32 protein-coding genes, 5 tRNA genes and 1 pseudogene (1 of these 38 only partly in view) are annotated in these 44,067 nt (G+C 35.8%); 35 read left to right on the top strand and 3 right to left on the bottom strand.

The window, feature by feature from the left end; genetic code table 11:
- The 4 genes from ES676_RS07595 to ES676_RS07610 form a co-directional block, all read left to right on the top strand.
- Positions 1 to 2,384 carry the 3' portion of a tetratricopeptide repeat protein gene (locus ES676_RS07595; RefSeq protein ID WP_148369720.1) on the top strand. It extends 637 nt beyond the left edge of the window, so only the last 2,384 of its 3,021 coding nucleotides appear in the window; its start codon lies off the left edge, out of view; the stop codon is at positions 2,382 to 2,384.
- Positions 2,385 to 2,435: 51 nt separating this feature from the next.
- A complete protein-coding gene (locus tag ES676_RS07600; RefSeq protein WP_148369721.1) occupies positions 2,436 to 4,160 on the top strand; it encodes a TonB-dependent receptor in 1,725 nt (574 codons plus the stop codon).
- Between the two features lie 108 nt (positions 4,161 to 4,268).
- A complete protein-coding gene (locus ES676_RS07605) occupies positions 4,269 to 5,891 on the top strand; it encodes an amidohydrolase (protein WP_148369722.1) in 1,623 nt (540 codons plus the stop codon).
- A gap of 39 nt (positions 5,892 to 5,930) precedes the next feature.
- Positions 5,931 to 6,458, top strand: coding sequence for a DUF2059 domain-containing protein (locus ES676_RS07610; protein ID WP_148369723.1), 528 nt, complete (start codon positions 5,931 to 5,933; stop codon positions 6,456 to 6,458).
- 9 nt (positions 6,459 to 6,467) lie between these two features.
- On the opposite strand, the gene ES676_RS07615 is transcribed toward ES676_RS07610, so the two are convergent.
- Positions 6,468 to 7,166, bottom strand: coding sequence for a class I SAM-dependent methyltransferase (locus ES676_RS07615; RefSeq protein ID WP_148369724.1), 699 nt, complete (start codon positions 7,164 to 7,166; stop codon positions 6,468 to 6,470).
- A 57-nt stretch (positions 7,167 to 7,223) separates the two neighbouring features.
- Between ES676_RS07615 and ES676_RS07620 the strand changes: the two genes are divergently transcribed.
- From ES676_RS07620 to ES676_RS07635, 4 genes are all read left to right on the top strand, one after another.
- Complete coding sequence (locus ES676_RS07620) at positions 7,224 to 7,718, top strand: YkgJ family cysteine cluster protein (protein WP_148369725.1); 495 nt, start codon at positions 7,224 to 7,226, stop codon at positions 7,716 to 7,718.
- A 66-nt stretch (positions 7,719 to 7,784) separates the two neighbouring features.
- Positions 7,785 to 8,618, top strand: coding sequence for a thioredoxin family protein (locus ES676_RS07625; protein ID WP_148369726.1), 834 nt, complete (start codon positions 7,785 to 7,787; stop codon positions 8,616 to 8,618).
- 8 nt (positions 8,619 to 8,626) lie between these two features.
- Positions 8,627 to 9,481, top strand: a complete 855-nt coding sequence (locus ES676_RS07630; protein ID WP_148369727.1) for a sterol desaturase family protein — start codon at positions 8,627 to 8,629, stop codon at positions 9,479 to 9,481.
- A 248-nt stretch (positions 9,482 to 9,729) separates the two neighbouring features.
- Positions 9,730 to 10,416 (top strand): hypothetical protein, encoded by a 687-nt coding sequence (locus ES676_RS07635; RefSeq protein WP_148369728.1) that lies wholly within the window; start codon positions 9,730 to 9,732, stop codon positions 10,414 to 10,416.
- Here ES676_RS07635 and ES676_RS07640 read toward each other — a convergent pair.
- Positions 10,413 to 11,663 carry an exo-beta-N-acetylmuramidase NamZ family protein gene (locus tag ES676_RS07640; RefSeq protein ID WP_148369729.1) on the bottom strand — a complete coding sequence of 417 codons (1,251 nt, stop codon included), beginning with the start codon at positions 11,661 to 11,663 and terminating at the stop codon, positions 10,413 to 10,415. The genes ES676_RS07635 and ES676_RS07640 overlap by 4 nt on opposite strands.
- 9 nt (positions 11,664 to 11,672) lie before the next feature.
- On the opposite strand from ES676_RS07640, the gene ES676_RS07645 reads away from it, so the two are divergent.
- From ES676_RS07645 to ES676_RS07770, 26 genes and pseudogenes are all read left to right on the top strand, one after another.
- Positions 11,673 to 12,908 carry an ABC transporter permease gene (locus ES676_RS07645; RefSeq protein WP_148369730.1) on the top strand — a complete coding sequence of 412 codons (1,236 nt, stop codon included), beginning with the start codon at positions 11,673 to 11,675 and terminating at the stop codon, positions 12,906 to 12,908.
- Positions 12,909 to 13,067: 159 nt separating this feature from the next.
- The gene (locus tag ES676_RS07650; RefSeq protein ID WP_148369731.1) at positions 13,068 to 14,048 is read left to right on the top strand and encodes a PLP-dependent cysteine synthase family protein; all 981 of its coding nucleotides are present in this window, start codon (positions 13,068 to 13,070) and stop codon (positions 14,046 to 14,048) included.
- Between the two features lie 297 nt (positions 14,049 to 14,345).
- Positions 14,346 to 15,623: a DUF2851 family protein gene (locus tag ES676_RS07655; protein ID WP_148369732.1), complete on the top strand. Its 1,278-nt coding sequence runs from the start codon at positions 14,346 to 14,348 to the stop codon at positions 15,621 to 15,623.
- Positions 15,624 to 15,677: 54 nt separating this feature from the next.
- The gene (locus ES676_RS15090) at positions 15,678 to 15,905 is read left to right on the top strand and encodes a PspC domain-containing protein (RefSeq protein WP_148369733.1); all 228 of its coding nucleotides are present in this window, start codon (positions 15,678 to 15,680) and stop codon (positions 15,903 to 15,905) included.
- A 3-nt stretch (positions 15,906 to 15,908) separates the two neighbouring features.
- On the top strand, positions 15,909 to 16,934 hold the full coding sequence (locus ES676_RS07665; protein WP_148369734.1) for a potassium channel family protein: 1,026 nt from the start codon (positions 15,909 to 15,911) through the stop codon (positions 16,932 to 16,934).
- A gap of 93 nt (positions 16,935 to 17,027) precedes the next feature.
- Positions 17,028 to 19,097 (top strand): annotated as a pseudogene (locus tag ES676_RS07670) (alanine/glycine:cation symporter family protein).
- A 111-nt stretch (positions 19,098 to 19,208) separates the two neighbouring features.
- Positions 19,209 to 19,991 carry a ComEA family DNA-binding protein gene (locus tag ES676_RS07675; protein WP_246130325.1) on the top strand — a complete coding sequence of 261 codons (783 nt, stop codon included), beginning with the start codon at positions 19,209 to 19,211 and terminating at the stop codon, positions 19,989 to 19,991.
- 23 nt (positions 19,992 to 20,014) lie between these two features.
- Complete coding sequence (locus tag ES676_RS07680) at positions 20,015 to 21,187, top strand: acyl-CoA dehydrogenase family protein (RefSeq protein WP_148369736.1); 1,173 nt, start codon at positions 20,015 to 20,017, stop codon at positions 21,185 to 21,187.
- Positions 21,188 to 21,310: 123 nt separating this feature from the next.
- Entirely contained in the window at positions 21,311 to 22,888 is a 1,578-nt protein-coding gene (locus ES676_RS07685; RefSeq protein ID WP_246130327.1) for a carboxypeptidase-like regulatory domain-containing protein, read from the top strand.
- Between the two features lie 309 nt (positions 22,889 to 23,197).
- Positions 23,198 to 24,088 (top strand): tyrosine-type recombinase/integrase, encoded by an 891-nt coding sequence (locus ES676_RS07690; protein ID WP_148369738.1) that lies wholly within the window; start codon positions 23,198 to 23,200, stop codon positions 24,086 to 24,088.
- A gap of 39 nt (positions 24,089 to 24,127) precedes the next feature.
- Positions 24,128 to 24,424 (top strand): ribosome hibernation-promoting factor, HPF/YfiA family, encoded by a 297-nt coding sequence (hpf, locus tag ES676_RS07695; RefSeq protein WP_148369739.1) that lies wholly within the window; start codon positions 24,128 to 24,130, stop codon positions 24,422 to 24,424.
- 109 nt (positions 24,425 to 24,533) lie between these two features.
- Positions 24,534 to 24,607: transfer RNA gene (locus tag ES676_RS07700), tRNA-Thr, on the top strand.
- Positions 24,608 to 24,674: 67 nt separating this feature from the next.
- Positions 24,675 to 24,756 (top strand) — tRNA-Tyr (locus ES676_RS07705).
- Between the two features lie 33 nt (positions 24,757 to 24,789).
- A tRNA-Gly gene (locus ES676_RS07710) sits at positions 24,790 to 24,862 on the top strand.
- A 10-nt stretch (positions 24,863 to 24,872) separates the two neighbouring features.
- Positions 24,873 to 24,944 (top strand) — tRNA-Thr (locus ES676_RS07715).
- Between the two features lie 68 nt (positions 24,945 to 25,012).
- Positions 25,013 to 26,200 carry an elongation factor Tu gene (gene tuf, locus ES676_RS07720; RefSeq protein WP_148369740.1) on the top strand — a complete coding sequence of 396 codons (1,188 nt, stop codon included), beginning with the start codon at positions 25,013 to 25,015 and terminating at the stop codon, positions 26,198 to 26,200.
- Between the two features lie 62 nt (positions 26,201 to 26,262).
- Positions 26,263 to 26,335, top strand: a tRNA-Trp gene (locus ES676_RS07725).
- Between the two features lie 51 nt (positions 26,336 to 26,386).
- Positions 26,387 to 26,584, top strand: a complete 198-nt coding sequence (gene secE, locus ES676_RS07730; protein WP_148369741.1) for a preprotein translocase subunit SecE — start codon at positions 26,387 to 26,389, stop codon at positions 26,582 to 26,584.
- Between the two features lie 11 nt (positions 26,585 to 26,595).
- Entirely contained in the window at positions 26,596 to 27,150 is a 555-nt protein-coding gene (gene nusG / locus ES676_RS07735; protein WP_148369742.1) for a transcription termination/antitermination protein NusG, read from the top strand.
- Between the two features lie 72 nt (positions 27,151 to 27,222).
- Positions 27,223 to 27,663, top strand: a complete 441-nt coding sequence (gene rplK / locus ES676_RS07740; protein ID WP_148369743.1) for a 50S ribosomal protein L11 — start codon at positions 27,223 to 27,225, stop codon at positions 27,661 to 27,663.
- A 20-nt stretch (positions 27,664 to 27,683) separates the two neighbouring features.
- Entirely contained in the window at positions 27,684 to 28,373 is a 690-nt protein-coding gene (rplA, locus tag ES676_RS07745; RefSeq protein ID WP_148369744.1) for a 50S ribosomal protein L1, read from the top strand.
- A gap of 18 nt (positions 28,374 to 28,391) precedes the next feature.
- A complete protein-coding gene (gene rplJ, locus ES676_RS07750; protein WP_148369745.1) occupies positions 28,392 to 28,913 on the top strand; it encodes a 50S ribosomal protein L10 in 522 nt (173 codons plus the stop codon).
- A 61-nt stretch (positions 28,914 to 28,974) separates the two neighbouring features.
- Positions 28,975 to 29,349: a 50S ribosomal protein L7/L12 gene (gene rplL, locus ES676_RS07755; RefSeq protein WP_148369746.1), complete on the top strand. Its 375-nt coding sequence runs from the start codon at positions 28,975 to 28,977 to the stop codon at positions 29,347 to 29,349.
- Positions 29,350 to 29,472: 123 nt separating this feature from the next.
- Positions 29,473 to 33,285, top strand: a complete 3,813-nt coding sequence (gene rpoB / locus ES676_RS07760; RefSeq protein ID WP_148369759.1) for a DNA-directed RNA polymerase subunit beta — start codon at positions 29,473 to 29,475, stop codon at positions 33,283 to 33,285.
- A gap of 79 nt (positions 33,286 to 33,364) precedes the next feature.
- Complete coding sequence (rpoC, locus tag ES676_RS07765; protein WP_148369747.1) at positions 33,365 to 37,666, top strand: DNA-directed RNA polymerase subunit beta'; 4,302 nt, start codon at positions 33,365 to 33,367, stop codon at positions 37,664 to 37,666.
- 184 nt (positions 37,667 to 37,850) lie between these two features.
- Positions 37,851 to 38,171, top strand: a complete 321-nt coding sequence (locus tag ES676_RS07770) for a DUF3467 domain-containing protein (RefSeq protein ID WP_148369748.1) — start codon at positions 37,851 to 37,853, stop codon at positions 38,169 to 38,171.
- Between the two features lie 201 nt (positions 38,172 to 38,372).
- On the opposite strand, the gene ES676_RS07775 is transcribed toward ES676_RS07770, so the two are convergent.
- The gene (locus tag ES676_RS07775; RefSeq protein WP_148369749.1) at positions 38,373 to 39,962 is read right to left on the bottom strand and encodes a peptide chain release factor 3; all 1,590 of its coding nucleotides are present in this window, start codon (positions 39,960 to 39,962) and stop codon (positions 38,373 to 38,375) included.
- Positions 39,963 to 40,616: 654 nt separating this feature from the next.
- On the opposite strand from ES676_RS07775, the gene ES676_RS07780 reads away from it, so the two are divergent.
- Positions 40,617 to 44,067 (top strand): Ig-like domain-containing protein (locus ES676_RS07780; RefSeq protein ID WP_148369750.1); only part of this gene is annotated, 3,451 nt, incomplete at its 3' end.

Raw genomic sequence — 44,067 nt, forward strand, 5'->3', positions numbered from 1 at the left:
ATCAAGCCGATTTGAACTTTAAATTAGGGAAGTTTGAAAAAGCGATTGCATTGGCAACAGAACAATTAAGAACGGGTGATAGAAATGAAGCGTCAGAATTGTCTAAAATTATTGGTGAGAGTTATTTTAATTTAGAACAGTACGACGCGGCCATTCCGTATTTAAATGCATACAAAGGCAAAAAGGGAAAATGGAACAATACCGATTATTACCAGTTAGGTTATGCGTATTACAAGCAGAAAGATTACGATAAAGCCATTTCAGAATTTAACAAAATTGTTGGAGGCGATAATAGTGTGGCACAAAATGCCTACTACCATTTAGGGGAAAGTTATGTAAATCTGAATAAAAAGCAAGAGGCTTTAAATGCCTTTCGTAATGCCTCTCAAATGGATTACGACTTAAAAATTCAAGAAGACGCGTGGTTAAACTATGCTAAAATTAGTTATGAAATAGGAAATCCGTACCAATCGGTTCCGCAGATATTAACGCATTATTTAAATAACTACCCGAAATCGGGTTACACGGCCGAAATAGAAACCTTATTAATCGACTCCTACATTACTTCAAAAAACTACAAAGAAGCTTTAATATTATTAAAAGGCAAAAACAGTTTCGAGTATAAAATGGCGTACCAAAAAGTGGCATTTTATAGGGGTTTAGAATTGTATAATGACAGCAATTACCAAGACGCGCTAAAAATGTTCGAAGGGTCTTTAGGTGAGCAGCAAAACGAAAAATTTACAGCCAGAGCAACCTTTTGGAAAGCGGAAACCGATTATAACCTTTCGAATTATGAGGATGCCCTAATTGGTTTTAAACAATTTCAGCAACAAGCATTAGCAGCCGCAACTGAAGAATTTAAAAACTTAGACTATAATTTAGCCTATACCTATTTTAAACTAAAGAACTATCCGCAAGCGATAAACACGTTCAATCAATTTGTAACGTCTAATAAAAAAGAAGAGGTGCGATTAAATGATGCCTACCTACGTTTGGCAGATGCGTATTTTGTGTCTAGTCGTTATAATGAAGCGATTTCAACGTATGAAAGCGCACTTCAAGTCGGTAAAATTGAAGCCGATTATGCCTTTTTTCAACAAGCGATTAGTTACGGGTATATTGGTGAAGACACCAAAAATATTAGGGAATTAGTACGTTTTATTTCTAAATATCCAGAATCGAAATTACGAGACGATGCGATGTATGCATTGGGTAATGCTTACGTTAAAAATAATCAGAATGACAAAGCTTTAGGTGTTTACGACCGTTTAAGTGTAGATTATAAAAACAGCGCGTTTGTATCGAAAGCACTTTTACGTCAAGGATTAGTGTATTATAATGACAATAGAAATGAGCTAGCATTAAAGAAATTTAAAAAAGTGGCACGTGAGTTTCCTAGTTCGCCAGAAGCGAATCAAGCAGTATCGACAGCGCGATTAATTTATATCGATCTAGGTCAGGTAAACGACTATGCAGCTTGGGTTCAGACTTTAGATTATGTTCAAGTAACCGATGCCGATTTAGATAATGCAACTTACGAAGCGGCCGAAAAACAGTTTTTAGATAACAATACTAACAATGCCCTTAAACAGTTTAATCTGTATATTAATCAGTTTCCAGAAGGCCTTCACTCTAAACAAGCCCATTTTTACACCGCGCAACTGTATTTTAAAAAGGATCTAAAAGACACCGCAAAACCTCATTTTGAATATGTTGTAAATGCCCCTAAAAGCGAATTTACTGAAGAAGCGTTGTTGCGTTTATCGCAAATTATATTAGACACCAAAAATTGGAATGAAGCCATCCCCGTTTTAAAACGACTAGATGTTGAAGCGAATTTCCCTCAAAATAGTGTGTTTGCACAATCTAATTTAATGCAAGCCAATTACCAGCTTAAAAAGTATAATGACGCTGTAAATTATGCTGAGAAAGTATTAGCGCATTCCAATTTGGATAATAAAGTGAAAAGTGATGCGTATGTTATTATTGCACGCTCGGCAATGCAAACAGGAAACGGCAATAAAGCACAATTGGCTTACGAGAAAGTAGCGTTAACAGCCACGGGAGAAACTGCTGCCGAAGCGCTTTATTACAATGCCTTTTTTAAAAATGAGGCAGGACAGCACGACGCTAGTAATACCGTCATTCAACGTTTAGCGAAGGACTATTCGGGTTATAAATTTTATGGTGCTAAAGGCTTAATTATTATGGCAAAAAACTATAATGCTTTAGGCGATGCGTTTCAAGCCACCTACATTTTAGAAAGTGTGACTAAAAATTTCACCGACTACAAAGAGGTTGTTGCCGAAGCACAAGAGGAATTAAGCAAAATTAAAACCGAACAAGCAAAAACTAATGCTTCAGTACAATCTGAAGATTAAAAAGCTAAGGCTTTAATTCAATCACCATTATTAAAAAATAAACACAACTATATGTTTAATAAAAAACAGCAAATTTTAAGCATCGCTTTATCATTGATGGTATCGCTTGCATTTGCACAAGAACGCGAACAAGACACGTTGCGACCGGGAGTTATTGACGTGGTTAAACCGTATACGCCAACTATTTCGGATGCTTTTAAAGTAAAAGAAGCTCCGGTTTTAGACGACGATGAGACCTTAACTAAAAAGAAGATTGAGTACAATATATTTTCTTTTCCCGTAGCGTCTACGTTTACACCTGCCAAAGGAAAAGCAGCTGTTGTAGACAAAGCAAAACGCGTAAAATTATTCAATAATTATGCGACTTTGGGAGTCGGGTCGTACACGACAGTTTTAGGAGAAGTATATTTAAATCACGAGTTAAGCCGCGATGAGAATATTAGCGCTTATGTAGGGCATCATTCTTCGGGTGGTGGTATTGACGATGTGTTGTTAGATGATAATTTTATGGATTCTAAAATGACTCTTAATTATGCTAATAAGGGTCGAGATTTAAGCTGGAATGTTGGTGGAGGTTTTCAATTTCAAAACTATAACTGGTATGGCATTCAACAAGGTTTATATACGCAAAGCACTGCTGATTCTTTAGATGTTTCTCACAATTTTACCACGGCACACATTACTGGAGATATTCGTTTTGAAGAGTCTTATGTCGATGATATTTCGGTATTATTTAGACGTTTTGGTGATAACCAAGGGTCGGGTGAAAACAGAGTGACAGCTAAAATAGGAGGCGTTATACCTGTCGCTGATGAGGCTATTTCTACGGTAGTAAATTTCGATTATTTAAGCGGAAGCTTCGAGAGAAACTATTATACAAATACGGCTATCGATTATAGCAATTTTCAAGTGGGTTTTACGCCAACCTATCAACTTAAACAAGACGATTTAACACTTGATATCGGCATCACAGCAACACTTTTAAATAATACAGAAGCGAGTGAGAGTAAATTTTATATTTACCCAAATATAGAAGCGACGTATCGTGTTGTGGATGAGATTGTCATTGCTTTTGGTGGAATTAAAGGCGGATTGATTCAGAATTCTTACCACGATTATGCGAACTTAAATCCGTTTGTATCGCCAACATTATTTATTGCGCCCACCGATAAACAATATGATGCCTTTTTAGGAGTAAAAGGAAAGATTTCGAATACAATGAGTTACACTGTTAGCGGAAATTATAAGGCCGAGAAAAATAAAGGACTTATTATAAATAATGATATTACAGCAACTGAAGAAGATTATACCTACGGAAACTCTTTTGGGGTGGTTTATGACAATGTAAACACTTTTAGTTTTTCGGGAGGGTTGAATGTCGATTTAAATCGCAACTTCACTTTAGGAGTAAAAGGAGAGTATTTCGCTTACAATACCGATGCTGAAGCTGAAGCGTGGAATTTACCAGGAATTAAAGTAGCTGTTTTAACCGATTATCAAATTACTGACCAATGGTTTGCAGGCGCAAATTTATTTTTTGTCGGGGAGCGTAAAGATTTATATACTGCACCAAATTTAATCACTCCATTGACGACTGTTGTCGATTTAGATAGTTACTTCGATATTAATGCGAACGTTGGGTACCATATAAACGATCGCTTATCGGTGTTTGCTAAAGGAAATAATTTAGTAGGCGAGACGTACCAAAAATGGCAAAACACGCCGGTTCAAGGTATTCAAGTTTTAGCAGGAGCAACTTACAAATTCGATTTGTAATCTATTCAAATCAATATACATAAATAGAAAAAGCCTCAATTTGAGGCTTTTTTTATGCGTACATTTACCATAATCATTAAATTACACTATTACATCTGCAACTTAATTATGAAAAACTACTTTTTCCTTATAGTACTGCTGACATTATCTGCGTGTCGAAATAACAAAACAGAAGTTGACACCATTGTCTTAAACGCTAAAGTGTATACTGTAAACGAGGCTTTCGACACGCAAGAAGCCTTTGCTATTACCGATGGTAAATTTATCGCTGTTGGCACTGAGGCATCTATAAAAAATAGATACACGGCCAAAGAAGTAATAAATGCGGAGAACCAAACCATAGTCCCGGGGTTTATCGATGCACATTGTCATTTTTATGGCTTAGGAATGAATTTACAAAAAGTCAATTTAGTGGGGACCACTAGTTTCGACGCCGTTATTGAGCGTGTTAAAACTTTTCAAAAAGAAAACAACTCACCTTATATTTCTGGTCGTGGTTGGGATCAAAACGATTGGGAAATAAAAGAATACCCAACCAAAAAAGAATTAGATAGTTTGTTTCCTAATACTCCCGTAGCATTAACACGTATCGATGGTCACGCGCTGCTGTGCAATCAAGCGGCTTTAGATATATCGAATATAACCTTAGAAACAAAAGCAACTGGCGGAGAAATATTAAAAGAGAACGGAGAACTCACGGGAGTTTTAATTGATAACCCTATGGAAATAGTATATGCTACGTTTCCAAAAGCGACCAGGAAACAGCAAATAGAAGGGGTGTTAGATGCTCAAAAATATTGCACCGCATTAGGTTTAACAAGCGTTTCCGATGCTGGTTTGGACCAATCCGTTATAGAATTAATAGATAGTTTACAACAAACGGGCGATTTACAAATGCGCGTGTATGCGATGGTGAGTAATACCAAAGAGAATTTAGATTATTACCTCACCCAAGGCAAAATCAAGACACCGCGTTTAAATGTACAATCGGTGAAAGTCTATGCCGACGGAGCATTGGGTTCGCGTGGAGCAACGCTAAAAGCACCGTATAGCGATCAACACAATCATTTTGGAAATATGGTTATTGGAACTTCTGAATTTGAAGCTTTAGCGGTTAAAATAGAAAAAGCAGGTTACCAAATGAATACGCATGCTATTGGCGATTCTGCAAATCGGTTTGTGCTACAAACGTATGAGAAAACACTTCAAAATAAAACAAATAGACGTTGGAGAGTAGAACATGCGCAAATTATTACGGATAATGATTTTGAGTATTTTAAAAATGAAAATATTATTCCATCGGTGCAACCTACACACGCTACAAGCGATATGTATTGGGCTGAAGACCGATTAGGTTCAGAGCGTGTTCGTGGTGCTTATGCGTATCAAGAACTCTTAGAGGCTAGCGGTAAAATAGCCTTAGGAACCGATTTTCCGATAGAGCAGGTGAGTCCGTTATTAACTTTTTACGCTGCGGTAGCGAGAAAAGATACCGATAACTATCCAGACAATGGTTTTCAGAAAGAAAATGCACTAACCCGAGAAGAAACTTTAAAAGGAATGACACTTTGGGCGGCCTATTCTAATTTTGAAGATGAAGAAAAGGGAAGTATTGAAGTCGGTAAGTATGCCGATTTTATTATATTAGATGCAGATATAATGACCATTGCTGAGGAAAACATACCAGAAATAACAGTACTACAAACCTTTATTAATGGTGTGAAACAGTAAATGAAATACAGCTAAATTTGATGAATTAAATATAAAACTATGAAACTATTGTATGCTTTGTTATTGAGTTTTTCGTTGCTAACGTCGGCCGTTGCCCAAGAAGACGGCTATGTCGTTGCGGTAAAAGTATGTATAGAAAATAATGGCACACTAGCGTATTACGATACTGTTTTAGACGCTATGTTTTTAGATTTTAAAACCGAATTTCAAGCGAATAACATCCCCGATTCTGTGTGGAAAATAGTAGAAAAAGAAAAAGAGTATGCTAAGAACGGACTAGCAACGATGTTATCGCGCGCCTATAAAGAACATTTTACGCTGCAGGATTTAGAGTTGATGAATGAGTTGTATACTTCAAAAGCAGGACGTAATATGTTGCAAAATAGATCGCTTTCAAAGAAAGATAAGGCGTATTTAGATCGCTTTTATAATAGTGCTACTGGTAAAAAAATTCAAAATACTCAAAGAGAAATGAGCGCTTCGTTAAGACGATTGGCAAAAATATGGATTAACAATACATCAAATCAAGTAGCAGAAGTGCTTTCTGAAAAGGGATATTCGTTTTAAGGTTAGAATTTACCCCCACAACCGCGCTAAATAATCAAAATGCTCACCTTCGTGTACCATTTCGCAATATAAACCTGCAGATGCAGCGGCGATGTGTAGCGACGAGAAATCGAGATAGAGCCATTTCATAGGGACTTCTTCTTCGTCTTTATAGCTTAAAAAATAATCGACTTCTCCGTGGTAGCCTTGGTGTAAATCTTGCCAAAAACCCCCATCTTCGTCTTCAAACATATAGGTGATGTCGCTAGAATCTATTAAAATCTGGCCTCCTGGATTTAGTAAGCTTTTTAAATGCTTCAGATATTTTGGGATATTTTGAAACGTTTGAAAAATTCCGGTACCATTCATTAACAGTAAAATAGTATCGAAAGTTTCGGTTTCTTCTAATAAGGCAATATGCGCGAAGTGGTTAACGCCTCGTAATTCACAGACACGAATTGCGCCTTTAGAGCTGTCTATAGCTTTAACTGTAAAACCATTATTTTGTAAGTATAAACTATGGTTTCCAGCGCCAGCGCCTACATCCAAAATAGCGCCTTTTACCAATGATAGCGCCTCCTGTTCTATAAATGGCATAGCGTCAAAACTTCTAAATAAATAGGGGATAGGAAGTGTGTCTTCTTCAGAGATACTGGTTGAGGTAATAATATCTTCTGTATAATTATTATTCTGATAATCTAATAATGCGGTACCGAAAAGGTCTTTCATTTAAAAAATGTGTTTCATTTCCCTCTAAAACGGAAATCTCTTTTATACTTTTGTACAATGCAAGACGAAATTAATAATCTGCCAAAGTTGGCCAAAGATAAGCATAAGGAGAACACCGCGTTTTTTACAAAGCTAAAAAAAAAGCCGCCCAAACAATTAGATTATATTATGCAGGAACTCCACGACAAAGAGTTTCAGCGTACCGACTGTTTAGAGTGTGCAAACTGTTGTAAAACAACTGGGCCACTATTTACCGACAAAGATGTAGACCGTATAGCGAAGCATTTTAAAATGAAAACACAGCAGTTTGTTGATCAGTTTCTGCGGGTTGATGAAGATAATGATTATGTGTTGCAGTCTGTACCTTGTACATTCTTGGGGGCAGATAATTATTGTTCTATTTACGAGGTGCGACCAAAAGCGTGTCGGGAGTTCCCACATACCGATCGTAAAAAATTTCAACAAATTTCAAACATTACGCTTAAAAATGTAGCGATATGCCCTGCTGCCTATAATATTGTAGAGGCTATGAAAGCGCGAATAAAGTTTTAAAATAAGGCGGCTTTTAATTATAAATATAAAATTCATTATATTTAGTAACTATTAAAAAACCGACTGATGAAAAAAGCTGTCATAATTTTACTTATTACTGTATTATCCACAACTATTGTAAAGGCTGATAATTGGTTAAGCTCTTTAGAAGACGCTAAGAAAATAGCTTTAGGAACAAATAAGTTAGTTTTAGTTGATTTCTGGGCGTCTTGGTGCGGACCATGCAAACGAATGGATGCAGAATCTTGGCGTAAGGATGACGTTAAAATATTAATGCAAAACTATGTTTCTGTTAAAATAGATTTAGATACTAATAGAGCTTTAGCTGCTAAATATAGCGTTAAGGGTATTCCTTATATTTTTATAATGGATGGAAATGGGAAAGTAATTTATCAGCAAATGAGTTACAAGAGTAAAAGTGACGTCATAAAATTATTGACTAAATATGCTTTAAGCACAGCGTTTTTAACCCAAGATTTCATTAATTATTACACAAAAGAAAATTTTGCCAATACCTTTAGATTAGCTTACAAATATCAGGATTATTCTATGTATTTAGATGCGGATTTAAGATCTGATTTTCTAGAAGTTTCAGCGGCTTATTTTAAAGAAGCAGAGAAGTCTTTAAAGGAGAGTGAAATTAGTGATAAACATTTCTTTACACAGAAAATGGAATTATACAACATTCAAAAAAATCTAATTCTTGATAAATCTAAAAAAGCCTTAAAACAACTTGAGAGGATAAATAAGAAGAATCTTAATACGAAAAATATTAATTTTTATAATTTTCTATATTACATAGCCTATAAAGATACTGACAACATCAAGGAAGCAACAAAGTTAAGGGCGCAAATATCAGAAAACAATTTAAAAAAAGCAGCACATTTTTTTAAAACGTAGCACGCAGAATGGAGTCTTTAATTAATTATTTCGAAAGTATACCTACGCTTCATAGAAGTGTTCTCTTGGTTGGAGGTATTACTTTATTTTGGCTATTAGAAGGCGCTTTGCCGCTTTTTAAATTCAAGTACAAAAAGTGGAAACACGCGTGGCCTAATTTGTTTTTTACGCTTACCACAGTAATTGTTAATTTTACATTGGCTTTTTTATTGCTAAAAACAGCCGATTGGGTGACGCTGAATAACTTCGGAATAATAAATTGGTTGCCGGAAATGCCACTGTGGCTATACGCTATGCTAGGCGTTTTATTATTAGATTTTATGGGTGCTTACGTGGCGCATTATGTCGAGCATAAAGTAGAACCGTTATGGAGGATTCATTTGGTGCATCATTCCGATCATAATGTCGATACAACAACGGCTAATAGGCATCATCCTTTAGAAAGTGTGATACGGTTTGCTTTTACGCTTTCTGGAGTATTTATAATCGGTACCCCCATTGCTATTGTGTTTTTATATCAGTCTCTATCGCTTGTAGCGACTCAGTTTACGCACGCCAATATAAAAATGCCTAAAACAGTAGATAAAATATTAAGTTACGTGTTTATCTCTCCAGATATGCATAAAGTACACCATCATTATAAACTGCCTTATACCGATTCTAACTACGGTAATATTTTTTCCATTTGGGATAGGCTTTTTGGTACCTATATGGAACGCGACCGCGAGCAGATTGTTTACGGTATCGATACGTTTCCAAATGCCGCTGGTAATGCCAGTTTAAAGTACTTATTAAAACAGCCCTTTCAAAAATACAGGCTTCCTGTGTCCGACTATAAAGTTCCCGTTAGAAGCAAGTCGTAGAGGGATGCTCTTAAAAATAAAATCGCGTAATGTACGTTGAAACTACAGTGATTAATTGAAAGTGCTTTCTTAGCAGCGCATAGTGGTCAATTAAATGGATGTTTTCTCGCTTTTACTACGGTTCTCGACAACTTTAACTTAATTTAAGATTTTGTAAACGCATAATATCCTTTAGATACTATACTTTTGCGGCCCTAAAATGTGTTGAATCTTCAGCAACAAATTTAATTGATATTATTTTTTAAATAATGAAAAAGGGCAAAACGATATCTGTACTTTTCTTATCATTCTTGATAAGTGTCTTTGGGTATTCTCAAGATGGGGTGTATACGGTTATAGATAAAAATAAAAATGACAATAATTTAGACCTTAAACAAGAGCTTAGTCCGCATTTAGATACGCTCTTATTAAAAAGTGACCAGCAAATTTTACGTGTGCGCTTTTTAAGTCATAATCTTAAAGAAACGAGAACGATTGATGTTGTTTCAAAAGTAGTGCGCATCCCCTTATATCATTTCGAAGAAGGCCGTTATACCATTGCAGTTTATAATGGACCAAAAATTATTGTGCTTGGTTTTAATCGCCTACTCCCACTAGCTAAACCCGAAGATTTCGATTTAGATTTAGAGAAAAGCATCTTAAGAGCCAGTTTATCTGCGTCCGAATTAAAATCTAAAGGAATAGAGCCTTTCAAACCCTCAAAAGCAAATCAATTAAATAACTTAGAAAAACCGACAACGCGAGCTGCTGGCACCCGGAAGCCATCTAAGGATAAATCTCCCATAGAATTGCCTAATCAGAACGCTCACAAAAATAAGCCAGAGGAGAAGATTGAATATAGTATTACCGTAAAAAGGAACCTTGATCGCGAAATGGAAACCCGCGAGGAGTTCCGCGAGCGCAGCGTGAGACCTAACGGTAAAAAATATGATTAGTTATATATAAAATAATGCTTCCTTAACGTTTCAAAATCTTCTAAGCCACTTTTCCAGGACGCTTTTATTTCTGCTTCAGTTAAACCGGCTTCAATTTGTTGTTGTAGCTTTTTTGTGCCCGCTAATTTTGTAAAAAAACCATTGCTAATAAAAAATTCAGATTTGTTTTTAGTAGTCTTATAAGCGTTTATGAGATAGCTTAAATTTAAATGATCTAGCGGTTTTTCCGTCGTTAAATTATAACCGTAGCAAACTTTGTTTTCATATTTAGGGTATTTCGCACCGGCATTGGGTTTTGGTTTAAATTCAAAAGTAGTGTTCGATAAATACGGCGACCCATAAATTTGGAATTGTAAATCCGTACCACGACCAGCACTTACATTAGTACCTTCAAAGAAACATAAACTAGGGTAAAGATTTATAGATTTATCGTTAGGTAAATTGGGCGACGGTTTAATAGGTAAGCTATACGGCACTTTGCGATTATAGTTTTTAACAGGAATAACTGATAACTCGCAGTGCGCGTTATTGTTTAACCACTGCTCTCCATTAATCATTTTAGCATATTCGCCAATCGTCAATCCGTGAACCACCGGAATGGGGTGCATTCCCACAAAGCTTTGGTGCTGAGGTTCTAAAATAGGGCCGTCGATATAATGACCATTAGGATTCGGTCTATCTAAAATAAGTACAGGAATATCTTGCTCCGCACACGCCTCCATAACATAATGTAATGAAGAAATATACGTGTAAAAACGGGCGCCTACATCCTGAATATCAAAAATTACGATGTCAATACCCTGCAATTGTCCGGGACTAGGTTTTTTATTTTTTCCGTAAAGCGAGACAATAGGTAAACCTGTTTTAGTATCGATACCATCTTTTACTACCTCTCCAGCATCAGCTGTACCACGAAAACCGTGCTCGGGAGCAAATACTTTTGTAACCTCTATGTTTAAATGGAGTAACGAATCTACTAAATGCGTGTAATTTGTTTCCGCTTCATTTTTAAAAATAACCGAGGTTTGGTTGGCCACAATAGCCACACGTTTACCGTTAAGAAGTGGTAAATAGCGTTCGGTTTGGTTGGCACCCACACTACACTTTGGTGTTTTATCAGTTTTAGTCGTTGGAGATGTAGTAATTCTCTCTTTTTTGGGACGCGTATTTGCGTTCGACTCACTTCCGCAAGAAAACCCTAAAAAAAGAAATAATAAAACAGTATTTTTGAACAAAGTTAATTTCATAATTATAATTTGAATTTCGAATATTTTATAGCTAAACGTTTCATAGACTCTAAAACGTATAAAAGTAGTATATCGGCACCAATAATAAAAATTGGTATCGTTGCAATTGCATTAGGTATTATTGTTATGCTTATCGCGATCGCCACCGGTATGGGTTTAGAGCAGAAAATTAGAGAAAAAGTAATTGCTTTTAATGGGCATACCATTATCTCTAATTACGATACTAATAATTCGCAAGAAAGCATAAGACCAATTAGTAATGATCAAGCGTTTTATCCAGAGTTTACTTCGGTAAGCGGCATTAAGCACGTGCAGGGCGTGGCAACAAAATCGGGCGTTATTCGAAAAGAAGAAGCGTACGAATACGTAATGGTAAAAGGTGTGGGCGCCGATTATGATTGGACCTATTTTAAAGACTATTTAGTAGAAGGCCAGTTGCCCGACTTTACTGGAAAACGTAACGAAGAGCTTTTAGTATCGCGTTATTTAGCCAAACGCTTACACTTAAGTGTGGGCGATAAAATTAGTACTTACTTTTTAAAAGACGACCAAAACAAGCCGCCAAGCATAATTAGTTATAACATTGTTGGTATTTATAATTCGGGCTTTAAAGATTTCGATGGGTTATATGTTATCGGCGATATTAAGCACCTACAGCGCCTAAACCAATGGGAAAACAACCAGGTGGGTAATTTTGAAGTCTTTATAGACGATTTCGATCAATTAGATAAAAAGGACGAAGCCATTTACCAAGCGATTCCGTCGACATTAAAAACCGAGAAAGTATCCGATAGATTTTATACTATTTTCGAATGGATTAGTATTTTCGAAAAGAATATTTATGGTATTATAGGTATTATGATTCTTGTAGCCGGCATCAATATGATCACTGCTTTGTTGGTTCTTATTTTAGAGCGTACCCAAATTATCGGTATTTTAAAGGCCTTAGGAAGTAGTAATCTTAGCGTTCGCAAAATATTTCTTTACAACGCTACTTACCTTATCGTTGTCGGTTTATTTTGGGGAAATCTTATAGGCTTATCGTTGTTGTTTGCTCAAAAATACTTCAATTTATTTCCTTTAGATCCCGAAACGTATTACGTAAGTTCTGTGCCGGTGTATCTCAATTTGGGTTATATAATAACGCTTAATTTAGGCACCTTCATTCTGTGTATGGCAATGCTTTTAATTCCGTCTTATATTATCACAAAAATTTCACCCGTAAAAGCCATTCGGTTCGCATAGCAGGTTTTGGGCGTTACCTAAAGGTCGGGCTCTCGCTAGTCGCTTCCCAATAAAAAACCGGGAGAGCTCCAACAATAGCTCCATCCCTAACGCATTTATCAGCCTATATTTAGCAAAATAGCTAAGAATTCTTTACTTTTGCCGCAGTAAAAAAAGACTATGGAATACGCAAAAAATATACTAGAAACTATTGGTAATACCCCATTAGTAAAGATCAATACACTAACCAAAGATTTACCGTGTTTGGTACTTTCAAAATACGAAACCTTTAACCCTGGAAACTCGGTAAAAGACCGTATGGCGGTACAGATGATAGCCGACGCAGAAGCCGACGGCCGTTTAAAACCCGGTGGAACAATTATAGAAGGCACGTCTGGAAATACCGGAATGGGACTAGCCTTAGCAGCTATTGTAAAAGGCTACAAATGTATTTTTGTAATGGCCGATAAGCAATCTAAAGAAAAAGTAGATATGCTTAAAGCTGTAGGTGCAGAAGTTGTGGTTTGCCCCACGGCTGTAGACCCAGACGATCCGCGTTCGTACTATTCAGTATCTAAACGATTAGGAGAAGAAACACCAAATTCTTGGTATGTTAATCAATACGACAACCCAAGTAATACAAAGGCACATTACGAAAGTACAGGGCCAGAAATTTGGAACCAAACCGATGGTAAAATCACACACTTCGTGGTTGGTGTTGGAACTGGAGGAACAATTTCGGGCGTTGGTAAATATTTAAAAGAACAAAACCCAAATATTAAAATTTGGGGCGTAGATACATATGGTTCTGTCTTTAAAAAATATCACGAAACTGGTGTTTTCGATGAAAACGAAATCTATCCTTACGTAACCGAGGGTATAGGCGAAGATATTTTGCCAAAAAATGTTGACTTTTCAATTATCGACGGTTTTACTAAAGTAACCGATAAGGATGCGGCTGTTTACACACAACGCTTAGCCAAAGAAGAAGGGATGTTTCTAGGTAACAGTGCAGGTGCAGCTATAAAAGGGGTGTTGCAACTTAAAGAGCATTTTACAAAGGACGATGTGGTAGTGGTTTTATTTCACGATCACGGTAGCCGTTATGTAGGGAAAATGTTTAATGACGATTGGATGCGAGAAATGGGATATATCGAATAGTCGGTTTACTTAGAAAATCATAAATCCTTACTGATCGATAAAAGATAGTAGACCGTTTTGTGAGTAGAACCTAGAACCAAGACTTAATTCTAACTTTATTCTTAACTATGATTTACTAAACAGTAATTTTCTTATCAAATAGTAGTGAAATTTCTTATTGTAAAGAAGTTACTTTGTTTTTAATTAGACAGTATTAATATAAAAAAAGTATGGCCTAACAGCTATACTTTTTTTTATGCTTATACGCAATGAGAATTTTTTCTATAGTTTTTAAAACTAATTACTTAAATTAGTAAGATGCAAGAAGATTTCTTACATTATATATGGAAACATAAAAAGTTTCAAACCGATGCGCTTTTAACCAGTAATAAGCAACCCGTATTACTTAGTGCGGTTGGTGAGCACAATCTTAATTCTGGACCCGATTTTTTTAATGCTAAACTTCAAATTGGGGGACAGTTATGGGCTGGAAACGTAGAAATTCATATAAAATCTAGCGATTGGTATGTGCACCATCACGAAACCGATTCTAATTACGACAATGTTATTCTTCATGTGGTTTGGGAGCACGATGCCGAAATTTTTAGAAAAAACAACACGGCAATACCTACTTTAGAGCTAAAACATTACGTGTCTACAGATGCGGTTGCTGCTTATAAAGCTATTTTTAACACAACGCAACAGTGGATTAATTGCGAAAAAGAGTTAGGATCGGTGTCTTCTTTCGTTGTCGATAATTGGTTAGAGCGCTTGTACATTGAACGTTTAGAGCGCAAAGCAAATGCTGTTACCGAGGTTTTAAAACACAATAAGAATAACTGGGAAGCGGTATTATTTAAATTACTTTGTAAGAATTTCGGACTTAAAGTAAACGGAGATGCGTTTAATAGTCTCGCCAACTCTATCGATTTTTCGGTGTTACGCAAACAACAATCCAAAGTACTTAGCTTAGAAGCTTTATTGTTTGGTCAAGCTCAACTGTTAGATGGTGATTGTCAAGATCCTTATTTTTTAGAGCTCACTAAGGAATATGCTTTTTTAAAACAAAAATTTGCATTGAAAACACAATCGGTAGTGGCGCTGCAGTTTTTTAGACTCCGTCCACCAAACTTTCCAACCATTCGGTTATCGCAATTAGCGCAGGTGTATTTTAAAAATCAGAACGTGTTTTCGAAAGTAATTGAAGCCAAGACGCTGAAAGAATTTTACGACTTATTTTCTGTGGAGACTTCAAACTATTGGGAAAGCCACTACACGTTTAATAAAGCATCAAAAAAAGTAAAAAAGAAAGTCACGAAAGCGTTTATCGATTTGTTGTTAATCAATACCATAATTCCTTTAAAATTTAGCTATTCAAAATATACGGGACAGCCTATTGAAGAAGAATTGTTGTCGCTAATTGGATGTATTTCCGCAGAAAAAAACACTATTGTTAAAACGTTTAGAAGTTTAAATTTAGACGCTAAATCTGCTTTAGAATCTCAAGCAGTCTTACAACTAAAAACAGAATATTGCGATAAGAACAGATGTTTACAATGTGCCGTAGGAAATACGCTGCTAAACGCAAGTATTTAACAGTGTATTTATAATTTGATGTGTGGACTGTAACAATTTTTAGTAAATTGCGCTATGACTATTTTTTATAAACCAGTATTGTTTTTCCAAAAACATGGCTATTACGTCTGTCAGCGTATTGCCGATAGATTTGGAATACGGGCCAAGGTGGTAAGGACTTCTTTTATGTATCTTACTTTTGTAACCTTAGGTTTTGGTTTTGCGTTATATCTTTTTCTTGCCTTTTGGATACGCATAAAAGATTTTATTTATTCTAAACGAACATCGGTTTTCGATTTGTAATTTATGCAAAACTCCATTATTTTATTTTTTAGAACCAAAATATATACGGCGCTAACACTACTTGCTTTAGTGCTATTATGTGGTATTTTAGGTTTTAGAATGATATCTGGGTTTTCATGGATTGACTCTTTATATATGACGGTAATTACAATTACTACCGTAGGATTTGGAGAGGTACAGCCTTTGGACGATGCCTCAAAAATATTTACAGTTTTTCTTATATTATCTAGTGTTATTATAGTCGGTTATGCCTTAACGGTGATTACCGAATACATCTTAAGTGGCAAAAATCTCGAAGAATTAAAACAAAAGAAGATGCAGAAAAAAATTGATAGTTTAAACGACCACATTATTATTTGTGGTTATGGCCGAAACGGAAAGCAAGCCGCTAAAAAGTTATTAAATTATAAAAAATCTTTTGTTATTATTGAACAAGACAAGGCAATTATCGATAAACATCAAACTGAAGATATTTTGTTTGTTTTAGGTAACGCTAATGAAGATGAGTTACTTTTAGAAGCAGGAGTAGATAGAGCGAGCACATTAATTTCGGCATTACCCAGCGATGCAGATAATTTGTTTGTAGTGCTTTCTGCTAGACAAATAAATAAAAATCTGACGATTATTAGTCGCGCTTCTGAAGAAACATCTTATAAAAAATTAAAATTAGCAGGTGCCAATAATGTTATTTTGCCCGACCGTATTGGAGGCGATCATATGGCATCTTTAGTGGTTGTTCCAGATTTAATAGAGTTTATAGACAACCTTTCAATTGTAGGAGAATCTAATATTAATATCGAAGAAATTCACGTTAACAAACTGTATAATGTTAGGGCTAACGTAAAGACTATTAAAGATTTAGATTTAAGAAATAAAACGGGGTGCTCTGTTATTGGCTTTAAAGGTAGTAATGGGGATTACGTTGTAAACCCAGAGGCAGAAACTAAATTAGTGCCCAATTCTAAAGTCATTGTTTTAGGGCGTCCTGAACAAATTAAAAAATTAAATATAATATATAATTTAGATTAGATCACACTATTTTAACTAGCATGCTTTAAATACTCACCAATTTTTTGCATATTGCTAACCTTTTACTAACAAATAATTAACATATATCTTATTATGAAGAAATTTCTTCTGTCATTTTTTTTAATTATAATACCCTTTATAATAGTTGCACAGGATTTTGAGATTGTCGGCGAAACTCTAAATCCTTCAAAGGCTATAAACGATGGTGTTATTAATATAGCGGTTGAAGGCGGAGTCGCGCCTTTTACATACCGTTGGAATCAACAAAGCACCTCTTTAAAGTCTAATACGGCAGTCGGGCTTACGGAAGGTGTTCCTTATACTGTTATTGTAACCGATGCCGAAGGCGAGAGTCAAACGGCTGTTTTTACAGTAGATTCAGAAGCCATAACAGAAGTTTTTAATGGTTTAATGACGCCGGCCGTTAGTACCTTGGGCTCTGTGCTCTTTTGGGATCCCTTTGCCGCCGTAGGAGTTTATGACCCTGTGGTCTACGCCGATGAAAGACAAATAGGAATACCTGATTGGACAAACGATGTAGAAAACAAGTATACCCTTAAGACATGGCTTAAAGCTGATGGTGCGAAAGTAATTAAAGGCGAGCCCATAGCTGTTATTACAGATCAAGCGGGGATAGAGCTAATAGTTAAATCTTCAGGTAAAGGAGAATTACAACATAAAACAGGCGAAGGAGAAGTTATTTATAACTCCGACAATGCACAACACGTTATTCAGCAAGGTGCACATTATTTCGCCATCGTCAAATACGATGAGCCTGTTGTACTAACACACCCCAACGGAGACCCGCTTACAAAACCAATATCTTTTATCGTTATTTGGTTAGTATTCGGGGCTTTATTTTTTACACTTAGAATGGGTTTCATCAATGTTCGTGGATTTAAGCACGCTATCGATTTAGCTCGTGGTAAATATGACGACCCCGATGCACCAGGGCAAGTAACGCATTTTCAGGCCTTGGCAACTGCTGTTTCTGGAACTGTTGGTTTAGGTAATATTGCTGGTGTTGCAGTGGCGGTGTCTTTAGGAGGCGCTGGAGCAACATTTTGGATGATTGTTTGTGGATTATTAGGTATGTCTACTAAATTTGTAGAATGTACTTTAGGTGTCAAGTATCGCGATATACTTCCCGACGGCAGAGTCTTTGGTGGACCAATGAACTATTTACGTCACGGTTTTGAAAAACGAAATATGAAAGGTCTTGGTAAAGTTCTAGCAGGAATGTTTGCCGTTTTAGCAGTTGGTGCTTCCTTTGGTGGTGGTAATATGTTTCAAGCCAATCAATCTTTCGAGCAAATGTCAGGACAATTTCCAGTTCTTGCCGGTCACGGATTTTACTTTGGTATTGCAACAGCACTACTAGTCGGTGTTGTAATTATTGGTGGAATTAATAGTATTGCCAAGGTAACGGGTAAAGTAGTGCCAATAATGGCTTCTCTATATATTGTAGCTGCGCTTGCGGTTATTATAATGAATATTCAAAATATCGGACCCGCATTTTCTGCTATCGTCGATGGTGCATTTAGTCCGTCTGCTTTAAAAGGTGGTGTTGTTGGTGTTTTAGTGGTAGGTTTTCAGCGTGCAGCGTTTTCAAATGAAGCCGGTGTAGGTTCCGCAGCAATTGCGCACAGTACAGCAAAAACACATAACCCACCATCTGAAGGTTTTGTGGCGTTACTAGAACCGTTTATAGATACAGTAGTCGTGTGTACATTAACGGCCTTAGTATTAATCTTTACAGGTATGCACGAAGTTGAAGGTTTAGCAGGAGCGCAGTTAACATCTGATGCTTTCGGAAGCCAAATATCTTGGTTTCCTTATGTCTTAGCTTTAGCGGTATTTTTATTCGCTTTCTCAACAATGATCTCTTGGTCTTACTATTGAATGAGAGCGTGGACATATTTATTTGGAAAAAGCAAAAAAATTGAGTTTATTTATAAAATGCTATTTTTAGTGTTTGTAGTTATTGGATCGTCGGTAAGTTTAGGAGCTGTTCTTGATTTTTCAGATATGATGATACTTGCGATGTCTTTCCCTAACATTATTGGACTGTATATGATGTCTGGTGAGGTAAAAGAAGATCTAGCTATCTATTTAAAGAAATTAAAAGCAAATCAATTGTATAAAAAGGTAGGTAAAAATTAAAACATCACTATGAATTTTTTTAAATCCCATTTCGTTTATTCCAAAAAACAACGAAATGGGATTTTTTTGTTTCTATGTCTCATCTTTGGTTTGCAATGCTTCTATTGGTTTGTGATTCCTAAATTTTTCGCCACTCCGGAATCCCTTGTTAATGATATCGAATTACAACAATTTTATAAAGAAATGGATTCTTTAAAGGCAATAGCTATACAGAACAAACAACCCAAAAGATACCCTTTTAACCCTAATTACATCCAAGATTATAAAGGCTATACTTTAGGGATGACACTCGAAGAAATTGATCGGTTATTAGCGTTTAGAGCTCAAAATAAATGGGTGAATAGCGACAAAGAATTTCAGAAGGTGACTCAAGTCTCCGATTCACTTTTAGCTGAAATAGCACCGTATTTTAAATTCCCAGAATGGGTGACGCGACCAAAGTCTAAAACTAATTTTAAAACGCGTTACAGTAATGCACCTAAAACAGACGCGCAGAAAGAAGATCTAAACACCGCATCGGCACTTCAGCTTCAAAACGTATATGGAGTCGGCGAAAAGCTGTCCGAACGTATTATTAAATACAGAACAAAGCAGGTCGGTTTTGTCTCATTAATAGAGCTTCAAGAGATTTATGGTTTGTCTCCTGAGGTTATCGAAAATATTAAAAACAACTTTAGTGTTAAAACGCCTAAAACAATAAATAGAGTTAACCTTAATACCGCCACTAGTGAAGAATTAGTGACTATAAAGTATATCGATTATGAAATAGCTTTTCATATTATAGAACAGAGAATACTAAGAAATGGGTTTAAAAATTATGAAGAATTAACAAAAGTAAAGGACTTTCCTCTTAAAAAAATTGAGATAATTAAGTTATATTTGGCGATAAATTAGATTATAACAAACTATCGAATATTATGGATAAAAGGTACTTTACCGAAGAGCATCAACTTTTTAGAGAAAGTTTACAAGAATTCTTAAAGAAAGAAGTGGTGCCACATATAAACAAATGGGAGGAGACAGGACATATTGAACGTTTTATCTGGGAGAAGTTTGGTGAAATGGGGTTTTTTGGAATCGCATATCCTGAAGAATTTGGCGGATTAGATTTAGATCTTTTTTATACTGTTATATTTTTAGAAGAACTTCAGAAAATAAATTCTGGTGGTTTTGCAGCAGCAATGTGGGCACACGCTTACCTTGCAATGACGCATTTAAATGCAGAAGGCGGACAAGCGATAAAAGAAAAATATCTTGCTAAAAGTATCACCGGAGAAATGATTGGTGCTATGGCTGTTACAGAACCTTATGGAGGTAGTGATGTGGCAGGAATGCGTACAACAGCCGTTAAAAAAGGAGATACTTACATATTAAACGGTTCTAAGACTTTTATTACTAATGGTGTGTACAGCGATTATATAGTAGTTGCTGCGAAAACAAGTCCAGAATTAGGGAATAAAGGGATTAGTATGTTTGTTGTAGACAGAGACACAAAGGGTGTTTCGGCAACAAAATTAGATAAACTAGGTTGGAGAGCTTCAGATACTGGAGAAATTGCTTTCGATAACGTAGAGATTCCTGCAAGCCATTTAATGGGTGAAGAGGGAAAGGGATTTCCTTACATAATGCAACATTTCGCTTTCGAGCGTTTAATTATGGGAGTAAATGCGCATTCAAGAGCAGAATTTGCTTTAGAATACGCTGTACAGTATATGAGTGAACGTGAAGCATTCGGACAAACAATAAATAAGTTTCAAGCGCTGCGCCATACAATGGCAGATTGTTTTGCAGATATGGAAGTGTGTAAGGAATTTAATTATTCGGTAGCCGCTCGTTTAGATAAAGGCGAGTATGTGGTTAAAGAAGCAACGATTTCTAAATTGCGCTCTACGAAAATGTCTGATGACGTAATTTACCAATGTTTACAGATGTTAGGTGGCTACGGTTATATGGAAGATTATCCAATGGCGCGTTTATTAAGAGATAGCCGTCTAGGACCAATAGGTGGTGGTACCTCTGAAATCTTGAGAGAGATTATCGCAAAAATGGTGATTGACAAGAAAGAGTACAAGCCAGCAGTTAAGCATTAATTGCAATTATCGCGTTGCGAGAATGATTTTGCATTCGCAAAAAGGGTAATTGACAAGAAAGAGTATAGGACAACAGTTAAGCACTAAGAAGATTAGTGATTTTAGTTAGCGCATATTTCGCTAATGAAAGTACGTTGGAATACAAATAAAATAGGGTGTTTGCCAAAAGGTTCGTATTTTGGCAGTCATCCTATTTTTTGGTTTAAATCGGAATTAGTATTTATAAATAAATCAGTTATAATTATATCTTTTTATATGAAAGCGAATACCATTAAGTACCTATTAAGTCTCTTCTTTTTTGCTGTTAGTTTGTCTGCCTTTTCACAAAAAGAATTAAAAAACAAGATTGTCGATTTTATGACTTTAGCGCCTTTGGAAAGCGCTAGCGTTTATATACAAAATACGACTATCGGGACCGTAAGTAACCCCGATGGGAAGTTTGTTTTGTTAGTGCCCAAAGCTCACGTTAACGATACTTTGGTTGTGTCTTCTATTGGGTATAAGAGTTATAAAATGGCGGTCTCTCTTTTCGATAATACCAAAGAAGTGTATTTAGAAGAAGATATCGCTTCTCTAGAAGAAGTGCAGTTAGTAACGACGCCACGACCAAAAACAGGCAACGAAATTGTATTGCGATCCTTGGAAGAATTGCCAGAAAACTTACCCGAAAAGCCCTATATGCAAAAGGGCTTCTTAAGACATAAAGAGCGTAATAAAAAAGAGTTTAAATGGCTCATAGAAAGCGCGATTACACTTTACGATTCTAGCTTTCAATCGCCCACTTCTAAAAACTTAAAAATTAATGTAGATCAAGTTCGAAAAAGTTATGACCTCCGCGATATCGATAGTACATTAACGTATACAGCGTATTTAAAATATAAAAATCCATCGTTAAACTTAAGAAACAAAAATTTACGTCGCGATACGATTAAGACCTCAAATTTAATAAAAGCTATTAAGTGGAACGACACTAGAATAAATGGCTTAGAAACGTTATTTAAGGGCAAATTGAACATTATTAGAAACTCTAATACTTCCGCAGGTCTATTCAATAAAGAAATATTAGAAACGCATCATTTCGATTTAGATACGATTCTTGTAGATGAGGGGAGAAAAATTTATAAAATCAAAATTTCTGAAGGTCGAAAGCTTATCGACTTAAAAACAAAAGGGATTTATAACGGTGGTTATAGTGCAGAAGGATTATTGTATGTGTACTACGATACTTACGCAATTAAGCGTATAGAATATAATCTGGTGGCGAAATCTGCGGCTCAAAGAAGCAGAAGTAAGACATTATTTGGCACAACAGTAAATCATAAATTAGTGATTAACTATATCGAGTACGAAAATAGAATGTACCCCAATTTTGTCTCTTACGAAACGCCAAAATTGGTTAATGTAGGGACCAAAGTAATAACAAGTGCTATTGCAAAAGCGAATAACAAAAACGAAAAAGAAGTAGTGCCTAATAACGACGAGCGCTTTTATTATGCGGTTCAAGAATTATTGTTTTCTGAAATTATTTTAGATGAAGAAAAAATAACCGAAGCACTTAGCAAGCCTTGGGACGCCGATATTTTTGCAGCTAAACCCTACAATAAAACGTTTTGGGAAAGCTACAATACGTTGTTAGAGAGCGAAGAAGACGAGAAGTTAATTAAAGATTTAACGAAGCGTTCAACACTTTTTAAAGAGTAGTTTGTGGCTTCGTGCTATGATTTACAAAGTGAAAAAACGTGCAAAGAAGGTTTTAAAAATAACTTTTATTTTTGGTACTATTTTTTCGTTTTTATGTTTAGGGACAAAAAAACGAAAATTTAAAGTATTAAGCTTTTATGCCCATAATTCCTGATAAAGTCACAGTAAGTATAAAAAACACACTAAAAACATAAACCGTAACACTTTATTTCCTCACCCCCAATTGAGTAAAATGCTTTGGTGTAGTGCGACTGGTTCTTTTAAAAAAGTAGTATCTTTAAAAGTCAGTATAATTCGAATGTTAAAAAAATGTCATTACCAGCCTTTATAGATTATTTAACTTTAGAGAAACACTACTCCAAGCACACCGTAACTGCGTATTCTAAAGATATCGAATCGTTTCAAGTGTTTGTTGAAAAGCATTATGATGACACGAGTATAACAGGTGTTAATTATTCGCAAATAAGATCTTGGATTGTGGCGTTGGTAGAAACTAAAATTTCCAACCGGAGTATAAACCGAAAAATATCGTCATTGCAATCGTATTATAAATTTCTTTTAAAAGTGGAAGATATCCAAGTTAATCCTCTCGCAAAGCACAACGCCTTAAAAACCAGTAAAAAGATTCAAGTCCCTTTTTCGGAAGCTGAAGTAAATTCCGTTTTAGATGGTATTAGTCATAGTAAATCGTTTGAGGGTATTCGGAATAAGTTAATTATAGAATTATTTTATTCCACCGGAATGCGACGTATAGAGTTGATAGAATTACGTTTGTCTAGTATCGATTTTTCTAACAAAACAGTAAAGGTATTAGGGAAGCAAAATAAGGAGCGCTATATTCCGTTATTGGAAAGTGTAATACTAACCCTTCATTTGTATCTTGAACAACGTCAAGTACTTGAAAACATTAAGGATTCGTCCTCTTTATTTTTAACAAAGAAGGGCGTTAAAATCTACGAAACTCTTGTTTACAGAGTAATTAATGAGTACTTTAGTGAAGCCTCCTTGAAAGCAAAAAAGAGTCCGCATATTTTAAGACATTCCTTTGCGACACACTTATTAACTCAAGGAGCGAATTTAAATGCTGTTAAAGAGCTTTTGGGACACGCAAGTTTGGCTGCGACACAGGTGTATCTTAATAATAATATTTCTGAATTAAAAAAGGTATATTCAAACGCCCACCCGAGGAGTAAAAAGTAAACACGCATTAATTGTTTAATTTAAAAAAAAATTAAAAGTATGAAGGTGAACACACAATCCGTAAATTTTAACGCAGATCAAAAGTTACTTGATTTCGTTCAGACAAAAATGAATAAGTTAGATTTGTTTTATGATAAGGTCATCCAATCAGATGTTTATTTAAAGGTGGAAAACACGAGTGATAAGGAAAATAAAATATTTGAAGCAAGAGTAAGTGTACCTGGAGATAGTTTAATAGTGAAAAAACAATGTAAAACCTTTGAGGAAGGGGTAGATATTGGCGTTGCATCGTTAGAAAGACAGTTAAAAAAGCGAAAAGATAAATTAAGAGCATAATTATGATAAAAAATTTGCTAAAAATGTTTTGATTAAATAAATAAATATATACATTTGCAGTCCGTTAGAAATAGCGGACTTTTTTTATACGTAGAAAAAGAGTAAAAAAGCCGATGTAGCTCAGCTGGCTAGAGCAGCTGATTTGTAATCAGCAGGTCGTGGGTTCGAGTCCCTCCATCGGCTCAATAAAACAAAAGGTAGGAAACTACAATTTGTAACGTTCTTTAAAAGAGTGATAAGTTTTAAAATTGGGGAGATACTCAAGCGGCCAACGAGGGCAGACTGTAAATCTGCTGACTACGTCTTCGCAGGTTCGAATCCTGCTCTCCCCACAATTTTAAAGTTTAAAAAGGAATTAAATAATTGCGAGAGTAGCTCAGTTGGTAGAGCGTCAGCCTTCCAAGCTGAATGTCGCCGGTTCGAACCCGGTCTCTCGCTCTAATATTTAGCCGGTGTAGCTCAGGGGTAGAGCGTTTCCTTGGTAAGGAAGAGGCCACGGGTTCAATTCCCGTCATTGGCTCAAATTTTAAAGGCATTAAAAATTAGAACACTAATATTATTATATAACTAAGATTAAATTATTAAAACATGGCAAAGGCAACTTTCGATCGTTCAAAACCACACTTAAATATTGGTACAATTGGACACGTAGATCACGGTAAAACAACTTTAACTGCTGCTATTACTAAAGTATTAGCTGATGCAGGGTATTCAGAAGCGAGATCTTTTGATCAAATTGATAACGCACCAGAAGAAAAAGAAAGAGGTATTACAATTAATACATCTCACGTAGAATATGCAACACTAAACCGTCACTATGCGCACGTTGACTGTCCAGGTCACGCGGATTACGTAAAGAACATGGTAACAGGTGCTGCACAGATGGATGGTGCTATCTTAGTCGTTGCGGCTACAGATGGTCCAATGCCACAAACTCGTGAGCATATCTTATTAGGTCGTCAAGTAGGTATCCCAAGAATCGTTGTATTCTTAAACAAGGTGGATATGGTTGATGATGAAGAACTTTTAGAATTAGTAGACATGGAAGTTAGAGAATTACTTTCTTTCTATGATTACGATGGTGATAACGGACCTGTTGTTTCAGGATCTGCACTAGGCGCACTTAACGGTGAGCAAAAATGGGTTGATACTGTTTTAGAATTAATGGAAGCGGTTGATAACTGGATTGAAGAGCCAGAAAGAGAGATTGATAAACCTTTCTTAATGCCTATCGAGGATGTATTCTCTATTACAGGTCGTGGAACTGTAGCAACAGGACGTATCGAAACAGGTATTGGTAAAACAGGAGATCCAGTAGAAATAATTGGTATGGGAGCTGCAAAGTTAACCTCTACAATTACAGGTATCGAAATGTTCCGTCAAATATTAGATAGAGGTGAGGCTGGAGATAATGCAGGTATCTTATTAAGAGGGATTGAGAAATCTCAAATTTCTAGAGGAATGGTAATCTGTAAGCCAGGTTCTGTAACACCACACGCTAAATTTAAAGCTGAGGTTTATATCCTTAAAAAAGAAGAAGGTGGACGTCATACTCCATTCCATACTAACTACCGTCCTCAATTTTATGTTCGTACAACGGATGTAACAGGAAACATTTCACTTCCAGAAGGAGTTGAGATGGTGATGCCTGGAGATAACTTAACTATTCACGTTGAGTTAATTCAAGCAATTGCGATGAATGTTGGTCTTCGTTTCGCTATACGTGAAGGAGGAAGAACAGTTGGAGCTGGTCAGGTAACTGAAATTTTAGACTAAAATAGTCTCAAAAATATAAGGTTAAGGTGTCTAAAGTAATCAAGACACCTTAGCTTTTATCTACGGGTTTAGCTCAGTTGGTAGAGCACTGGTCTCCAAAACCAGGTGTCGGGAGTTCGAGTCTCTCAACCCGTGCAAATTAAAAATGATAACGTTTAAATTTATCTTTTAAAAAATAGATTAAAAATGGCTGGAATAGTAAATTACGTAAAAGAATCATTTGGCGAATTGAAAAACAATGTGACTTGGACTCCTTGGTCTGAGGCTCAAAGCTTAACTATTTTGGTTGCTGTATTTTCAATTATATTCTCTTTAGCAATATGGGGAGTAGATTCTGTTTTCAGCAAAGTGGTAAGTTTTTATTTTAGTGTAATAAACGGATAAGATAAGTATTTATGGCTGAAGTAGGAGAGAAAAAATGGTACGTTGTAAGAGCGGTAAGTGGTCAAGAACATAAAATAAAAACCTACATCGAGAATGAAATTGCTCGTTTAGGAAAGCAAGACTATGTAGAGCAAGTATTAGTTCCTACAGAGAATGTTGTTCAAATTCGTAACGGTAAGAAAATAACCAAAGAAAAGGTGTATTTTAGCGGTTACATTATGATAAAAGCCAACTTATCAGGAGAAATTCCACATATTATAAGGTCTATAACTAATGTTATTGGTTTCCTAGGGGCAACAAAAGGAGGAGATCCATTACCGTTACGACAATCTGAAGTAAACAGAATGTTAGGTAAAGTAGATGAATTGACAGTAGATACAGATGCACACGTTGCAATTCCTTTTACAAAGGGAGAGACTGTAAAAGTAATAGATGGGCCATTCAATGGATTTGATGGTGTTATTGAAAACATAAACGAAGAGAAACGCAAGCTTGAAGTGATGGTGAAGATTTTTGGAAGAAAGACACCATTAGAATTAAGCTATATGCAAGTTGAAAAAATATAATAATTGTTACAATAAAGATGGGATTAATCTAAGCTTCCAAAAATAGATTAATGCCGAACTAAATTATTAAAAATGGCAAAAGAATTAAGTAAAGTAGTTAAGTTACAAGTAAGGGGAGGTGCAGCGAATCCGTCGCCACCGGTTGGACCCGCTTTAGGTGCTGCTGGAGTTAACATCATGGAGTTCTGTAAGCAATTTAACGCTAGAACCCAGGATAAATCTGGTAAAATATTACCGGTTGTTATTTCTGTGTACAAAGACAAATCGTTTGAATTTGTTATCAAAACACCTCCAGCTGCAGTACAATTATTAGAAGCGGCCAAACAAAAAAAAGGATCAGGTGAACCACATGCACGTAAAATTGCAAAGGTATCTTGGGATCAAGTAAAAACTATAGCAGAAGATAAAATGCCCGATTTAAATGCATTTAACATAGAATCGGCTATGAAAATGATTGCTGGAACTGCGAGATCTATGGGTATAACTGTTAAAGGTGGTCAAGCACCTAATTAACCTAAAAAGATTTTAAAAAAATGGCAAGAATAACAAAGAAACAAAAAGAAGCAGTAGCTAAAATCGAAAAGGATAAAGTATATTCTTTAACTGAAGCTTCAGTTTTAATAAAAGAAATTACTAACACTAAATTTGATGCGTCTGTAGACTTAGCTGTACGTTTAGGAGTAGATCCTAGAAAAGCTAACCAAATGGTAAGAGGTGTTGTATCTCTTCCTCATGGAACAGGTAAAGATGTGAAAGTATTAGCATTAGTTACTCCAGACAAAGAAGCAGAAGCTAAAGAAGCTGGAGCAGATTTCGTTGGTTTAGACGAGTACCTTGATAAAATAAAAAATGGTTGGACAGATGTAGATGTAATTATTACTATGCCAAGTGTTATGGGTAAATTAGGACCTTTAGGACGTGTATTAGGACCTCGTGGTTTAATGCCGAATCCTAAAACGGGTACTGTAACTATGGATATAGCTAAAGCGGTTACTGAAGTGAAAGCAGGTAAGATTGATTTTAGAGTTGATAAAACAGGAATCGTTCACGCAGCAATCGGTAAAGCTTCTTTTAGTGCTGATAAGATTCAAGAAAATGCAAACGAATTATTAACAACATTAATGAAACTTAAACCAACTGCGGCAAAAGGAATCTACGTGAAGAGCATTTATATGTCTAGCACAATGAGTCCAAGTATCGCTGTTGACACTAAAATTGGTTAGTAGTTAAAACTTTATATTATGACAAGAGAAGAAAAAGCACTAGTAATTGAAGAATTAACTGCACAATTAGCAGAGAACGCTAACATTTATTTAGCGGATATCTCAGGGTTAAACGCAGTAAGCACTTCAAATTTACGTCGTGCATGCTTTAAAGCAGACATAAAATTAGCAGTAGTAAAAAATACGCTACTTTCAAAAGCAATGGAAGCTTCAGATAGAGAGTTTGGAGACTTACCAGCAACTTTAAAAGGAAATACATCAGTAATGTACTCTGAAACTGGAAACGCTCCAGCGAAGGTTATTAAAGCTTTTAGAAAAAAATCAGATAAGCCTCTATTAAAAGGAGCTTTTATTGAAGAAACAGTTTATATTGGGGATGACCAATTAGACGCTTTAGTCGATATTAAATCTAGAGAAGAATTAATTGGTGATATCATAGGATCATTACAAGCACCAGCTCAGAACGTTGTTTCTGCACTTAAATCAAGTGGAGAGAAACTTTCTGGAATTCTTAAAACATTATCTCAGAAAGAGGGATAGTCAAATAAGTACGCACTTATACAAATATATATTAAATTAAAATTATTAAAACGGTAGAAAAATGGCAGATTTAAAAGATTTCGCAGAACAATTAGTTAACCTTACAGTAAAAGAAGTTAACGAATTAGCAACTATATTAAAAGATGAATACGGTATCGAACCAGCTGCTGCTGCAGTAACAATGGCAGGTCCAGCTGCAGGTGGCGAAGACGCTGCTGAAGCTCAGACTGAATTTGATGTTATTTTAAAAGCGGCAGGTAGCGCTAAGTTGGCTGTTGTAAAATTAGTTAAAGAATTAACTGGTTTAGGTTTAAAAGAAGCAAAAGGTTTAGTGGACGATGCACCAAGCCCAGTTAAAGAAGCTGTTTCTAAAGACGAAGCTGAAGCATTAAAAGCTCAGTTAGAAGAAGCAGGAGCAGAGGTTGAGCTTAAGTAAGCTTTACACAGACAATTAACAAAGGTTTAGGTCTAGGGCAGTGCTCTCAGACCTAGACCATTTGTCGTATATAGCCGCGAGCTATAAACAAACATTTTTTTTTAATCAAAATTTCGTCCATTGATGTTAGTAACACAAGCTGAAAGATTAAATTTCTCGTCTATTATCAATAGAACTGAGTATCCAGATTTTATGGATATTCAAATAAAGTCCTTCCAGGATTTTTTCCAGTTAGAAACAAAATCTGAAGAAAGAGGTGATGAAGGGCTTTATAATACCTTTCTAGAAAACTTTCCAATAACAGACACTCGTAATCAATTCGTATTAGAATTCTTAGATTACTTCATAGATCCACCAAGATACAGCATAGAAGAATGTATCGAGCGTGGGCTTACTTATAGCGTTCCACTTAAAGCAAGGTTAAAACTGTATTGTACAGATCCTGAACATGAAGATTTTGAAACGATCGTTCAAGATGTATACTTAGGTACTATACCCTATATGACACCTTCAGGTACATTCTGTATTAACGGTGCAGAGCGTGTGGTTGTATCTCAATTACACAGATCACCAGGTGTTTTCTTTGGTCAGTCTTTCCATGCTAATGGTACAAAATTATATTCAGCAAGAGTTATTCCTTTTAAAGGGTCTTGGATTGAGTTCGCTACTGATATTAATCAAGTGATGTATGCGTACATTGATAGAAAGAAAAAATTACCAGTAACAACATTGTTTAGAGCTATTGGCTTTGAACGTGATAAAGATATTTTAGAGATCTTTGATTTAGCTGAAGAAGTTAAAGTTTCAAAATCTGGTCTTAAAAAATATTTAGGACGCAAATTAGCTGCACGTGTATTAAATACGTGGCATGAGGATTTCGTAGACGAGGATACAGGTGAAGTTGTATCTATCGAAAGAAATGAAATAGTATTGGACCGTGATACTGTTTTAGATAAAGATAACGTCGAAGAAATTTTAGAAGTAGGGGTTAAAACTATTCTTTTACATAAAGAAAGTGCAGAACAAGGCGATTACGCTATTATTCATAACACGCTTCAAAAAGATCCAACAAACTCAGAAAAAGAGGCTGTTGAACATATTTACCGTCAACTACGTAATGCAGAGCCGCCAGATGAAGAGACTGCACGTGGTATTATAGACAAATTATTCTTTAGTGACCAACGTTACTCTTTAGGAGAGGTAGGACGTTATAGAATGAATAAAAAATTACAGTTGGATATTGGAATGGATAAGCAAGTGCTTACCAAAATTGATATCATTACTATTATAAAATATTTAATCGAATTAATTAACTCTAAAGCAGAGATTGATGATATTGATCACTTATCTAACCGTCGTGTACGTACAGTAGGAGAACAATTATCTCAACAATTTGGAGTTGGTTTAGCGCGTATGGCGCGTACTATTCGTGAGCGTATGAACGTTCGTGATAACGAGGTGTTTACACCTATAGATTTAATTAATGCAAAGACCTTATCTTCAGTAATTAATTCCTTCTTTGGCACGAACCAGTTATCTCAATTTATGGATCAAACTAATCCTTTAGCCGAAATTACGCACAAGCGTCGTTTATCAGCATTAGGACCAGGAGGTTTGTCGAGAGAAAGAGCAGGATTCGAAGTACGTGATGTTCACTATACGCACTATGGTCGTTTATGTCCAATTGAAACTCCTGAGGGACCAAACATTGGATTAATATCGTCACTATCTGTATTTGCTAAGGTAAACTCGATGGGTTTCATCGAAACACCATACCGTAAGGTAACAAATGGAGTTGTAGATATTAATAGCGAACCTATATATTTAAGTGCCGAAGAAGAGGAAGAGAAATTAATCGCTCAAGCAACGGTAAAAGTTGATGAGAACGGTAAAATTCTTCACGATAAAGTTATTGCACGAATGGAAGGTGACTTTCCGGTAATTGATCCTTCAAAGGTTGATTATACAGATGTTGCACCAAACCAAATTTCGTCAATTTCGGCTTCTTTAATTCCTTTCTTAGAACATGATGATGCCAATCGTGCATTGATGGGATCTAATATGATGCGTCAGGCCGTACCATTATTACGTCCGCAGGCACCAATTGTTGGAACCGGATTAGAAAGAAAAGTAGCATCAGATTCTCGTGTTTTAATTAATGCACAAGGACCAGGTGTTGTACAATATGTAGATGCTAACGAAATCGTTATCAAATACGAAAGAAGCGAGGATGAAGCTAAAGTTAGTTTTGAGAGCGATACGAAGTCTTATCCCTTAGTAAAGTTTAGAAAAACAAACCAAGGAACCTCTATTAACTTACAAGCAATTGTTAAGAAAGGAGATAAAGTTTCTAAAGGACAAGTATTATCTCAAGGGTATGCGACTGAAAAAGGAGAACTTGCCTTAGGACGAAATATGAAAGTGGCCTTTATGCCTTGGAAAGGGTATAATTTTGAGGATGCCATTGTAATTTCAGAAAAAGTGGTGCGTGAAGATATCTTTACGTCTATACATATTGATGAGTATTCTCTTGATGTAAGAGATACAAAACTAGGTAATGAAGAGTTAACAAACGATATTCCTAACGTTTCTGAAGAGGCTACTAAAGACCTTGATGAAAACGGAATGATTCGTATTGGAGCAGAGGTGAAACCTGGAGATATCTTAATTGGAAAAATTACGCCAAAAGGTGAAAGTGATCCAACTCCAGAAGAAAAACTATTACGTGCTATTTTTGGTGACAAAGCTGGTGATGTGAAAGATGCTTCATTAAAAGCATCTCCTTCATTACATGGGGTTGTTATTAATAAAAAATTATTTGCTCGTGCGGTTAAAGATAAACGTAAGAGAGCTCAGGATAAAGAAGATATCTCTCAATTAGAGAAACTTTACAATACAAAATTTGATGAACTTCAGGCTTTATTAGTCGATAAGTTATTCACTATTGTAGGAGGTAAAACTTCTCAAGGTATCTTTAACGATTTAGGAGAAGAAGTATTACCAAAAGGTAAGAAATTCACCCTTAAAATGTTAAATGCTGTCGACGATTATACACACTTAACAGGTGGTACTTGGACTACAGATGAGCACACAAATAAACTAATAGCTGATTTAATTCACAACTATAAAATAAAAGAGAACGATTTACAAGGTTCACTACGTCGTGAGAAGTTTACTATTTCGGTAGGAGATGAATTACCAGCAGGTATCATTAAACTTGCAAAAGTATATGTTGCTAAGAAACGTAAACTTAAAGTCGGTGATAAAATGGCAGGACGTCACGGTAACAAAGGTATTGTTGCGCGTATCGTTCGTCAAGAAGATATGCCTTTCTTAGAAGATGGAACTCCTGTAGACATCGTATTAAATCCACTTGGTGTACCATCTCGTATGAACATTGGGCAAATTTATGAAACTGTATTAGGATGGGCCGGTCAAGATTTAGGACGTACGTTTGCAACACCAATTTTTGATGGTGCAACAATCGATCAAATTAACGAATTTACAGACAAAGCTGGAATTCCAAGATACGGACATACCTACTTATATGATGGAGGAACAGGACAACGTTTTGACCAACCTGCAACTGTTGGAGTTATTTATATGCTGAAATTAGGGCATATGGTGGACGATAAAATGCACGCACGTTCTATAGGACCATACTCATTAATTACACAACAACCTCTTGGTGGTAAAGCACAATTTGGTGGTCAACGTTTTGGAGAGATGGAAGTATGGGCACTAGAGGCATACGGTGCATCGAGTACTCTAAGAGAAATCTTAACAGTAAAATCTGATGATGTTGTTGGTAGAGCTAAAACTTACGAGGCAATCGTAAAAGGTGAGCCAATGCCAGATCCAGGATTACCAGAATCTTTCAACGTACTTATGCACGAATTGAAAGGATTAGGATTAGACATTAGATTAGAAGAATAATAGATATTCCCGCGGAAGCGGGAATCTTTTAGATTGAAGTGCAACCTTCAACTATAAAACAACAAAAGTATTCAGCATTATGGCAAGAAAACAAGATAAGAATACAGTACAGAGGTTTAATAAAATCTCAATTGGTTTAGCGTCACCAGAGTCTATTTTAGCAGAGTCTAGAGGTGAAGTTCTAAAACCTGAAACTATTAATTATCGTACACATAAACCAGAAAGAGATGGTTTATTCTGTGAGCGTATTTTTGGTCCTGTAAAAGACTACGAATGTGCTTGTGGTAAATATAAAAGAATTCGCTACAAAGGTATTGTTTGTGACCGTTGTGGTGTAGAAGTAACAGAAAAGAAAGTACGTCGTGATAGAGTAGGACACATCAACTTAGTTGTGCCTGTGGCTCATATCTGGTATTTCCGTTCTTTACCTAACAAAATAGGTTATTTATTAGGGTTACCATCTAAGAAATTAGATATGATTATATACTACGAACGTTATGTAGTTATACAACCAGGTAATGCTAAAAATGCCGAAGGAGAACCATTACAAAAAATGGATTTCTTAACTGAAGAAGAGTATCTAAATATTATGGAAACTCTTCCTCAAGATAATAATTACCTTGAAGATTCAGACCCTAATAAGTTTATCGCTAAAATGGGAGCTGAATGTTTAATTGAATTATTATCAAGAATTGATTTAGACACTTTATCTTACGAATTACGTCATAAAGCCAATACAGAAACGTCTAAACAACGTAAAACTGAAGCTTTAAAACGTCTTCAAGTAGTTGAAGCATTACGTGAGTCTAATTTAAACAGAGAGAATCGTCCAGAATGGATGATCTTGAAAGTGGTGCCAATTATTCCACCAGAATTAAGACCTTTAGTGCCTTTAGATGGTGGCCGTTTTGCGACTTCAGATTTAAATGATTTATACCGTCGTGTAATTATTAGAAACAATCGTCTTAAAAGATTAGTTGAAATAAAAGCACCAGAGGTTATTTTACGTAATGAAAAACGTATGTTACAAGAATCTGTTGATTCATTGTTAGATAACACGCGTAAATCATCTGCTGTAAAAACAGATTCTAACAGACCATTAAAATCACTTTCAGATTCACTTAAAGGTAAGCAAGGGCGTTTCCGTCAAAATTTACTTGGTAAGCGTGTTGATTATTCTGCACGTTCTGTAATTGTTGTAGGACCAGAATTAAGATTATTCGAATGTGGTCTTCCTAAAAATATGGCTGCCGAACTTTACAAACCATTCATTATTCGTAAATTAATCGAAAGAGGAATTGTAAAAACTGTAAAATCAGCTAAGAAAATAATAGACAAAAAAGAGCCTGTAGTTTGGGATATCTTGGAGAACGTTCTTAAAGGACATCCAGTATTACTAAATCGTGCTCCTACGCTTCACCGTTTAGGTATTCAGGCTTTCCAGCCAAAACTTATTGAAGGTAAAGCGATACAATTACACCCATTAGTGTGTACAGCTTTTAATGCCGATTTCGATGGAGATCAAATGGCGGTGCATTTACCATTAGGACCAGAAGCTATTTTAGAATGTCAACTATTAATGTTGGCGTCTCATAATATCTTAAATCCAGCAAATGGTTCTCCAGTAACTGTACCTTCTCAGGATATGGTACTTGGTTTATATTATATGACCAAGTTACGTACGTCTACACCTGAAGTTAAAGTAATAGGAGAGGGGCTAACTTTCTACTCTGCTGAAGAAGTAAACATTGCTTACAACGAGCAACGTGTAGATTTAAATGCGCAAATTAAAGTAAGAACAAAGGACTTTAACGAAGCAGGAGAATTAGTACTTCAAATTATTGAAACCACTGTAGGACGTGTACTCTTTAACGAAACAGTACCAGCTGCAGCAGGATATATAAACGAAGTATTAACCAAAAAATCATTAAGAGATATTATTGGTGAAATACTTAAAGTAACAGGTGTACCAGCTACGGCTGATTTCTTAGATGAAATTAAAACTTTAGGATACAAATTTGCATTCCAAGGTGGCCTTTCATTTAGTTTAGGAGATATTATTATTCCACCAGAAAAACAATCTATGATTGATGGTGCCAACGAGAAAGTCGATGGTATTATGGTGAATTACAACATGGGACTTATTACCAATAACGAACGTTACAACCAAGTTATTGATATCTGGACGTCTACAAATGCAGAACTTACAGAGCTATCTATGAAACGTATTCGAGAAGACCAACAAGGGTTTAACTCGGTATATATGATGCTTGATTCTGGAGCCCGTGGATCGAAAGAACAGATTCGTCAGTTAACAGGGATGCGTGGATTAATGGCGAAACCTAAAAAATCTAACGCCGGTGGTGGAGAGATTATTGAAAATCCGATTTTATCTAACTTTAAGGAAGGACTTTCAATTTTAGAATACTTTATTTCTACGCACGGTGCGCGTAAAGGTCTTGCCGATACCGCATTAAAAACTGCCGATGCAGGATATTTAACACGTCGTTTAGTAGATGTCTCTCAAGATGTAATTGTAAACAGTGTAGACTGTGGTACATTAAGAGGTGTAGAAGTAACGCCGTTAAAGAAAAATGATGAAGTTGTTGAGAAATTACAAGAACGTATTGTTGGTCGTGTAGCGCTTAATGATGTTTTTAATCCTTTAACAGATGAGTTATTAGTGTCTGCAGGAGAACTTATTGATGATATTATTGCTGGTAAGATTGAAAAATCTCCAGTGGATAGCGTAGAAGTACGTTCGCCGTTAAGTTGTGAAGCCAAAAAAGGAATCTGTGCTAAATGTTACGGTCGTAACCTTGCAACCAATAAGATGGTGCAACGTGGTGAAGCCGTAGGTGTTGTGGCTGCACAATCTATTGGAGAGCCAGGAACACAGTTAACACTTCGTACATTCCACGTTGGTGGTATTGCAGGTAACATTTCGGAAGAAAATAAATTGGCTGTTAAATACGATGGTAAAGCAGAAATCGAAGAATTAAAAACTGTAAAAGGTCAAGATTCTGACGGTAATGACATAGATATCGTAATTTCTAGAACATCAGAACTTAAATTAGTAGATAAGAAAACAGGAATTACATTAAGTACTAATAACATTCCTTATGGTTCTACTATTTTAGTTAAGAATGGAGACGCTTTAAAAGCAGGTGATGTTGTTTGTTCTTGGGATCCATATAACGGTGTAATTATTTCTGAATTTGCTGGTAAAGTGAGATATGAAAATATCGAACAGGGTATTACTTACCAAGTGGAAATTGATGAACAAACTGGTTTCCAAGAGAAAGTAATTTCAGAATCTAGAAATAAAAAATTAATACCAACTCTAATTGTTGAAGACGGTAAAGGAAATCCATTCCGTTCATACAATTTACCAGTGGGTGCCCATATTATGATTGACGATGGAGAAAAAGTTAAGATTGGTAAAATCTTAGTTAAAATCCCACGTAGATCGGCAAAATCAGGAGATATTACAGGAGGTCTTCCACGTGTAACAGAATTATTCGAAGCACGTAACCCTTCAAATCCAGCAGTTGTTAGTGCAATAGATGGTGTTGTATCTTTTGGTAAAATTAAGAGAGGTAATCGTGAGATTATTATAGAATCTAAATTAGGGGATATTAAGAAATACTTAGTAAAGTTATCAAGTCAGATTCTTGTACAAGAAAATGATTTCGTAAAAGCGGGTATGCCTTTATCTGATGGTTCTATTACACCAAACGATATCTTAAACATTAAAGGCCCAGCGGCGGTACAACAGTACTTAGTTAATGAGGTGCAAGAAGTGTATAGATTACAAGGTGTAAAAATTAACGATAAGCACTTTGAGGTTGTTGTAAGACAAATGATGCGTAAAGTTCGAATTATTGACTCTGGAGATACCATCTTCTTAGAAGATCAATTGGTTCATAAAGCTGATTTTATTGAAGAAAACGACGAAATATTTGGTAAAAAAGTTGTTGAAAATGCAGGTGATTCTACGACCTTAAAAGAAGGGCAAATTATTACGCCTTTCGAATTAAGAGACGAGAATTCATTATTACGTCGCGAAGACAAAGCTTTAGTTGAAGCTAGAGATGCACAGCCGGCAACAGCAACGCCTATATTACAAGGTATTACAAGAGCTTCGTTACAAACGAAATCATTTATCTCTGCAGCTTCTTTCCAAGAAACAACAAAAGTTCTTAACGAAGCGGCGGTAGCAGGTAAAGTGGATCACTTAGAAGGTCTTAAAGAAAATGTAATTGTAGGACATAGAATTCCAGCAGGTACAGGAATGCGTACGTATGAAAACATTATCGTAGGATCTAAAGAAGAGTTTGACCAAATGATGCAAGCTAAAAAAGAAGTTAATTATAACTAAATAAAACGTACCATTTAAGAGGTAAATATGTTTTGAATGGCACGCGTATAATTTATACCAACGCAGGTTGGGATAGTTCTTCAAATAATTAAAAAAGTCCTGCAGAGTATGCAGGACTTTTTTATTTTAATAATTTTATTAATGATAAGACTTCCTCTAAAGTGGAAGCGTAAACAAGTTTACGATGGCAGATAATAAAGACACTAAACCAAAACAAGGGCAAATTAATATTGAGTTAGATGAGAAAGTTGCAGAAGGCACTTATTCTAACCTCGCAATCATCAATCATTCGGTTTCAGAGTTTGTAGTCGATTTTGTAAGTATAATGCCAGGAACTCCAAAGAGTAAGGTGAAATCAAGAATTATTTTAACTCCTCAGCATGCAAAACGTTTGCTTAAAGCGTTAAGTGAAAATGTACAACGCTTCGAGAAAGCGCACGGTGAGATCAAAGATTACGATCAGCCTCCAATTCCTCTAAATTTTGGACCAACGGGTCAAGCTTAAAAGAAAAAAAGTCCTTTTTGAAAATTCAAAAGGACTTTTTTTTTACTATTTTTTTTATTCTGAAACTGAATATTTCAATTTGAGTTATAATCACGAAAAATAGAGCGATTTTAAAACACGTTTAACAGCGTATCTGTTCTGTCTTAACATCTTATGTGGTTAAGTAATATATTCTTTCTTAAAACCACTTAAAATCAAAATTTACTGAAATTCTGACGTATAATGGAATTTTATACTTGGATATTTTTGTTGGGTCATTTGTAAAGAAAATGAGGAATCGGCTAAGAAAACTAACTGATCATCTTTGTCTTTTGCTAAATAGCGATGTTTAACTCTTAAAAACTCTTTATATTCTTCATTTTTAGGATCTGTAGGTTCTACCCAGCACGCTTTAAATACATTTAAATTTTCGTAGGTGCATTTCGCTCCATATTCGTGTTCTAATCGGTATTGAATAACCTCATATTGAAGCGCTCCAACGGTTCCAATTACTTTTCTACCGTTTAATTCTAAAGTAAATAATTGAGCAACCCCTTCATCCATCAATTGGTCGATTCCTTTATATAATTGTTTAGATTTTAAAGGATCGGCATTATTAATATATCTAAAATGTTCTGGTGAAAAACTTGGTACCCCTTTATAATTAAGGTATTCCCCTTCCGTTAAGGTGTCACCAATTTTAAACGTCCCAGAGTCTTGTAACCCCACAATATCGCCGGGGTATGAGATGTCTACAATTTCTTTCTTTTCGGCAAAAAAGGCATTTGGACTAGAAAATTTTACTTTTTTATTATGTCTAACATGCAAATAAGGGGTGTTTCTTTTAAACTCACCCGAAACAATTTTAATAAAAGCCAAACGGTTTCTGTGGTTAGGATCCATATTGGCGTGAATTTTAAAAACAAACCCAGTAAATTTATCTTCGTTAGGTTCTACCCAGCGCTCTTCACTTTTCTTTGGTCTTGGTTTCGGGGCGATATCTACGAAGCAATCTAAAAGTTCACGAATTCCAAAACTATTTAAAGCCGAACCAAAAAACACGGGTTGCAAATTGCCGTCTAAGTACTCTTGCTTATCAAATTTTGGATAAATTCCGCGAACTAATTCTAATTCTTCCCGAAGAGTTTCCGCAGCCGAATCTCCGATCAATTTATTTATTTCTAAAGAATCTATATCAGAAATTTCAATCGTTTCTTCAATATTTTTCCGGCTATCGCCACTAAATAAATTAATATTATTCTCCCAAATATTATAGATGCCTTTAAAGTCGTATCCCATCCCGATAGGAAAACTTAAAGGAGAGACTTTTAAATTTAATTTTTGTTCAATTTCATCAAGTAATTCAAACGCATCTTTACCTTCACGATCCATTTTATTAACGAATACAATCATTGGTATGTTTCGCATTCTGCAAACTTCAACTAATTTTTCAGTTTGCTCCTCGACACCTTTGGCTACATCAATCACCACGATAACACTGTCTACAGCGGTTAGTGTTCTAAAGGTATCCTCAGCGAAATCTTTGTGTCCTGGCGTATCTAAAATATTTATTTTTATACCGTCATATTCAAACGCTAAAACAGAGGTAGCCACACTAATTCCACGTTGACGTTCTATTTCCATAAAATCACTCGTCGCTCCTTTTTTTATTTTATTGCTTTTTACTGCACCAGCTTCTTTAATAGCCCCTCCAAATAAAAGTAGTTTTTCGGTTAGTGTTGTTTTACCAGCATCGGGGTGAGCAATAATACCAAAGGTTCGTCGTCTGTTGATTTCGTCTTGAAATTTCATAATCATAAATTTGCACAAATATAATGCAGTAATTCTGAATTCTCTAAACTGCATTGTATTTCTTTGAATGGATAGGGATTAAAATTATTTTATACTGTTTATAGAAAAATAATAATGAAAACTGAATAGAAAATTTCTCTGAGTCGGAGTCAATTAATTCACGATTCACTCGTTTTGACGTGTAAATAAGTATTTCATCGAATAATATTTTCTTTTTAACTTAATTTTAACTTTATTTGTTAAAGATCAAGAATTTTATAGCAACAAAAACTATTAATAGCAAAACATTATTTTGAATACCTCCCTAAAAGCCCTGTTTTTCAATATATTTCAAACTTCATACGACGCCGTTTTCATACTCCAGAGAAGCGAAGTAATCCGTGAGTTTAAATTAGGTTTATCCCTGATTTACTTAAGCGATTATTTTACATCGTAAATTGAAGGTAATAATATGAGAATATTATTTCAAATAATAGATCCTTTGTTTCTTCCTTCTTTAAGGTTAATTCCTACATTTAAATGTGTTTTTAATAAGCACTATTAACGCACGTTATAAACTTTTAGTTATCCAGGTAACTTTACCATTTCCATTTTAATTTTATTTCTATTCTTTATTGAATAATTAAGACATAAGATATTTATACCCTAATTATTATGAAATTTTTTACCCAAAGATCAATAATTTGTTTATTCCGTAATTCATTATTGGCATTATTTTTTATATCATTTAGTTTCTCTGGTTTCGGCCAGACATCTATTTCTGGTGTCGTTAATTCCTATGCATCGGTAACCAGTATGAGCGCTGGTAATTGCGATCCTTGTGATGCTAACTGCACCGATACAATTACTGTAAGTGATAGTGCTAGTTTTTTTGCTGATGATAAAGCGTTAATAATACAAATGAAGGGGGCAGATTTAGATATAACTAACTCAAGTTCTGGAGGTTCTATTACAGCTATTAACCAAGCAGGAAATTATGAATTTTTTGAAATAGAAAGTGTTTCAGGAACTACTATAACTTTAAAATATCCTCTTGTTAGATCTTATAATTTTTCTGGAAAAGTTCAAATAGTTAAAATACCAAATTACAACGAAGTAAATATAACAGGTACGCTTACTGCTCCAAATTGGGATACAACAACAGGAACTGGTGGGGTTGTTGTTCTTTCTGCAGATGAAATAACCTTTAATGCGAATATCGATGTTAGAGGTAAAGGTTTTAAGGGTTTAAGAATGACGGTTAATGGTACTCCAGATAACTGTACTCTCAATCCTCTTACTCAATTTATATTGCCAAGCACTAATAACTCCTCATATATTAGAGGGGAAGGGATTGCGGTTTCAGTATCTACTACTAACAGAGGAAGAGCGCCTAGAGCTAATGGAGGTGGATCTGGTGTTTCAGGAGATTCTGGAGGAGGAGGAGGTTCCAATTTTGGAGCAGGTGGAGAAGGAGGAAAAAGGTGGTGTAATGTAAATGGAGATAATGCCGGTGGGATTGGAGGTTTGTCTATGACACCTTATTTAAGTCAGGATAAAGCCTTTTTAGGGGGTGCTGGTGGTCCCGGTTTTATAACGACAAGTAATTTTTCTTCAGCTGCCAATGGAGGAGGGATTGTAATACTTTTTGCAGAAACTATTATTGGTAATGGCTACGGTATTGAAGCTGATGGACTATCTCCTACTGCTGTTATGCCTAACGGTCCTGCCGATGGAGGTTCTGGCGGGGGGGGAGGAGGAACCGTTATTTTGAAAGCGGAAAACTTTACATCCAATCTCACGGTAAATATAAATGGAGGAGATGGAGAAGATCTGATAACTAACGTTCAACACGGACCAGGTGGAGGAGGTGGAGGTGGCGTATTACTTTTTTCAAAAGCTGCGCTTCCTGCAAATGTTATCGTAAATAGTACTGGAGGTGATGGGGGTGTTCATAATGATGGTGCTAGAAATGGATCTCAAAATGGACAAGCTGGAGGTGAAATTTCTCTATTTATACCTATTGAAAACCCTAATTATAACGGAGACCCAGATAATGATGGCGTATCAGAAGATTGTGACTTAGATGATGATAATGATGGCATTTTAGATACAGATGAATATGATGCTAGTTTGTCTGATCCATTTGGAGATAGCACTGGAAACGGAACTCCAAACTACTTCGATCCTTCAACTCCTAGTTTTATTGATGCAAATAACGACGGAATTGATGATAGATATGATACGGACCTTGATGGTGTTTTAAATCAGTTTGATACGGATAGTGATAATGATGGTTGTCCAGATGCGTTAGAAGGTGATGGTGGTTTTTCGTTGACTGATATTAATTCTAGCGGACAAATAAATAGTTCAGTTGATGCAGTTGGTGTGCCAACAAGTACAGGAACAGGAACTTCTCCACAAATAGACTCAGATGGAAGTGCTACAAATGATTCTGTATATAGTGATTTATGCGATAATGACGATGATGGTAATCCAAACGGAACAGATCCATTTCCTAATTCTCCAACAGCTCAAGATGATTATGGAACAGCAACTCTAGGGGTTGCCACTGCCATAAATATTTTAGACAACGATGATTTCTTAACAAATTTAGAAGCTAATAATATAGGAACTACAGCAATTTTAGATACTGGCACTGGTACCGCTACTGGAATTATTCAGTTTGATGAAAATACGGGAAATTTAATTTATACTTCGGGAGCACTCGAAACAATAGGTGACATAGTAACGGTAATTTATAACGTTTGTAATACAGACCCTAATCCAGATGTTTGTGCTACCGCGACCGTCAATATAACTATTGTAGGAACTAATCAGGCTCCAGTAGCTATCACAGATAATTATTCAATAGATGAAGATACAACTGTTCAATTATTGCCGTTAGCCGGGGACAGTGACCCAGATGGAGATGATATAAACATAGATTCTATCAATGGTGTGGCTTTAACTCCAGGTATAGCGCAACAAATAGCAGTTCCTAATGGTTTAGTAGATATAGATAATTTAGGTGTAATAATTTTTACTCCCGCCGCGGATTATAATGGACAAGTTACATTTCCTTATGTAATTAGTGATGTGAATGGCGTAACAGCAACGGCAAATCAAATTATTGATGTTGCTCCAGTTGCAGATATTGTAGCCGATACCGATACCACACCAGAAGACACAGCAGTGACTACGGTTGTGTTGGATAATGATACGTTCACAGGAATCTATGGTACAGATTATACAGTTACCAGTACAACGATTTCAGCGAATGGAACCACTACTATTGAGGCAGATGGAACCATTACGTACACACCAGATGCAGACTTTAACGGAACGGATACGTTTGATTACACAGTAACTGTAACAAATTCTGATGGAAGTACAACAACGGAAACAGCAACAGTAACTGTAACGGTTAACCCAATCGATGATGCAAATGACGACATAGCAACAACGGATGAGGATACAGCAGTAACTATAGATGTCATAGATAATGATGGCTTCCAAGGAGTTTACGGAACGGACTATGAAGTAACAGATGCAACAGCTCCAGCAAATGGAACTTTAGTTATTAACCCTGACGGAACAATAACGTACACACCAGATGCAGACTTTAACGGAACGGATACGTTTGATTACACTGTAACTGTAACAAATTCTGATGGAAGTACAACCACAGAAACAGCAACAGTAACCATTATGGTAACGCCAGTAAATGATGCACCAGTAGCAGTAGACGATAATTATACCGTTTCAGAAGAAAGTACAGTAATATTAACACCATTAGATTTAGATAGTGATATTGATGGTGATATTTTAAGCATTGTTTCTATAAATGGAACTTTATTAACACCAGGAACAGTGCAAGTTATCACGACTCCAAATGGAACAGTGAATATAGATGCAGCAGGTGTTATTACGTTCACACCGAGTGATAATTACAATGGTACGGAGACCTTTGGATATGTCATTACTGATGGTACAGCTACAGCTACAGCCAACCAGATTATCGAAGTAACCGCAGTAAATGATGCACCAGTAGCAGTAGACGACAGTTACAGTGTTGCAGAAGAAGGTACAGTAACCTTAACACCATTAGATTTAGATAGTGATT

The sequence above is a fragment of the Bizionia saleffrena genome (assembly GCF_008086175.1).
GTDB classification, from domain to species: domain Bacteria; phylum Bacteroidota; class Bacteroidia; order Flavobacteriales; family Flavobacteriaceae; genus Bizionia; species Bizionia saleffrena.

What these genes read in the sequence shown, in the direction of transcription:
- ES676_RS07775 (WP_148369749.1), bottom strand. Translation starts at nt 39,962, where the DNA reads ATGAAATTTCAAGACGAAATCAACAGACGACGAACCTTTGGTATTATT.
- rpoB (WP_148369759.1), top strand. Translation starts at nt 29,473, where the DNA reads ATGTTAGTAACACAAGCTGAAAGATTAAATTTCTCGTCTATTATCAAT.
- ES676_RS07640 (WP_148369729.1), bottom strand. Translation starts at nt 11,663, where the DNA reads ATGAAATTAACTTTGTTCAAAAATACTGTTTTATTATTTCTTTTTTTA.
- rplA (WP_148369744.1), top strand. Translation starts at nt 27,684, where the DNA reads ATGGCAAGAATAACAAAGAAACAAAAAGAAGCAGTAGCTAAAATCGAA.
- ES676_RS07600 (WP_148369721.1), top strand. Translation starts at nt 2,436, where the DNA reads ATGTTTAATAAAAAACAGCAAATTTTAAGCATCGCTTTATCATTGATG.
- ES676_RS07770 (WP_148369748.1), top strand. Translation starts at nt 37,851, where the DNA reads ATGGCAGATAATAAAGACACTAAACCAAAACAAGGGCAAATTAATATT.
- rpoC (WP_148369747.1), top strand. Translation starts at nt 33,365, where the DNA reads ATGGCAAGAAAACAAGATAAGAATACAGTACAGAGGTTTAATAAAATC.
- ES676_RS15090 (WP_148369733.1), top strand. Translation starts at nt 15,678, where the DNA reads ATGACTATTTTTTATAAACCAGTATTGTTTTTCCAAAAACATGGCTAT.
- ES676_RS07625 (WP_148369726.1), top strand. Translation starts at nt 7,785, where the DNA reads ATGAAAAAAGCTGTCATAATTTTACTTATTACTGTATTATCCACAACT.
- rplL (WP_148369746.1), top strand. Translation starts at nt 28,975, where the DNA reads ATGGCAGATTTAAAAGATTTCGCAGAACAATTAGTTAACCTTACAGTA.
- ES676_RS07630 (WP_148369727.1), top strand. Translation starts at nt 8,627, where the DNA reads ATGGAGTCTTTAATTAATTATTTCGAAAGTATACCTACGCTTCATAGA.
- ES676_RS07635 (WP_148369728.1), top strand. Translation starts at nt 9,730, where the DNA reads ATGAAAAAGGGCAAAACGATATCTGTACTTTTCTTATCATTCTTGATA.
- ES676_RS07680 (WP_148369736.1), top strand. Translation starts at nt 20,015, where the DNA reads ATGGATAAAAGGTACTTTACCGAAGAGCATCAACTTTTTAGAGAAAGT.
- ES676_RS07610 (WP_148369723.1), top strand. Translation starts at nt 5,931, where the DNA reads ATGAAACTATTGTATGCTTTGTTATTGAGTTTTTCGTTGCTAACGTCG.
- rplJ (WP_148369745.1), top strand. Translation starts at nt 28,392, where the DNA reads ATGACAAGAGAAGAAAAAGCACTAGTAATTGAAGAATTAACTGCACAA.
- ES676_RS07655 (WP_148369732.1), top strand. Translation starts at nt 14,346, where the DNA reads ATGCAAGAAGATTTCTTACATTATATATGGAAACATAAAAAGTTTCAA.
- nusG (WP_148369742.1), top strand. Translation starts at nt 26,596, where the DNA reads ATGGCTGAAGTAGGAGAGAAAAAATGGTACGTTGTAAGAGCGGTAAGT.
- secE (WP_148369741.1), top strand. Translation starts at nt 26,387, where the DNA reads ATGGCTGGAATAGTAAATTACGTAAAAGAATCATTTGGCGAATTGAAA.
- ES676_RS07620 (WP_148369725.1), top strand. Translation starts at nt 7,224, where the DNA reads ATGCAAGACGAAATTAATAATCTGCCAAAGTTGGCCAAAGATAAGCAT.
- tuf (WP_148369740.1), top strand. Translation starts at nt 25,013, where the DNA reads ATGGCAAAGGCAACTTTCGATCGTTCAAAACCACACTTAAATATTGGT.
- hpf (WP_148369739.1), top strand. Translation starts at nt 24,128, where the DNA reads ATGAAGGTGAACACACAATCCGTAAATTTTAACGCAGATCAAAAGTTA.
- ES676_RS07605 (WP_148369722.1), top strand. Translation starts at nt 4,269, where the DNA reads ATGAAAAACTACTTTTTCCTTATAGTACTGCTGACATTATCTGCGTGT.
- ES676_RS07650 (WP_148369731.1), top strand. Translation starts at nt 13,068, where the DNA reads ATGGAATACGCAAAAAATATACTAGAAACTATTGGTAATACCCCATTA.
- rplK (WP_148369743.1), top strand. Translation starts at nt 27,223, where the DNA reads ATGGCAAAAGAATTAAGTAAAGTAGTTAAGTTACAAGTAAGGGGAGGT.
- ES676_RS07690 (WP_148369738.1), top strand. Translation starts at nt 23,198, where the DNA reads ATGTCATTACCAGCCTTTATAGATTATTTAACTTTAGAGAAACACTAC.
- ES676_RS07615 (WP_148369724.1), bottom strand. Translation starts at nt 7,166, where the DNA reads ATGAAAGACCTTTTCGGTACCGCATTATTAGATTATCAGAATAATAAT.
- ES676_RS07685 (WP_246130327.1), top strand. Translation starts at nt 21,311, where the DNA reads ATGAAAGTACGTTGGAATACAAATAAAATAGGGTGTTTGCCAAAAGGT.
- ES676_RS07665 (WP_148369734.1), top strand. Translation starts at nt 15,909, where the DNA reads ATGCAAAACTCCATTATTTTATTTTTTAGAACCAAAATATATACGGCG.